Annotated in this window: 50 protein-coding genes and 2 pseudogenes (1 of these 52 running past the window's edge); 22 read left to right on the top strand and 30 right to left on the bottom strand. The window is 60.3% G+C overall.

Annotation, left to right across the window (positions count from 1 at the left end; genetic code table 11):
- Nucleotides 1–915: the 5' portion of an acetyl-CoA C-acyltransferase gene (locus tag ATY79_RS24940; RefSeq protein WP_088705188.1), read on the bottom strand. It extends 273 nt beyond the left edge of the window; 915 of the gene's 1,188 nt are visible here — the first part of the coding sequence; the start codon lies at nt 913–915; its stop codon lies off the left edge, out of view.
- 25 nt (nt 916–940) lie between these two features.
- The gene (locus ATY79_RS24935) at nt 941–1,708 is read right to left on the bottom strand and encodes a 3-hydroxyacyl-CoA dehydrogenase (protein WP_088705187.1); all 768 of its coding nucleotides are present in this window, start codon (nt 1,706–1,708) and stop codon (nt 941–943) included.
- Between the two features lie 153 nt (nt 1,709–1,861).
- On the opposite strand from ATY79_RS24935, the gene ATY79_RS24930 reads away from it, so the two are divergent.
- Together ATY79_RS24930 and xdhC are read left to right on the top strand one after the other, a co-directional pair.
- The gene (locus ATY79_RS24930) at nt 1,862–2,869 is read left to right on the top strand and encodes an AraC family transcriptional regulator (protein ID WP_088705186.1); all 1,008 of its coding nucleotides are present in this window, start codon (nt 1,862–1,864) and stop codon (nt 2,867–2,869) included.
- A gap of 396 nt (nt 2,870–3,265) precedes the next feature.
- Entirely contained in the window at nt 3,266–4,120 is an 855-nt protein-coding gene (gene xdhC / locus ATY79_RS24925; protein ID WP_088705410.1) for a xanthine dehydrogenase accessory protein XdhC, read from the top strand.
- Between the two features lie 141 nt (nt 4,121–4,261).
- On the opposite strand, the gene ATY79_RS24920 is transcribed toward xdhC, so the two are convergent.
- A complete protein-coding gene (locus ATY79_RS24920) occupies nt 4,262–5,227 on the bottom strand; it encodes a trypsin-like peptidase domain-containing protein (protein WP_088705185.1) in 966 nt (321 codons plus the stop codon).
- A 278-nt stretch (nt 5,228–5,505) separates the two neighbouring features.
- Between ATY79_RS24920 and ATY79_RS24915 the strand changes: the two genes are divergently transcribed.
- Nucleotides 5,506–6,282: a DUF1194 domain-containing protein gene (locus tag ATY79_RS24915; protein WP_088705409.1), complete on the top strand. Its 777-nt coding sequence runs from the start codon at nt 5,506–5,508 to the stop codon at nt 6,280–6,282.
- A gap of 24 nt (nt 6,283–6,306) precedes the next feature.
- On the opposite strand, the gene ATY79_RS24910 is transcribed toward ATY79_RS24915, so the two are convergent.
- The gene (locus ATY79_RS24910; RefSeq protein WP_088705184.1) at nt 6,307–7,722 is read right to left on the bottom strand and encodes a PLP-dependent aminotransferase family protein; all 1,416 of its coding nucleotides are present in this window, start codon (nt 7,720–7,722) and stop codon (nt 6,307–6,309) included.
- Between the two features lie 86 nt (nt 7,723–7,808).
- Here ATY79_RS24910 and ATY79_RS24905 point away from each other — a divergent pair, with 86 nt between their 5' ends.
- Complete coding sequence (locus tag ATY79_RS24905; protein ID WP_088705183.1) at nt 7,809–8,672, top strand: DMT family transporter; 864 nt, start codon at nt 7,809–7,811, stop codon at nt 8,670–8,672.
- Between the two features lie 211 nt (nt 8,673–8,883).
- Here the strand turns inward: ATY79_RS24905 and ATY79_RS24900 are convergent, their stop codons facing one another.
- The 3 genes from ATY79_RS24900 to ATY79_RS24885 form a co-directional block, all read right to left on the bottom strand.
- Nucleotides 8,884–9,180, bottom strand: coding sequence for a hypothetical protein (locus ATY79_RS24900; protein WP_088705182.1), 297 nt, complete (start codon nt 9,178–9,180; stop codon nt 8,884–8,886).
- Nucleotides 9,181–9,487: 307 nt separating this feature from the next.
- Nucleotides 9,488–9,793 (bottom strand): hypothetical protein, encoded by a 306-nt coding sequence (locus ATY79_RS24890; RefSeq protein WP_088705181.1) that lies wholly within the window; start codon nt 9,791–9,793, stop codon nt 9,488–9,490.
- 271 nt (nt 9,794–10,064) lie between these two features.
- Entirely contained in the window at nt 10,065–10,700 is a 636-nt protein-coding gene (locus tag ATY79_RS24885; RefSeq protein WP_088705180.1) for a UdgX family uracil-DNA binding protein, read from the bottom strand.
- Nucleotides 10,701–10,931: 231 nt separating this feature from the next.
- Here ATY79_RS24885 and ATY79_RS24880 point away from each other — a divergent pair.
- Nucleotides 10,932–11,354: pseudogene (locus ATY79_RS24880) on the top strand (hypothetical protein).
- Nucleotides 11,355–11,435: 81 nt separating this feature from the next.
- Here ATY79_RS24880 and ATY79_RS24875 read toward each other — a convergent pair.
- Together ATY79_RS24875 and ATY79_RS24870 are read right to left on the bottom strand one after the other, a co-directional pair.
- On the bottom strand, nt 11,436–12,611 hold the full coding sequence (locus ATY79_RS24875) for an aminotransferase class V-fold PLP-dependent enzyme (protein WP_088705179.1): 1,176 nt from the start codon (nt 12,609–12,611) through the stop codon (nt 11,436–11,438).
- A 109-nt stretch (nt 12,612–12,720) separates the two neighbouring features.
- Entirely contained in the window at nt 12,721–14,046 is a 1,326-nt protein-coding gene (locus ATY79_RS24870; protein WP_088705178.1) for an FAD-binding oxidoreductase, read from the bottom strand.
- 235 nt (nt 14,047–14,281) lie between these two features.
- Between ATY79_RS24870 and ATY79_RS24865 the strand changes: the two genes are divergently transcribed.
- On the top strand, nt 14,282–14,758 hold the full coding sequence (locus tag ATY79_RS24865) for an Lrp/AsnC family transcriptional regulator (RefSeq protein WP_088705177.1): 477 nt from the start codon (nt 14,282–14,284) through the stop codon (nt 14,756–14,758).
- A 71-nt stretch (nt 14,759–14,829) separates the two neighbouring features.
- Here the strand turns inward: ATY79_RS24865 and ATY79_RS24860 are convergent, their stop codons facing one another.
- From ATY79_RS24860 to ATY79_RS24830, 7 genes are all read right to left on the bottom strand, one after another.
- On the bottom strand, nt 14,830–16,485 hold the full coding sequence (locus tag ATY79_RS24860) for an ABC transporter ATP-binding protein (RefSeq protein WP_088705176.1): 1,656 nt from the start codon (nt 16,483–16,485) through the stop codon (nt 14,830–14,832).
- A complete protein-coding gene (locus ATY79_RS24855; RefSeq protein WP_088705175.1) occupies nt 16,485–17,339 on the bottom strand; it encodes an ABC transporter permease in 855 nt (284 codons plus the stop codon). Before ATY79_RS24855 ends, ATY79_RS24860 begins: the two co-directional genes overlap by 1 nt.
- The gene (locus ATY79_RS24850; RefSeq protein ID WP_088705174.1) at nt 17,336–18,286 is read right to left on the bottom strand and encodes an ABC transporter permease; all 951 of its coding nucleotides are present in this window, start codon (nt 18,284–18,286) and stop codon (nt 17,336–17,338) included. The genes ATY79_RS24855 and ATY79_RS24850 overlap by 4 nt, the downstream gene beginning before the upstream one ends.
- Before the next feature lie 90 nt (nt 18,287–18,376).
- Entirely contained in the window at nt 18,377–19,987 is a 1,611-nt protein-coding gene (locus tag ATY79_RS24845) for an ABC transporter substrate-binding protein (protein WP_088705173.1), read from the bottom strand.
- A 74-nt stretch (nt 19,988–20,061) separates the two neighbouring features.
- Nucleotides 20,062–20,775, bottom strand: coding sequence for an HAD-IA family hydrolase (locus ATY79_RS24840; protein WP_088705172.1), 714 nt, complete (start codon nt 20,773–20,775; stop codon nt 20,062–20,064).
- A gap of 240 nt (nt 20,776–21,015) precedes the next feature.
- Nucleotides 21,016–22,392: an aspartate aminotransferase family protein gene (locus tag ATY79_RS24835; RefSeq protein ID WP_088705171.1), complete on the bottom strand. Its 1,377-nt coding sequence runs from the start codon at nt 22,390–22,392 to the stop codon at nt 21,016–21,018.
- 14 nt (nt 22,393–22,406) lie between these two features.
- The gene (locus tag ATY79_RS24830) at nt 22,407–23,243 is read right to left on the bottom strand and encodes a GNAT family N-acetyltransferase (RefSeq protein ID WP_189638072.1); all 837 of its coding nucleotides are present in this window, start codon (nt 23,241–23,243) and stop codon (nt 22,407–22,409) included.
- 317 nt (nt 23,244–23,560) lie between these two features.
- On the opposite strand from ATY79_RS24830, the gene ATY79_RS24825 reads away from it, so the two are divergent.
- Nucleotides 23,561–24,229, top strand: coding sequence for a haloacid dehalogenase type II (locus tag ATY79_RS24825; RefSeq protein WP_088705408.1), 669 nt, complete (start codon nt 23,561–23,563; stop codon nt 24,227–24,229).
- 12 nt (nt 24,230–24,241) lie between these two features.
- The gene (locus ATY79_RS24820) at nt 24,242–25,516 is read left to right on the top strand and encodes an FAD-binding oxidoreductase (RefSeq protein ID WP_088705169.1); all 1,275 of its coding nucleotides are present in this window, start codon (nt 24,242–24,244) and stop codon (nt 25,514–25,516) included.
- An 81-nt stretch (nt 25,517–25,597) separates the two neighbouring features.
- Here the strand turns inward: ATY79_RS24820 and ATY79_RS24815 are convergent, their stop codons facing one another.
- The 6 genes from ATY79_RS24815 to argE all read right to left on the bottom strand — a co-directional run bounded on the left by ATY79_RS24815 (nt 25,598) and on the right by argE (nt 32,212).
- Nucleotides 25,598–27,055, bottom strand: a complete 1,458-nt coding sequence (locus ATY79_RS24815; RefSeq protein ID WP_088705168.1) for an NAD-dependent succinate-semialdehyde dehydrogenase — start codon at nt 27,053–27,055, stop codon at nt 25,598–25,600.
- A 21-nt stretch (nt 27,056–27,076) separates the two neighbouring features.
- Entirely contained in the window at nt 27,077–28,117 is a 1,041-nt protein-coding gene (locus tag ATY79_RS24810; protein WP_088705167.1) for a tartrate dehydrogenase, read from the bottom strand.
- 13 nt (nt 28,118–28,130) lie between these two features.
- Nucleotides 28,131–29,594 carry an aldehyde dehydrogenase family protein gene (locus tag ATY79_RS24805; protein ID WP_088705407.1) on the bottom strand — a complete coding sequence of 488 codons (1,464 nt, stop codon included), beginning with the start codon at nt 29,592–29,594 and terminating at the stop codon, nt 28,131–28,133.
- Between the two features lie 157 nt (nt 29,595–29,751).
- Nucleotides 29,752–30,108, bottom strand: a complete 357-nt coding sequence (locus tag ATY79_RS24800) for a cupin domain-containing protein (protein ID WP_088705166.1) — start codon at nt 30,106–30,108, stop codon at nt 29,752–29,754.
- Nucleotides 30,109–30,135: 27 nt separating this feature from the next.
- Complete coding sequence (locus ATY79_RS24795) at nt 30,136–31,059, bottom strand: glyoxylate/hydroxypyruvate reductase A (protein ID WP_088705165.1); 924 nt, start codon at nt 31,057–31,059, stop codon at nt 30,136–30,138.
- Nucleotides 31,060–31,072: 13 nt separating this feature from the next.
- Nucleotides 31,073–32,212 (bottom strand): acetylornithine deacetylase, encoded by a 1,140-nt coding sequence (gene argE / locus ATY79_RS24790; RefSeq protein WP_088705164.1) that lies wholly within the window; start codon nt 32,210–32,212, stop codon nt 31,073–31,075.
- 360 nt (nt 32,213–32,572) lie between these two features.
- Between argE and ATY79_RS24785 the strand changes: the two genes are divergently transcribed.
- A complete protein-coding gene (locus tag ATY79_RS24785; protein WP_088705406.1) occupies nt 32,573–33,430 on the top strand; it encodes a GNAT family N-acetyltransferase in 858 nt (285 codons plus the stop codon).
- Here the strand turns inward: ATY79_RS24785 and ATY79_RS24780 are convergent.
- Nucleotides 33,415–33,912 (bottom strand): hypothetical protein, encoded by a 498-nt coding sequence (locus tag ATY79_RS24780; protein WP_189638071.1) that lies wholly within the window; start codon nt 33,910–33,912, stop codon nt 33,415–33,417. The genes ATY79_RS24785 and ATY79_RS24780 overlap by 16 nt on opposite strands.
- A gap of 304 nt (nt 33,913–34,216) precedes the next feature.
- Here ATY79_RS24780 and ATY79_RS24775 point away from each other — a divergent pair, with 304 nt between their 5' ends.
- Both ATY79_RS24775 and ATY79_RS24770 read left to right on the top strand, forming a co-directional pair.
- Nucleotides 34,217–34,744, top strand: coding sequence for a hypothetical protein (locus ATY79_RS24775; protein WP_088705405.1), 528 nt, complete (start codon nt 34,217–34,219; stop codon nt 34,742–34,744).
- A gap of 75 nt (nt 34,745–34,819) precedes the next feature.
- A complete protein-coding gene (locus tag ATY79_RS24770) occupies nt 34,820–34,981 on the top strand; it encodes a DUF1328 domain-containing protein (RefSeq protein WP_088705163.1) in 162 nt (53 codons plus the stop codon).
- 149 nt (nt 34,982–35,130) lie between these two features.
- On the opposite strand, the gene ATY79_RS24765 is transcribed toward ATY79_RS24770, so the two are convergent.
- Nucleotides 35,131–37,383, bottom strand: coding sequence for an EAL domain-containing protein (locus ATY79_RS24765; protein ID WP_088705162.1), 2,253 nt, complete (start codon nt 37,381–37,383; stop codon nt 35,131–35,133).
- A 316-nt stretch (nt 37,384–37,699) separates the two neighbouring features.
- On the opposite strand from ATY79_RS24765, the gene msuE reads away from it, so the two are divergent.
- From msuE to ATY79_RS24725, 8 genes are all read left to right on the top strand, one after another.
- A complete protein-coding gene (gene msuE, locus ATY79_RS24760) occupies nt 37,700–38,293 on the top strand; it encodes an FMN reductase (RefSeq protein ID WP_088705161.1) in 594 nt (197 codons plus the stop codon).
- A 24-nt stretch (nt 38,294–38,317) separates the two neighbouring features.
- Nucleotides 38,318–39,421, top strand: coding sequence for a dimethylsulfone monooxygenase SfnG (gene sfnG, locus ATY79_RS24755; RefSeq protein ID WP_088705160.1), 1,104 nt, complete (start codon nt 38,318–38,320; stop codon nt 39,419–39,421).
- A gap of 113 nt (nt 39,422–39,534) precedes the next feature.
- Nucleotides 39,535–40,452, top strand: coding sequence for an ABC transporter ATP-binding protein (locus ATY79_RS24750; protein ID WP_088705159.1), 918 nt, complete (start codon nt 39,535–39,537; stop codon nt 40,450–40,452).
- Complete coding sequence (locus ATY79_RS24745) at nt 40,452–41,348, top strand: branched-chain amino acid ABC transporter permease (RefSeq protein ID WP_088705158.1); 897 nt, start codon at nt 40,452–40,454, stop codon at nt 41,346–41,348. Before ATY79_RS24750 ends, ATY79_RS24745 begins: the two co-directional genes overlap by 1 nt.
- Before the next feature lies 1 nt (nt 41,349).
- Nucleotides 41,350–42,390 (top strand): branched-chain amino acid ABC transporter permease, encoded by a 1,041-nt coding sequence (locus tag ATY79_RS24740; RefSeq protein ID WP_088705157.1) that lies wholly within the window; start codon nt 41,350–41,352, stop codon nt 42,388–42,390.
- A 100-nt stretch (nt 42,391–42,490) separates the two neighbouring features.
- Nucleotides 42,491–43,825, top strand: a complete 1,335-nt coding sequence (locus ATY79_RS24735; protein ID WP_088705156.1) for an ABC transporter substrate-binding protein — start codon at nt 42,491–42,493, stop codon at nt 43,823–43,825.
- 74 nt (nt 43,826–43,899) lie between these two features.
- Complete coding sequence (locus tag ATY79_RS24730) at nt 43,900–44,679, top strand: ABC transporter ATP-binding protein (RefSeq protein ID WP_088705155.1); 780 nt, start codon at nt 43,900–43,902, stop codon at nt 44,677–44,679.
- Between the two features lie 26 nt (nt 44,680–44,705).
- Nucleotides 44,706–45,953 carry an SfnB family sulfur acquisition oxidoreductase gene (locus ATY79_RS24725; protein WP_088705154.1) on the top strand — a complete coding sequence of 416 codons (1,248 nt, stop codon included), beginning with the start codon at nt 44,706–44,708 and terminating at the stop codon, nt 45,951–45,953.
- A gap of 139 nt (nt 45,954–46,092) precedes the next feature.
- On the opposite strand, the gene ATY79_RS24720 is transcribed toward ATY79_RS24725, so the two are convergent.
- Nucleotides 46,093–47,103, bottom strand: a complete 1,011-nt coding sequence (locus tag ATY79_RS24720; protein WP_088705153.1) for a LacI family DNA-binding transcriptional regulator — start codon at nt 47,101–47,103, stop codon at nt 46,093–46,095.
- 338 nt (nt 47,104–47,441) lie between these two features.
- Here ATY79_RS24720 and ATY79_RS24715 point away from each other — a divergent pair, with 338 nt between their 5' ends.
- From ATY79_RS24715 to ATY79_RS24705, 3 genes are all read left to right on the top strand, one after another.
- Nucleotides 47,442–48,428, top strand: a complete 987-nt coding sequence (locus tag ATY79_RS24715) for a sugar ABC transporter substrate-binding protein (RefSeq protein WP_088705152.1) — start codon at nt 47,442–47,444, stop codon at nt 48,426–48,428.
- 159 nt (nt 48,429–48,587) lie between these two features.
- Nucleotides 48,588–50,108, top strand: coding sequence for a sugar ABC transporter ATP-binding protein (locus tag ATY79_RS24710; RefSeq protein WP_088705151.1), 1,521 nt, complete (start codon nt 48,588–48,590; stop codon nt 50,106–50,108).
- A complete protein-coding gene (locus tag ATY79_RS24705; protein ID WP_088705150.1) occupies nt 50,092–51,114 on the top strand; it encodes an ABC transporter permease in 1,023 nt (340 codons plus the stop codon). The genes ATY79_RS24710 and ATY79_RS24705 overlap by 17 nt, the downstream gene beginning before the upstream one ends.
- A 201-nt stretch (nt 51,115–51,315) precedes the next feature.
- On the opposite strand, the pseudogene ATY79_RS24700 reads toward ATY79_RS24705, so the two are convergent.
- The 5 genes and pseudogenes from ATY79_RS24700 to ATY79_RS24675 all read right to left on the bottom strand — a co-directional run.
- Nucleotides 51,316–51,528: pseudogene (locus ATY79_RS24700) on the bottom strand (EamA family transporter); the annotation flags it as partial.
- A 474-nt stretch (nt 51,529–52,002) separates the two neighbouring features.
- On the bottom strand, nt 52,003–52,590 hold the full coding sequence (locus ATY79_RS24690; RefSeq protein ID WP_088705147.1) for a TadE/TadG family type IV pilus assembly protein: 588 nt from the start codon (nt 52,588–52,590) through the stop codon (nt 52,003–52,005).
- Complete coding sequence (locus ATY79_RS24685; RefSeq protein WP_088705146.1) at nt 52,590–53,099, bottom strand: TadE/TadG family type IV pilus assembly protein; 510 nt, start codon at nt 53,097–53,099, stop codon at nt 52,590–52,592. The genes ATY79_RS24690 and ATY79_RS24685 overlap by 1 nt, the downstream gene beginning before the upstream one ends.
- 10 nt (nt 53,100–53,109) lie before the next feature.
- Complete coding sequence (locus ATY79_RS24680; RefSeq protein ID WP_245312441.1) at nt 53,110–54,534, bottom strand: TadE/TadG family type IV pilus assembly protein; 1,425 nt, start codon at nt 54,532–54,534, stop codon at nt 53,110–53,112.
- Between the two features lie 430 nt (nt 54,535–54,964).
- Nucleotides 54,965–57,091: a bifunctional diguanylate cyclase/phosphodiesterase gene (locus ATY79_RS24675; RefSeq protein ID WP_088705144.1), complete on the bottom strand. Its 2,127-nt coding sequence runs from the start codon at nt 57,089–57,091 to the stop codon at nt 54,965–54,967.
- Between the last annotated feature and the right edge of the window lie 580 nt (nt 57,092–57,671).

Here is a 57,671-nt window from a genome sequence, read left to right as displayed (position 1 = left end):
GCGATCGGACAGCGTCCGCAAGGCACCGATCGGCGCAGTGGCAAAGAGACTGGGCGCCTGCGAATGCGTGGCGTGGCCGGTGACCGTCGCAAGGGGTTGCAAACCCTTTCGTTCGGCTTCGGAACGACGCATCAGCACGAGAGCGGCAGCGCCGTCGGAGATCGAGCTGGAATTGGCGGCCGTTACTGTGCCACCGTCGCGAAAGGCTGGCTTGAGGAGGGGGATCTTGTCGATCTTCGCCTTGCCTGGCTGTTCATCCCGGCTGACCGTCTGCTCGGCCTTTCCCGCTGCGATTGTGACCGGCGTGATCTCGGCATCGAAGTAGCCCGCATCGATGGCCCTTTGAGCGCGGGTGAGCGACGTCACTGCGTAACGATCCTGCGCCTCGCGCGTGAACTGGTAAGCTTCAGCACAGTCCTCCGCGAAGGTGCCCATCAAACGTCCCTTGTCATAAGCATCCTCCAGCCCGTCGAGGAACATATGATCGATGACGCGTCCGTGGCCGAGCCTGTAACCGCCACGGGCACGATCAAGAAGATAGGGCGCATTGGTCATGCTTTCCATGCCGCCGGCGACGCCGACAGTGGCGCTTCCAGCCGCCAACAGGTCATGGGTCAACATGACTGCCTTCATGCCGGATCCACACATCTTGTTGACCGTCGTTGCACCGGTGGAAAAGGGCAGACCGGCGCCGATTGCCGCCTGCCGGGCCGGCGCTTGTCCCTGACCGGCCGGAAGCACGCAGCCGAAGACGACTTCGTCAATGGCATCCGGGTCCACCTTCGAACGCTGAAGTGCTGCGCGCATGGCAGCCGCTCCAAGATCGGGCGCCGTTGCCTCCCTGAGTTCACCTTGGAAACCGCCGATCGGCGTGCGCGCCGTTCCGACAATGACGACGGGGTCCTGCAAAGCCATGTTCAACCCTCCTGTGCCGAACGCACTAGCGCGCGCTCATGCGCAGTGCGCCATCGAGGCGTATAACCTCGCCGTTCAGCATGCTGTTTTCACATATATGGTGCACGAGTGCGGCAAATTCCGCCGGCCTGCCGAGGCGAGGTGGGAACGGCACGCTCTTGCCGAGCGCTTCCTGCACTTCGTGCGGCATACCCGCCATCATCGGCGTCTCGAAAATTCCAGGGGCAATTGACACGACGCGAATGCCGTGGCGGGCAAGTTCGCGCGCAATCGGAAGCGTCATGGAGGCGATGCCACCCTTGGAGGCGGCATAGGCGGCCTGTCCGACCTGCCCATCGAAGGCAGCGATCGAGGCGGTGTTGATGATGACACCACGCTCGCCTTCGGCATCGGGTTGCTGATGCTGGATGGCCGATGCCGCAAGGCGGATCATGTTGAATGTGCCAACGAGGTTGATGCTTACTGTGCGCACGAAACTGCCGAGACCGTGAGGGCCGTCGCGACCGATGATCTTCTCACCCGGTGCCACGCCGGCGCAATTTACCAGTCCACTCAAACTGCCAAACGATTCCAGCGCCGTTGCCACCACGGCGGCCCCATCCTCAGCGCTCGTCACATCGGCCCTGATATAACAGGCATCCGCGCCGAGGTCTGCGGCAACCGCCTCGCCGGCCGCCTCATTGAGGTCGGCGATGACCACGCGCGCGCCATTTTCAACCAGCATGCGCGCCGTTGCAGCACCGAGGCCCGACCCGCCGCCGGTGACGATAAAGGTTCCTCCATGGATCAGCATCGGTCTGCTCCCATCACCTTGCGATCGTCTCGTGGGAACGCGCCGTCCTCCCGGCACAACCCAACCCGGTAGATTCTATTCTGTCGCCATATTGCAAGCGATGACCAAAGTGCTGCATTGTTTCGGACAGTTTTGCCATAGGCGGAGGAACGGGTGACTGACATCGAAAGGCGCATGATCGCTCCGGCATTCGTTGAGGAGGCACTGGACAGTCTAAGGCGTATGGGACGACCGACTGCGCCGCTCCTGCATTCGGTCGGACTACCGGCCATCGTCGATCAACCTGTGTCGGCTGAGAGCTATGGCGCTCTCTGGCTTGCCATTGCCAGCGAACTCGACGACGAGTTTTTCGGGATGGGCGGGCGTGCGATGCGCAGCGGCAGCTTCACCCTGCTTTGCCATTGCGTCCTGCATGCGGCGACGCTCGGTCATGCGCTGCGCCGGGCTTTGCGTTTCCTCGATATCGTATTGGATGATCCGCGCGGCCAACTTGTCGTCAGGGACGGGCTTGCCCAAATCGAGTTGGCGGAGGCCGGCGAACCGCGTTCGGCTTTCGCCTACCGCACCTACTGGATCCTCATCCATGGAATAGCCTGCTGGCTGGTTGGCAGGCGCATTCCAATCCGGCTCGTCGATTTCCGCTGCATCGAGCCGAAGCAGGGGGCCGACTATAGGCTCTTCTTCGGTGCGCCAGTCAGATTCGCGCAGCCGGCAAGCCGCCTCGGCTTCGACAGCGCGATGCTTGATCTGCCGGTCATGCGTACGGAGCAGGCCTTGAAGCAGTTTTTAAGGGGGGCGCCGGCCAATATCCTTGTGCGCTACCGCTATGATGCGGGGCTCGCTTCCAACGTCAGGCGGCGGCTGGACAAGATGCCTCCTGCTGCATGGAAAACCTTCTCCGGTCTTGCCGCAGAGATGCGCATGCCGCCCTCGACCTTGCGTCACCGGCTGCGTGAAGAGGGGCAAAGCTACGCCGGAATCAAGGACGACATACGTCGTGATCTTGCCGTCGATCTGCTGCTCAACACATCGAAGACGACGGGCGATATCGCCGCCCAGCTTGGCTATTCGGAGCCCAGCGCCTTCTTCCGTGCATTTCGCAAATGGATGTCGAAGAGCCCCGACGCGTTCCGGCGTGAAGGCCGTGCGATCTCCGGGTAGGGTGGACATAATCCGCGCCGGCGGCATGGAAATGCAGTGGTGGCGATAGTATTCCATACGGCGCACGATTGTTCTGTCGAGTATAAGCCGCACTCAGGCTTCTTGACGAAGCCTGAGTGCGGCTGCACTTCGGCACGAAGAACGTCGTTCGGCCAAGAATATCCAGGTTCGTTTTGCGGAGTTGTCGGAAAAGGGCGGGGAGCCTGTTCGTTGGTCGAAGGCCGTCGGCATGGCACCGTTGACGCTCGCAATCTCGCGGATCGAGACAATCCCGATGGCGGATACGAGCGTTGCGGACTATCATGTTCTTCCTGCATCGGTCAGCCCGTCACGCCGGAGCGTGCGTCGATGGCCATTGAACGCATGCGTGTCGTTGAAAAGGAAAGGTTGAACCGTATGCCTGTCGCTCACGACGATTTGCGGGACTTTCTGCGCGAAGAGCGCGATTGCATCCTCGTCGAAGTGACGCGAGCAGTCGGCTCGACGCCGCGCGATACCGACGCGTGGATGCTGGTTTCCAAAAGCCGCGCCTTTTCAACCATCGGCGGCGGGCAATTGGAGTATATGGCGATTGACCAGGCACGACGGGCGCTTCGCCACTCCCAGCCGATCGAAGCAATGAGCATTCCTCTCGGACCGGAGATCGGTCAATGCTGCGGCGGTCGGGTCGGGCTTTCCTTCGCGGTGGTAACACGCGAATTGGCCGATGAATTGATTATGCGAGCCGACGGCGAGATTGCCCGGCGTCCGCATGTCTATGTCTTTGGTGCGGGCCATGTCGGTGACGCATTGGCCGCGGCGCTGTCGCTGGCGCCATTGCGCACGCTGCTGATCGATACCCGTGGAGACGAGCTTGCCGGGTCGCGAGTGTCAGGCATCGAAACGTGCCTGACCGCAATGCCCGAGGCGATCGTGCGCGATGCACCGGCTGGCAGCGCCTTCGTCATCCTCACTCACGACCACGCGCTCGACTTTTTGATTGCCGCAGAAGCGCTGCGTCGGGACGATGCCGCTTATGTCGGGATGATTGGCTCGAAAACGAAGCGTGCGACCTTCAAGAATTGGCTTTTACGCGAGGTCGGAAGGCCAGAGCTTCTCGATCGGCTCGTCTGCCCGATCGGCGGCACCGCAATCAAGGACAAGCGTCCCGCCGTCATCGCGACATTGGCCGCTGCCGAGATCACAGTGGCGGCGTTGTCCTTTGTTGCGGCGACCAAAACCGGAGGGCAGACGCTCAAGGCCAGCAGATGAAGCTGTGGCAGTAGTCTTGGACATGCGCCATCTGCATTGCGCAGGCAGTCGGCAACAGCTGCGGTGTCGCCAATTCGCCGCCTTGCGAAAAGATCCGCGCCCAGTCAGCGACCTCACTTGGCGGCGGATCATGCCAGTTGGCTACGCCGATTTCGGTCGACGTGTTGGGCGCAACATATGGCGTTCGACCTGACCGGCAACCGAAAAGATCAATACCTCGACATTAACGTCGATCTTGTCCCCGTCCATAAGCCTGACCACGTCGTCGATACCCGAAGTGGGCTGGCCGTCGATTGCCAGCAGATAGTCTCCTTCCTGAAGTCCGGCGCGCGCTGCCGGGCTTTCGGCTTCTACCCGGCGCAGGCGCACGGCCGTTGTCTGAACGAGCCCGGCCTCAAGTGCCACACGGCGATGCAGTTCCACCGTATCGGCTGAAATGCCGATATAGGCGCGCCGCACGTGGCCGAAGCGCAGAAGTTCCGACACGACATGCTTGGCTGTGTTGGACGCGACGGAAAAAGCGATGCTTTGCGCGCCTTGAATGACGGCCGTGTTGACGCCGATGACGTCACCTGCCGACGAGACAAGCGGGCCGCCGGAATTTCCGGGATTGAGCGCAGCATCGGTCTGGATGATGTCATCCATCAGGCGTCCGCTGGCGGCGCGCATCGATCGGCCAAGTGCTGATATGATGCCGGCCGTTACCGTCCACTCGAAACCGAGAGGATTGCCGATCGCGATGGCAATGTGCCCGCGCTTCAGCGCCTTGGAGTCTCCAAGCTTCGCCCAGGCGCCTGCCCAGTCGTTGGCACGAATGAGCGCAAGGTCGCTGTCCGGGTCGCGACCCAGCACTTTGCCTTCGATCACCGTGCCATCGGGCGTTTTGATACGAACGGTCCTGGCATCGTCGACGACGTGGTTGTTCGTAACAACCAGGCCATCCGGCGAAATTGCAAATCCGGAACCATGTCCGGCGCGACTGCCTGCCCGTTCAATACGGCTGACCGCGGGGCCAACGAGGTCAACCGCCTTCGATACGGAATGAGAATAGGCATCCAGCAGGCTGGTGTCTTGAGACGGCTGGATGTCGCGGTCTAGGTATCCCATGAGAACCCTTCCGACGCGCAAGCGTCGCATTGGGAAGCGGCAGCGGCTGCTAAGGCGAGAGGCTGTCGGTTCGACAGATTGAAACAGTTCTATTCAGATGAGATTGCGCGCAACTCAAATCAAGGACTGCCCCGCTGTCCGATTGGGTTCGTTCCACGATGCCGAACCGCGCCATATCCATCACCGAAAGTTGACCTAAAGCGTTGACGGCGACGTCGCCTGGAAACCAAGCTGTGCTACATTTTTTCACTCGTTGAATGAGGCGGGACGGGACGCCGATGCTTGTAGCAATTGCGATGATCTTAAGTCTCTCCGGTGCAACTCCGGTTGCTGCACAACTGGGGGCGAGTGACGTTGATGTGAAATTGGTCCTGGCTGTCGACACCTCCCGGTCAATGGATCAGGAAGAGGTTCGCATTCAGCGCCAGGGCTATGTCGAGGCGCTCAGGCACAGGGAATTCATCGAGGCGGTGACCGGCGGGCTCACCGGGCGCATTGCGATCAGCTACTTTGAATGGGCCGGTTACGTCGTGCCGGATTCCGTCATCGACTGGCATCTAATCGAGACGGAACAGGATGCAATTGCCTTTGCCGACAAGCTGGAACAGCGACCGATCATCACCCAGCGCCGCACGTCCATCTCTACCGCGATCACCCAGGGCGCTGCAATGATCGTCTCCAGCCCCTATTCCGGCTTGCGACAGGTGATCGATGTCTCAGGCGACGGTACGAACAATTCCGGCAATCCGGTCGCGCCGACCCGCGACAAGGCAGTGGAGGCCGGCATCGTCATCAATGGGCTGACGCTGATGTTGCGCCCCTCTGGCGCACCGGGAGGGCTCGACAAGTATTATGCCGATTGCGTCATCGGTGGCCAGGGTTCATTTGTCCTGCCTGTCTATAAGATCGAGGACTTTGCGGTGGCGGTGCGGCGAAAGCTTGTCCTTGAGGTCAGCGGGCTTGCCCCTGCGCCCACGGTTGGCAAAATTGCGGATCAGCCGGCAACCGACTGCATGATCGGCGAGCGGCAGTGGCAAGAGATGTTCGAGCGCTGAGGCGAGGGTAACCCGGCTGCGAGTTCAGCCCTTCAAGGTCTCGCGCAAGACATCGAAGACCCGTGGGTCAATCATCTGGGACACATTGAAGCGCATGAAATTCGTGGCCGTCTGGGACAGGCTGAACGCATTCCCGGGCGCGAGCACAATTTTTCTTTCCAATGCCGCGCGTGCGATGTCGGTGGCGCTGGTGTCTCCTGGCAAGCGGCACCAAAGAAACATGCCCGCCGAAGGTTCCAGCCAGGGCCTTATTCCAAGGTGCTTCAGCCTGACCGAAACCTCGAATCTCGCATTCGAGAGCCGGCTGCGCAGCGCCTCGATGTGCTTGCGATGGCCACCATCGCTAAGCACCCTGTAGACAAGTTCGGCCGAAAGCCTCCCGCCGCCGAACGAGGTCGCGATCTTGAGGTCGATCAGCCCATCGACCCATTCTCGCCTGGCGGCGATGAAGCCGCAGCGGGCGGCGGCCGACAGGGTTTTGGAAAAGCTTCCGATGTGGATGACCCGGTCCAGCCCGTCAAAGGCTGCAAGGCGCGGCGCTGGCGTGTGCTCGAAGTCGGCAAAGATATCGTCTTCGACGATCGTGATGTCGAACTGGTCGGCGATCTTCAAGACCCGGTGGGCGACGACGGGAGAAAGCGTGGCGCCGGTCGGATTGTGAATGGCCGAATTGGTGATGTAGAGGCGCGGCCGGTGCTCTGCAACGACCTGGGCGAACAGTTCGAGGTCCGGGCCCGATGGCGTATAGGGGACACTGACGATCCTGGCACGATGCGCCCGCAGCAGCGCCTGGAAATTGAAATAGCAGGGATCGTCGACCAGAACGACAGAGTCCGGTTCGAGGAGGAAGCGGCAGAGGAGATCGATCGCCTGCGTGCCGGATTCCGTCAGCAAAATCTGGTCCGGAGAGGCCTCCACGCCTCGCTCCGCCATGCGCCGCGTGATGAGCTGCCGCAGCGGTGGTAATCCAAGCGGCGAGCCGTAGTCGGCAAGCGCGGTACTGTCGGCGCGCGAAAGTGTTCGCAGGGCCCGTCGAATGCTGTCTTCCGCAAGCCAAGATGGCGGCAGCCAGCCGCAGCCTGGCTTCAGATCGCTTTCCCCGGCCTCTAGCGACTGTCGCGATACCCAGAACGGGTCGACGGCGCGGTCCAGTTTCGGGCCAAGGTCGGCAAGCGAAAATGGAGCAGCCTGGTTTGCGACGTAAAAACCGGAGCCCGGTCGAGACAGGATCACGCCTTCGGCGACCAGACGCTCATAGGCATCAACGACCGTCGACGTGGACACCCCCACCGTGGCGGCCATTGCCCGAACCGATGGCAGTTTCGCGCCTGGCGTCAATTTGCGGCCGGCAATCCGCTGCCGGATTGTCGCCATGACCATCGTCACCCGGCTAACGGTGTGTTCCGTGTTTTGGTCCATCCGTACTGCTACCTTAAGCATAACAGTTTTTCTAAACTGTATCAGACCGTCGCTGGCGTTGCCATGGCTTTTGTCCGACAACGACAGCAGTTGAGAAAGGAGTGTCTATGGACCGCACAGCATCTGGATGGCTTAACGGCCTAATCGGCGTCGTGATCTTCAGCGGCTCGCTGCCCGCCACGCGTTTGGCGGTAATGCAGTTTGATCCGGTGTTTTTGACCGTCGCGCGGGCGGGGATCGCGGGTGCGCTGGCGCTTCTGTTGCTACTCTTCTTCAAAGAAAAGCGACCAGCAGGACGCGATGTCTTGTCGTTGACGGTGGTCGCCGCTGGCGTGGTGGTGGGTTTCCCGCTTTTGACCGCGCTTGCGCTGCAGCGTGTTACGTCGGCGCACTCGATCGTTTTCGTCGGGCTGTTGCCCCTTGCGACGGCTGTCTTTGGCGTCATTCGCGGCGGAGAGCGCCCGAAGCTGATCTTCTGGCTGTTTGCCGTGGCGGGAAGTGCATTGGTCTGCGGTTTCGCCTTGTCGCAGGGGCTGAGTGCAGCGCCCCTCGGAGACGCACTGATGATGGCGGCGATCATCGCCTGTGGGCTCGGCTATGCCGAAGGCGCCAGGCTTTCGCGAAGGTTGGGGGGATGGCAGGTGATATCCTGGGCGCTTGTCCTGTCGCTGCCGTTAATGATCGTCTTGTCGATCTGCTTCATGCCGCCAAGCTTTGCAAACATCGATGCGTCAGCGCTTGCTGGCCTGGCCTACGTCTCGCTGTTCAGCATGCTGATAGGTTTTGTGTTCTGGTATCGTGGCCTTGCCCAGGGCGGCATTGCCAGCGTTGGACAGTTGCAGTTGCTGCAACCCTTCCTCGGTCTCATCCTGGCGGCCACGTTGCTGCGTGAAACGGTCACATGGACGATGTTTGCCGTGTCCGCCGCCGTCATTGCCTGCGTGGCGGCGGCCCGAAAATTTGCCCGATAGGAGACCCATCCGAACAATATTGCCGCCGTCTGAGGCGTTTCCGATCTGCGCCATAACGCGCGGGTTTTCAAAGATGCTAACGTGCGAGGCGTCCAGCCCGCCACGTGGCTCGCCTTAGCAGCCAACAGCACCAAGCGCTTAGGAAGGCTCAAAAGTGACAGGACGGTGATGCTTTTCACAAAGGCCGTCCTGACACGCTCTGTCCGACGGATCAGTTATTGTTGTCGGCGCAGGTGTTTTCGGTATTCTCGGTATTGCTGTTGCCGCCCTGGGTCTGCAGCGAACCCTTGCCCTTCAGCGACTTGCAGTTTTCCTTGTTGACGTTGTGGGCCGTGCTGCCGGTGGTCGTCTTGTCGATCTTTTTCATCTTCAAGCGATTGGTCGTGCTCGTGGCACTACCGTGGTTCTTGTCCATCGTGGAGCCTGCCGGAGCTGGGTTCGACTGTGCAAATGCGGAACTGGCAAGACCGATGGCAAGCAGCGAGGTCGCGACGATTTTCAGGGACATAACATCCTCCATGTCACGTTGCTTGATTGCAACTGGTCGTGAAACGATGCCGAATAGCCGATGTTCCGCTGGAATAAGCCAGATCGCTTCGATCAGAGCGCCCGCATCAGCCTGACGCTCGACATCGGGTTTGGCGATGCACCCGAGCCCCGGGCGGAGGTTTTGACCTATCCGTCGATGCTGGATTTCCCTGTGCCTGGGCTTCCGAGCTTATCTGCGGGAAACGGTCATTGCCGAGAACCTCGAGGCGATGGAGATGCTCTGGCCGTGCCAACAGCGGCATGAAGGAATATGGCGGCGGGAGTTCCTAAATCCCTGACCCGTCGAGTTCTTGGTCGTCGTCGCCTTCCCAAGGGGAGGGCATCGAGGCGCGATTGAGATTGGCCGAGGGCATCGGCATCCAGCACTTCAATTCCGGCTCGGCGTATGCGATGACGCGACCCGGCGAGGAATCAGAGGCGCGCCAGCCTTCTGCACCGAACTGATCCCCATTCGACCAATACGCCAGGTCAACCTCTGCCGGCCCCTGTTCGGATGGGTGGATCGTGACGAGAATCCGACTGCCGTCTTTCGGTGCGCTTGCCATGTGGCGCCAGCGGTCTGGCTCGTCCATCATTTTTCCTCCTGCTTTGTCGTTGCAAGTGTCGCCTCGCCGTCGAAAACGGTCAACTCAAAGTTTGCACAATCATCCCTCATCGATTGACTGTTCAATCAGGGAGCGGGCGGAGTTTCTTGAACTCGGCGGAACGATGCTACTGGCCACGACGCACATCCCTTGGAGGAGAGCGGAACATCAAGCTAGCCACAACAATCTTCGCCGTAGATCGGCACTCGGTGTTCCGCAGTGCGCCATCGGTGACGGCTTCTTCCGTCCAGATAGCGAACTAATGACCGAGAAAAGCGACCACAGATCTCAGGTCATCGACGAAGCGTGCGATTTCTTCCTCTCGCCTCGGCTGATTGAGCATTCGCAAGAGCGCGGACGGATGTATGGTGATGAAAACCGGAAGTCCGACAGGCGCGTGCAGCACAGAGCCTCGATCCCGGTTGACCCTGGCTTGTGGTCCGAGCAGTGTGTAAGTTGCCGTGGCACCAAGAGCGACGACGAGTTTTGGTTGGATCAGGCGCAGTTCGGCGCCAAGCCACCATGCGCAAATCTTGACCTCGCCTCTGTTGGGCTTTGCATGGATGCGGCGTTTGCCGCGAGCTTCGAACTTGAAGTGTTTGACCGCATTGGTGAGGTAACACTTGCTGCGCTCGATGCCGGCCTCGTCCAGGCAGTGATCAAGAAGGTTTCCCGCAGGACCGACGAATGGTCGTCCGGCAAGATCCTCCTTGTCGCCGGGTTGCTCCCCGACGAATACGAGCTCCGCAGTTTTCGGACCTTCTCCGAAGACGGTCTGCGTCGCGTTTCTGTAGAGAGCGCACCGCGTACAACCGGCTGCCCGATTGCGGACGTCGTCCAAGTGTACGCCAGCCGTTTCCTGCTGCAGCAGAGCCGGACCGAGGAATTCTGCCATATGTGATTTCTCCTTAGTCGACCCACAGGCCGGCCATACAAGGTATTTGACGGCGCAGGCTTGGCCCAGCGCTTGCTTCCTTGCAGATTGAAACAACCGAGGCAGTCTATTCGTTCCGGCAACGGGCAAAGCATGTGGCCAGGGATGCATTTCTTTCAGCAAAACCGTTGGACCGCGCTTCAATCTCGTCGAAATGCAGGCATTTGCGGACCTGATCTGCAACACGATGTGTTGTATGACCGCGAGTTGGAGGATCTGCCGCCGGAGCTGCGCTGGCTGCTGCGGGTCGAGGCGGTGATCTTCGCCTCGGCCGAGCCGGTCGGCCGCGAGACGCTGGCGCGGGTCGTCGGAAAAGACTGCAGTGTCGACCTGCTCATCGACGACCTGTGCGAGGAACTTCGTTCCCGCGACACAGTCGCGGCGCTCCGTGACGCCGGCTTTCTCGCGTCAGGTCCGCGCAGCCCGACGCCCGGAGCGCCTTAAACGCCTATGTGACCACGAAACATCTCCTCGCAGCCTTTGGCGTGGAGACCTTGCGCGACCTGCCCGATGTCGAGGCGCATCGAGGATGCTGGCCTGCTCCGTCGTCAAGATCTGTTGGCTGATCCGTCGCCAAGTCCAGCGAACGAGGATTGGGAGCCGATGGAGGAATAACGAGGCGCAATGCCGTGCCCCTCAGGCATTGTCTTTCCGCCACGACCGTGAGCTCGCATTTCTCCATCCGAGAGTTTCAGTTCACTCCAACACGGCGCAGAGGCCGGTGACGAACGTATCGAGATCGTTCTTCAGCGTGTAGATGTGGGGCGAGACCCGCAAGCCCTCGAACTGCGCGATCTTGCGGTATTTGACATGGACTTGATGCCTCTCACGGAGATCGCGCTCAAGCTGTTGCATGTCCCGATTGTCGATAGAGAACAGGCTTATGGCACCCAGGCTGTCGGAATCGATGTTCGTATGCAGTCTGAAACCTTTAATGTCGCGAGCAAGGCCGATCCAGTATCGGGTGAGGTCGCGCAGCCGCGCATGCATCCTCCGGGTTCCGATTTCTGTATGGAGCTGAATTGCCGGCACAATTCCAGTCTGGATCGCGGAATTGTAGGTGCCGAGGTTCCAGTGATCGAACTTGTCGATATCGACAGGCGGCTGGTCGAAGGGCGCAAGCAGCGGAAAGGTTCGGTCGATCTGACGCTGATTGACGACCAGCATCCCATTGCCGACCGGCGCTCCCAGCCATTTGTGAAGGCTGGTGACGAAGAAGTCGCAGTCGAGCTCGCGAAAGCTTACCGGCATTTGCGCGAACGTTTGCGCGCCATCGATGATGGTGATGATATTGCGCTCGCGCGCGATCGCGCAGAGCCGCTTGACGGGTAAAACACGCCCGTTCCAATGGTACATATGCGTCAGTTGCAGGACGCGGGTGTGCGGAGTCATCGCCTCAACGTAAGCGTCAACGACGTCGTCATCGCTGTCCATCAGGTCGAAAGCACAGTTCACGACCTTAATGCCTTCGCGCTGCTGACGTTGAAACCATCCGGCGCGGACGCTCGGATAGTCCCACGGCGAGATGAGGACTTCATCACCTTGTGTCAGCGCAATTCCAAAGATCGCCGTCGAAAGCCCTTCCGACGAATTCCGGTTCAACGCGATCTCTTCCGGTTTGCAGTCGATCAGCTCTGCCAAGTTGCGCTTTATGGCGGGCAGGGCCGTGTCGAGCTTACTCCACATGTTGAAGTCAGGATTGCGGCTGATGAAGCGATAGGCATCGATCATCGCCTGCTCGACCGCAATCGGCGGAGGACTGACTGCAGCATTGTTCAGGTTCAGGAGCGGTTCCTGCGCGACGTATTTGGCGCGAACGCCCTTCCAGGCTTCCTCGTCGGTGGTCGCCCCCATGTCCGCAACAAGATTCATTCCAAACCATCCTCCACATTCGTCTGATTCCCGGTCGGTGCGGCCGCTTGAGCGACGGCTATGCCAACTCGCGTCGAGCTGGTGAAGGCCAAGACGGGCAGTTTTAAACTCAAAAATCGGCGACTTTACCCCAAGCCGAATTGCTGAACCGTTCCGGGTGATAGGGCCCGGGATCGACGATCGGTGCATCGCCGCTGACGATATCGGCGATGAGGTGACCGGCGCCGGGGCCGATACCGAAGCCATGGCCGCTGAAGCCCGCGGCCAGAATGAAGCCTGGAATCGAAGTGATCTCGCCGATTCCGGGCACGCCGTCCGGGGTGCTGTCGACATAACCGCCCCAGGTGGCCGTGATCTCCGTATCGCGCAGGGGAGGCAGAAGTTCGAGCGCTCGCGAATGGGTGCGCTGGATCGTCGCCCGGTCCACCTTGGGATCGAGGATGCGCACCCGCTCCATCGGCGTGGGCGCGTCCAACCGCCAGCGCCGCAGGGTTTCGTGGCCCGATCTCACGCCCTCCAATCCGCCCGGCGCAAGGCTGCGCCAGCGCCGGATGAACATCGGCAGAAATTGCGGTGCGTAGCGGAATTGCTGCGGCGTTGGATCGACGCGCCCGCCGCCGCTGATTGCCAGCGTATAACCGCCGTCGCCTCGACGCGTGACGGAAATGGCCGATGTATGCAGCGTATCCGGCAGCGCAGCGGCAGGGGGCGACACCGAAAGGATCGAGGAACGGATCGAGGCCTGCGGGAAGCGGATGCCGAGCTGGTGGCAGAAGGAAGAAGCCCAGGCGCCGCCGGCAAGAACCGCAATCCTGGTGCGAATGGTGCCGTGCTCGGTCACGACGGCGGAAAGACGGCCACCTTCGGTCTCGATGCCGCGGGCGGCGCAGGATTGGCGGATCATGCCGCCGAGCTTCAGGATCGCACGCGCCACGGCCGGAGCCGCATTGGCCGGATCGGCCGTCCCGTCCGTCGGCGAAAATACCCCGCCCTTCCAGGACTTACCCGTCGCCTGTCCACGCGCGGTCGCTTGAGCGCCGTCGAGCATATGCGTGGTGACGCCAGCGGTATGGGCAAAATCGCGCCAGCGCGCCCAGCCGGCCAGTTCCTCGTCGCTGTTGCTCAGATAGAAAAGCCCGCAGCGGCGAAAGCCGGTATCCTCGCCGGACTCGGCTGCGAAACGCTCCCACAGATCGAGGCTCTTCGTCGCCATCGGCAGCTCCCGCGCATCGCGGTTTTGCTGACGGCACCAGCCCCAGTTCCGGCTCGATTGTTCCGCGCCGATCCGGCCCTTCTCGACCAGAACCACCTTCATACCGCGGAGCGCCAGATAATAGGCCGTAAACACACCGATGATGCCGCCTCCGATGATCACAGCATCGGCAGCCGCGGGAAGCTTCAGTGGTGACTCAACGAGTTTGAGTGGTGCCGGCATGAGGTATTCTCCGTTTGCGGCCTAATCTAGCGGGATTCGCGGATATGGCGCTGCTGGAGTTCGTTCGGCCGGCAGCAGAACATGCCGTCTTGTCGGAGGCGGGCAGATAGTTGTGCTTTGCCGGTACTCGCAAAACAAAATAGACAGGCAGGTGCAATGTGTTACCTTCGGAGAAGGGAAATCGCCAGCATAATCTGCCGCGTCCCGTATCGGCTGTAACCCGAAAAGGTGCTTCGTGAAACTCGATCGTATTGACGTCAAAATCCTCCACGAACTGCAGAAGAACGGGCGCATCACCAATGTGGAGCTGGCCGATCTCGTCGCCCTTTCTCCGAGCCCCTGCCTGATGCGCGTGAAGAAACTGCAGGCGGAGGGATATATCGAAGGTTACTCGGCCCAGATCAACGTGGGCAAGCTCGGCCAGACCCTGACTGTCTTCACGGAGATCACCCTAAAGAACCATCGCCAGATCGATTTCGCCCGCTTCCTGGCGGCGATCGAGAAGGTCGAGCAGGTCATCGAATGCCATCTCGTTTCCGGCGGCTATGATTACCTCGTCAAATTCGTCACATCAGGGATCGGCGAGTATCAGACGATCATGGAGCGCCTCACCGACATGGATGTCGGCATCGACAAATATTTCAGCTTCGTCGTCCTGAAATCGCCGATCGTCAGGATGCATATGCCGCTGACAAGCCTGTTTTCACTGTAGGAAATTGGCAGAGCTATAGATGCAGCGGCTTTGTAAAGCCGCTGCCCCCTGAGACTCTTCTAGGCTATAGACTAGCCTCTGCTGTAGGCGCGCACCAGCTCCGGATCCTGTGTCAGCCCGTCGAGCCAGGTCGGATCGAGCTTCGGCACCGAGGAGAAGAGCAGCTGCGAGTAGGGATGCTGCGCCGCCTTGATCTTCGTGGGCGTGATTTCCTCGACCTTCCTGCCGCCGTACATCACGACGATCTCGTCGCAGATCGCCTCCACCACCGAAAGATCGTGGCTGATGAAGATGTAGGAGAGGCCGAGCTCTCGCTGCAATTCCTTGAGAAGATCGATCACGGCAGCCGCGACCACCGTATCGAGAGCGGAGGTTATCTCGTCGCAGAGGATCAGTTTCGGGTCGGCGGCGAGCGCCCGGGCAAAGTTGACACGCTGCTTCTGCCCGCCTGAAAGCTCACCCGGCCGGCGGTGGCGAAGGCTGCGCGGCAGACGGACCATGTCGAGGAGTTCATCGATGCGGGCATTGCGGGTCTTCGGCTGCATGCCGTGGTAGAAGACGAGCGGCCGGTCGAGAATGTCTGCGACCGATTTTGCAGGGTTGAGTGCCGTATCGGCATATTGAAAGACGATCTGCATCTCGCGCAGCTGGTCGCGTGAGCGCTCGCGGGCGCTGTGGCCGAGTTCCTTGCCGTCGAAGACAATCTTGCCGAAAGCCGCCGGCAGGATGCCGGCGATGGTGCGGGCAAGGGTCGACTTGCCGCAACCGGATTCGCCGATGATGCCGAGATTGCGCCCTTTCTCGACCTTGAGGCTCACATTCTGGACCGCACGCACCAAAGGCAGACCATCGGCCTGGCGCTGGCCGTAGCCGGCGACGACGTCTTCGATCGTCAGCAGCGGTGCCGGCATTGCCTTACCATCGACCAGGGGGGTGCGCGCCTTCGGCTCGAAGGCGGCAAGCAATTCGCGCGTATAGGGGTGCTTTGCCGCGGACAGGATCTCTTCCGTCCTCCCGGTTTCCTGCACCTCGCCGCCCTTCAAAACCACAATCCGATCGGCGATCTGGGCGACGACGGCGAGATCGTGGGACACGTAAACGCCTGATATGCCGCCTTTCTTCATCGCCGACTTGAAGGCGCGCAGCACCTCGATCTGCGTCGTCACGTCGAGCGCCGTCGTCGGCTCGTCGAAGACCACCAGCTTCGGATTGCCGATCAGGGCCATCGCCGCCGAGAGGCGCTGCAGCTGGCCGCCGGAGACCTGATGGGGGTAACGCGTTCCTATGATCTCGGGCTCGGGCAGGGAGAGCGCCCGGAAGAGTTCCACCGCGCGGCTTTTCGCCTCGTCAGCCGTCATCAGCCCATGAATGCGAGTAATCTCGATCACCTGGTCCATGAGCGTGATGGCAGGATTGAAGGCGGCGGCCGCAGATTGCGGGACATAGGCAACCTCCGTGCCGCGCAATTTGGCGCGCTGCTTTTCGTTGAGCTTCATCAGGTCTTTGCCCGCCAGCGAAACACTGCCGCCGGAAATGCGGCAGCCCGGCCGGGCATGTCCCATCAGGCTCAGCGCGATCGTCGTCTTGCCCGAGCCGCTTTCGCCGATCAGCGCGACGATCTCGCCGTCGGCGATGTCGAGGCTGACGCCCCGGATGATGTCGACGCGGCGGCCGGAATCGGTGGTGGCTTCGACACGGAGGTCGCGGATTTCGACGAGATTGGTCATCACTCGCTCCGATCGCGGATTTTCTGCGGCAGGTTGTCGATCAGCAGGTTGACGCTGATCGTCAGGCTGGCGATCGCAAGCGACGGAAACATGACGGCGGGCGCCCCGAAAGGCAGGCCGCCGATATTTTCGCGCACGAGCGCACCCCAATCTGCATAGGGCGGCTGAACGCCGAGCCCGAGGAAGGAAAGGCCGGAGAGCAGCAGAACGATGAAGACGAAGCGAAGTCCGAGATCGGCAAGGACCGGTCCAACGATGTTGGGTAGGATCTCCGAACGGATGAGGTAAAGGGTGCTTTCGCCGCGGATACGGGCGACGATGATGAAATCCATGGAATTGACGTTAACGGCGAGTGCCCGCGCGAAACGATAAGAGCCTGGCACATAAACCACCGAAAGCGTCAGGATCAGCACCGGGATGGACGACCCCACGGCTGCGACCACCACAAGGCCGAAGAGCTTGCTCGGAATGGAGTTCAACGCATCGAGAAAACGGGAAAGGAGCGTGTCGAGCCAGCCGCCGGCGACGGCCGCGATCATCCCGAGCACGACGCCGCTGAAACAAGCAATCGTCACGGCGGCCAGGGAAATGCCGACCGTGTAGCGCGCGCCCATCAGAATGCGCGAGAAGACATCGCGGCCGAGATAATCCGAGCCCATCCAGAACTGCGAGGATATCGGACCGAAATAGTCGGTGTCGACAATTTCGCCGACGGGGTAGGGGACGAGAAAGTGCGCGAAGATCGCAATAAAGGCCCAGAAGAGGATGACGCCAAGCCCCAGGAGCCCGACGAGGTTGAAGCGGTAGCCCAGCCGGCGCGTCACGGCGGGCCGTTGTTCGATATGGGATGTCATCGCAGCCTCGGATTGGAAAGAATGGCAACAATGTCGGCGAGCGTGATGAGGATCAGGTAGCCGAGGCAGAAGATCATCGCGCAGCTCTGTATCAGCGGCAGGTCGCGGGTCGCGACCGCATCGACCATCAGTTTCGCGATGCCGGGGTAGTTGAAGATGGTTTCGACGATGATCACCCCGCCGAGGAGATAGGAGAGCGAAAGCGCAATCGCGTTGACGATCGGACCGAGGGCGTTGGGGAGGGCATGCCTCAGAACGATGCGGGTTTGCGATGCACCTTTCAAAAGAGCCATCTCGACATAAGGCGTGCTCAACGTCTCGACGACGGCAGCGCGCGTCATGCGGATCATCTGCGCGGAAACGACAAAGGTCAGCGTGATAACAGGCATGGCGTAGACGCGCAGCATGTCGGCGAACGAGTGGACTTCATTGGCAAGCGACAGCGCCGGTAGCCATTTGAGATAGACGGCAAAGAGCAGCACCGCCGAGGTGGCCACCATGAATTCCGGCACTGAAATCACGCCGATCGTCAGGACGGTGACGACACGGTCGTAGATGGAACCGCGCAGCATCGCCGCCGTAATGCCGAGCGTAAGCGCGATCGGTACGGAAAACATCGCAGTGACGCCGGCAAGTTTCATCGTGTTGGCGAATCGGCCGCCGATCAGCTGACTGATCGGCATGTCGTTGGCATAAGACGTGCCGAGATCGCCGGCGAGCAGGCCGGAAAGCCAGTGAAGGAAGCGTAGGAATGCCGGCTCGTCGAGATGCATGGCCTCGCGAAGGCCCTTGACGGCTTCGGGCGTCGCCGACTGCCCCAGGAGGATCGTCGCCGTGTCGCCGGGCAGCATCGTGGTGGCGAAAAACACGGCGAAGGAGACGATCACCAGGGTGATCAGGGCGACGAGCAACCGACTCGATATGAGGGATAGCACCTCTTTGTTCATGCGCGCACTCCCTTCGGGATTCGGCTGAAGATTATAACGCAGTCGGAGGGGCATGCCGGCGGCAATTTGCGCCCCCGGCTATTTGCTTCCTCAGGCTTCGAGCCAGACATATTCCGCAAAGGCATAGCCCATCTGGCCACCGAGCGGATTGGGTTCCAATCCCTTGAGCTTGGCAGCGGTCGCATCGACATTGGAGATATAGGCCGGAATGATGGTGCCGGCCTGTTCGGCGACCATGCCCTGCATCTCATTGTAGATGGCCTTGCGCTTCTCCTGGTCGAGCAGGCCGCGTGCCTCCACCAGCATCTTGTCGAATTTCTCCGACTTGTACTGGCTCTCGTTCCAGGGCGCGTCCGATGCATAGAGCAGCGAGAACAGAATGTCCGGCGTCGGGCGTGGGTTGATGTTGCCGAAATGGATCGGCGCCTTGAGCCAGTAATTGTCCCAGTAGCCGTCCGAGGGCACGCGCTGGACGTCGAGCTTCATGCCGATTTCGGCGGCGGAGGCCTGGATGATCATCGCCATGTCGATCGAGGAGTTCGCCGCTTCCGAAGCGATGATCGGGATCGACTGGCCGAGGACGCCGGCCTTCTGGAAGAGCGACTTCGCCTTGTCCGGATCGAAGGATTTCGGTTTGAGGCCCGCATCGCGGTAGAAATTGACCGGAGAAACCGGCTGATCGTTGCCGACCTCGCCCAGGCCGCGGAGCGCCGATTTGACGATCTGCTCGCGGTTGACGAGATATTTCATGCCTTCGATGAAGTTCTGCTTGCTGCCGGGCTCCATGTCGAGGCGGATATTGAGGTTCGTATAGTTGCCGGAGGTCGTTTTCGACAGCACGAAACCGGCGCCCTGGCTCTCGATCAGACGCATCGAGCGCGGGTTGATAGACGCGGCAAGATGAATATCGCCGGATAGCAGCGCATTGACGCGGGCATTGTCGTCGCCGATAGCGAAATATTCGAAGGACTCGACGTTCGGGCCGGATTTCCAGTAATTCTTGTTCTTGACGCCAATCGAGCGGACACCCGGCTCGAAAACTTCCCTGACGAAGGCGCCGGTGCCGTTGGCCTTGGAGAAATCGGTGGTGCCGTCCGCGACGATCATGAAGTGGTGCATCGAGAGGATCGTCGGCAGATCAGCGTTCGGATTGGCGAGCGTGATCTCCACGGTCTGCTTGTCGACCGCCTTTACGCCGGTGATCTGCGCCGCGATCTTGGCGACCTTGGAGCCGACCGCCGGATCGAGGTGACGCTTCAGCGAGAAGACGACGTCGTCCGCCGTCAAGGGCTTGCCGTCATGGAAGGTCACGGCGCTGCGCAGCTTGACGGTCCAGACTTTCGCGTCCTTGGATTCGATCGCCTCGGCAAGCTCCATCTGCGGCGTGCCTGTCTTATCGAGGAAGGTCAGGCGGTTGTAGAAGGAGCAGCAGCGCACATAGTCGGTCGAGAGCGAAGCTTTCGCCGGGTCGAGCGTGTCGGCCGTCGAGGACGACCAGCCTGCCGCCTTGAGCGCGCCGCCGGCAACGGGCGTGGCCGCGACTGCCTGCGAGGCGCGGCCGAGGATGAGGCCGCCCGCAGACATCGCGACGCCGCCGGCCAGCATCAGTTGAAGAAGTTCGCGCCGGGTCGCGCCGCGGCGGATGGCGTTTTCGATCATTGCGTCGTCCGACGCAGTCCAGTTGGTGATTTTATCGCTCATGTCATTCCCCTTTTGTCGTCCGGTTGGGGCTGCCCGTCTTTGCGAGCTTGGCCCGAGGTTGCATTGCTTGCAGATCAATTCCGCGCTACGGCCACCGCTTCGGCAAGGCCGGCCATTGAGGTGAAGTGGTAGTCGGGCTCGGTGAATTCGGCCGGCTCGATGGTGCCGCCATATCCCTTCTGCGCATCGCGGCGCTCGATCCAGCAATTGGTCATGCCGAGCGCGCGCGAGATGCCGATGTCATGATATTGGCTCTGGGCCACGTGCAGAATATCGCTTTTGGACGCGCCCTCGCCGGCCACGAAGTCGAAGACGCTCGCGAAGAAAGCCGGATCCGGCTTTTCCGTGCCGGTATCGTCGGCCGTGAAAGCGGCATGGAACGGGTTGCCGAGCTCGGCGGAGAAATATTCGAAGGCCCAACGGCGGGCATTGGTCATGGCGATCAGGCGGTAGTCGCGTGCAAGCCGCGCCATGGCAGCCGCACTGTCGGGAAATGCCTTCCATGTCCTGGCGGAATCACGCAGTCGTTCGCCATGGGCCTTGTCGACAGGCAGGCCGAGATCGGGCGCGATGGCGAGATAGACGCGCACGAGATCATCAGGGAAAAGCGACGCGTCCGCGCTGTGGCGGGCGGCGCGATAAAGCGTCAGCGCCTGCTCGCCGTCGACAGTCACGCCCGCCTCGGCCGCAATCTCCTGGAGGCAGAACTTCACGCCGCTCTCGAAATCGATCAGCGTTCCGACGACGTCGAAACTCATATATTTGAATTCAGGCAGAGACTTCGTCATGTCGTGTCCCCAGTGTCGGGCGCAGGCCGCCTCAACCGCGGCCGCTTCGCAAATATCTATTTCGTTCCCAGGCCCGGTTTTCCCGGGGTTTTTATGATGAGCCCCCTATTTTAAAGGGGCGCTTGGCTTCTGCTCATCTGGAGTTTGGCACCTTCTCCGCATGGATTGCGCCGAATAGACGCCGCGAGGCGGCACAAAATTCTGAATATCGGCATCCCGCGGTATTTCCTCGGCTGAGGTTCAATCCCTCAGCGCCCGCCTGACGTCGGGGTCCTCCAATGTCTGGTCGAGCGTCTTGGCGGTCCGTTCCAGGATCGCGTCGATGTCGGCATCGGTGCAGCAGAGTGGCGGGGCATAGCCGAGAACGCCGGTGGCGAAGGCGCGGATCACCAGGCCGTTTTCCCAGGCGCGGTCGAAGATGCGCCGGGCGGGCTGCGCTTCGGCGGGAAGCGGCGTGCGGGCCGTCTTGTCGGTCACGAGTTCGATTGCTGCCAGCATGCCGCGTCCGCGGACGTCGCCGACCAGGGGATGGTCCCTCATCGCCTCGAGCCCCGCCATCAGCCGGGCGCCGGCTTTGACACCGTTCTCCAGCAGGCCGTTCTCATAGAGCTTCAGCACCTCGAGGGCGACGGCGGCGCTGACCGGATGGGCGGAATAGGTGTAGCCGTGGCCGACCGCCGAAGCGCCGGCGCCGTCGGCAATGACCTGATAAACATGGTCGGCCATGAAGACTGCTCCCATCGGCACATAGCCCGAGGTCAGCCCTTTGGCGGTGGTCATGAAGTCAGGAACAACCTCCTCTTGCGCGCAGGCAAACAGCGGCCCGGTGCGGCCAAAGCCGGTGATCACCTCGTCGGCGACAAACAGAATATCGAGCTCGCGGCAGAGGTCGCGCATGGCCTTGAGCCAGCCGCTCGGCGGAACGATGACGCCGCCGGAGCCCTGGATCGGCTCGGCATAGAATGCGGCAACACGATCCGCGCCGATCGCCTCGACCTTGGCCCGCAAAGCGGCAAGCGATGCCGCGATGATCGCCTGCGGATCGTCGCCGGCCGGGTTGCGGTAAGGGTAGGGCGACGGAATCTTATGCTGCCAGTCGAACGGAATGCCGAAACCGGCATGGAAGGCGGGCAGCGCGGTCAGGCCCGCACCGACCGTCGAGGAGCCGTGATAGCCCTGCTCGATCGAGATGAAATGGTCGCGCTGCGGCTTTCCGCGTGCGTTCCAGTAATTGCGGATGAAACGGACCGTGCTGTCGACCGCGTCGGAGCCGCCGAGCGTGAAATAGATGTGGCTCAGATCTCCCGGCGCCCGCTCGGCAAGCTCGGCGGCAAGGCGGATGGCCGGTTCCGAACCCAGGCCGAAATAGGCCGTCGCATAGGGCAGTTCGCGCATCTGGCGCGTCGCCGCCTCGACGATCGACTCGTGACCATAGCCGGCATTGACGCACCAGAGGCCGGCGAAGCCATCGATCAGTTGGCGGCCGTACGCGTCGGTGACCGTCGCCCCCTTGGCGGAGGCAAGAACCCGCACGCCCTGCGCTTCATGGCCGCGATAGGAGGCAACCGGATGAACGAGATGAGCGCGATCGAGCTCGATGAGGGAATTGCTGTACATGAACGTCTCCTGCCTCAGCCGAGGGCCTGATTGACGAGTGCGAAAGTGGCGGCGGCCGGATCGGCGGCGCGCGGGATCACCGGTTTTGCCATGGCGATCCCGCCGCCGACATGGGCGAGGCCTTGGGCGGCAAGCCAGTGGGCAAGCCCGGTATCGGACGTCGTGTCGACACGCAAAAAGCGTCCGGGGCGGCCGGCGATGAAATGCGCAACGAGGGCCTTGGCATCATCGAGGCCAGCGGCAACGACGGGACCGATGACCTCGCCGCGGCCGAACGCGCGCAGCACGGCGAAGCCGCAAATGCGGCCGTCCCGGCGCATCACCGCGACGTCGCCGATTTTGGCGAGACACCCGATCAACCGGTTGCGATTTGCGCCGAAGGCGCGACGGTCGAGTTCGATGATTGCATCCATGTCGGCGCCGGTCGCAGCTTCCGTTCCCGGCAGAGCAGCGATCTCTCCCGCAACGCCTTGATGCTGCAGGACCGTGCCCGTCTGGATGAAGCCGAGCTTTTCATAAAGCGGCAAACCCTCTTTCGTTGCGACCAGCCGGAGAGGCCGGCTGCCGGCGGTCTCCAATGCGGCATCCATCAGCTTGCGGCCGAGGCCGCGTCCACGCATCGCTTCGTCGACGATCACCATGTTGATGGTGGCGCAGTCGGCCTCGTACATGGTCGTCAGCACCGTTCCGACAACGCGGCCTTCTTCGATCGCAACGGCCCCTTCACTGAGGGCAAGCGCCATCTGCCAGTCTTCCAGCCGATGCGGCCAGCCCGCCTGCCGGGAGAGGGAGACCGCCACTTCCAGGTGTTCGGGGCCGAAGGCCGCGAGGTCGATCTGACTTGTCTGCATTGGGATGTCCTTCATCACTTGCCGGCAAGTGTGGTGCAGTATCGACCGGCAGATTGTCTGAAGGCCACGATCCCGGCAGTATCTTATAGCGTTGGTCGGACGCTCCGCCGCATCTTATGCTGGCAGGCGCGCACGCTTCGTAAATCCCTCGGGCGAAATGGGCAGCCGTGGCGGTGGCCATGCACAACCTTCTGCCAAACCCGGCTCAGGATACGAAACATTCTGCTTTGCTGGTCCGGATTTCAGTCGAGCGGACGGCCGAGCCGCGGCCTATGATGAAGGCAGACGAAACAACTGGAAACGCTCAGGATACCGTCATGGCTCACTTCCGTCCAAAATACATCACCTTCGATTGCTACGGCACGCTGACGAACTTTCAAATGGCGGAAGCGGCGCGCGATCTCTATGGCGAACAGCTCGACGGGGCGCGTATGATAGAGTTCATCAAGAACTTCGCGGCCTATCGTCTCGACGAGATCCTGGGCGACTGGAAGCCTTATAACGAGGTGGTGCACAATTCTCTCGAACGGACCTGCAAGCGCAACGGCATAATGTTCCGCGAGGAAGCCGCGCGCATGGTCTATGAGCGTGTGCCGAGCTGGGGGCCGCATGCCGACGTCCCGGCCGGCCTTTCGAGGGTTGCCAAGGAAATCCCGCTGGTCATCCTTTCCAACGCCATGAACGCGCAGATCCTGTCGAACGTCGAAAAGCTCGGGGCGCCGTTTCATGCGGTCTATACCGCCCAGCAGGCCAATGCCTACAAACCGCGCTTCCAAGCCTTCGAATATATGTTTGACATGCTGGGCTGCGGTCCTGAAGACATCCTCCATTGCTCGTCGTCCTTCCGCTACGACCTGATGTCGGCCCATGACCTCGGGATCAAGAACAAGGTCTGGGTGAATCGCGGCCACGAGCCTGCCAATCCTTATTATGGCTATCTCGAAATCCCTGACATTTCCGGCTTGCCGGGCGTCGTCGGGCTCTAAGGAACAGGGTCGATGAAGCTCCAATCCTACTGGCATGATACGGCCCCGGCTTTCGCCGACGCGGTGAAGGGGCCTGTGGAAGGCCACTATGACGTTGCTGTCGTCGGCGCCGGCTTCACAGGGCTTGCGGCGGCGCGCCAGCTTGCGAAGGCCGGCGTTCGCGCTGTTGTGCTGGAAGCGGAGACTGTGGGATGGGGCGCGTCCGGCCGCAATGGCGGACATCTCAACAACGGCCTTGCTCACAGCTTCATTGGCGCCAAGGCCGAGCTCGGCAAGGAGCGTGCCATTGCACTCTATCAGTCATTCGACGCCTCGATCGACACCATCGAGGCGATCGTCACCGAGGAGAGGATCGACTGCAATTTCCGCCGCGCCGGGAAACTCAAGCTCGCCTCAAAGCCGCAGCATTACGATGCGATTGCCCGCAATTTCGAGGCGGTCCACGCTGAGGTGGATCCCGAGACGGCTCTGCTGTCGGCGAGCGACCTGAAAAACGAGGTCGGCGCCGCCTTTCATGGCGCGATGCTGTCGAAAAAAAGTGCCATGATGCATATGGGGCGCTATGTCGTCGGACTAGCGGAAGCGGCCAAACGCCATGGCGCGATCATCGCCGAAAATGCTGCCGTGACCGACCATCGCCAAGCGGATGGCAGACATGTGCTGAAGACGGCCAAGGGGGTCGTGACCGCGGATCAGGTGCTGATCGCAACGGGCGCCTATACAACGCCCAACTTCGGCTATTTCCGCCGCCGCATGATCCCGGTCGGCAGCTTCATCATCGCCACTCGGCCGCTGACGCAAGCGGAGATCGCGGCGACCATGCCCGGCAACCGCACCTGCGTGAACTCGATGAACATCGGCAATTACTGGCGACTCGCGCCCGACAATCGGCTGATCTTCGGGGGGAGGGCGCGCTTCTCCGCCACCTCGGATCAGCGCTCCGATACCAAAAGCGGCGCGATCCTGCGCGAGAGCCTTAGCCACATCTTTCCGCAGCTTGCCCATGTCGAGATCGATTATTGCTGGGGCGGGCTGGTCGACATGACCAAGGACCGCTATCCCCGCGCCGGATATCAGGACGGCGCTTGGTATGCGATGGGCTATTCCGGCCATGGGGCGCAGCTCTCCACCCATCTCGGCATGACAATCGCCGACGCGATCCTCGGCCGCCCGGACCATAATCCGCTCAAGGGTCTGAATTGGCCGGCGGTGCCCGGCCATTTCGGCAAGCCCTGGTTCCTGCCGCTGGTGGGGCTCTATTACAAAATGCTCGACAAGGTTCAGTAAGCCGGCTGCATCCTTTTCCTCCCAGGCAAATAGAGGGGTTGTCTTCGCAACCCCTCTATTTGTTTTATCGGCATGAACCGGTCAGGCGAGGCCGCCGATGTGGAAGGATTTCATTTCGAGATATTCCTCGATGCCGGCCTGCGCGCCTTCGCGGCCGAGCCCCGACTGCTTGACGCCGCCGAACGGGGCGACCTCGGTCGAGATGGCGCCGGTGTTGAGGCCCACCATGCCGAATTCGAGCGCTTCGCCGACCCGCCAGGCGCGCTTCAGGCTTTCTGTATAAAAATAGGCGGCGAGGCCGTAGGGCGTGCCGTTGGCAATGGCGAGCGCTTCTTCCTCGGTCTCGAAGCGGAAGAGCGGCGCGACGGGGCCGAAGGTCTCTTCGCTGGCAAGCTCCATCCCGGTGGTGGCGCCGGTCAGAACCATGGGGGCGGTATATTGGCGGCCGGCCGGCAGCTCCGGTCTTCTGGTGACGATCGTCGCGCCTTTGGCGAGGGCATCGTCGACATGGCGGTTGATCTTGGCGATCGCCGCCTCGTTGATCATCGGCCCGATGGCCACTCCGGCTTCCGTTCCCGGGCCGACCTTCATCCTGTCGACGCGAGCCGCGAGCTTCCCGGCAAAGGCGTTATAGACGCCGGCCTGGACGAGAATGCGGTTGGCGCAGACGCAGGTCTGACCGCCATTGCGGAATTTCGAGGCGATCGCGCCCTCGACGGCGGCATCGAGGTCGGCATCGTCGAAGACGATGAAAGGCGCGTTGCCGCCGAGTTCCAGGGAAAGCCGCTTCACGCTGTCGGCCGCGCCCCGCATCAACAGCGAGCCGACCCGGGTCGAGCCGGTGAAGGAAATCTTGCGGACCGTCTCGTTCGCCATGATCTCGTTGCCGATCCCGGTCGGCATGCCAGTGACGATGTTGATCACGCCGGCCGGAATGCCGGCTTTCTTGGCAAGCCAGCCGATGGCGAGCGCCGAAAACGGCGTGAATTCCGATGGCTTGATGACGACGGTGCATCCGGCGGCAAGTGCGGGCGCCACTTTCCGGGTGATCATCGCATTGGGAAAGTTCCAGGGCGTGATGATGCCGCAGACGCCGACTGGCTCCTTCAACACGACGATGCGGCGGTCCGCCGTCGGCGAGGGGATCGTGTGTCCTCCGATGCGGCGGGCTTCCTCGGCAAACCATTTGACGAAGGAGGCGCCATAGCGAATCTCGCCACGCGCTTCGTCGAGCGGCTTGCCCTGTTCCGTGGTCAAGATCAGCGCCAGATCCTCGATATGTTCGATCATCAGCGCGTGCCAGGCCTCCAGCAGCGCGGCGCGCTCGGCATGGGTCTTTTTCTTCCATGGACCATAGGCCGCCTCGGCGGCTTCGATCGCGGCGCGCGTCTCGGCGGCTCCCATATCGGGCACCGTGCCGATGACCGTCTGCGTGGCCGGATCGGTGACCTCAACGCTGTTGCCGGATGCGGCGGCAATCCATTTTCCGCCGACCAGCGCCTGTTGCCGGAAGAGGCCGGCTTCCTTCAAGTTTTGCATCTGTCTATCCTCGATAAGACGTTACAACTGAGCGAGAATGGAGGCGGTGATCGCCTCGGTCCTGTCCTTGCCCGGGATCGTGCCGATGCCGCAGGCGGTGGTCCATTCGATCGCCTTGATGATGGCGCCGGCGGCGGTCCTCTCGCCAAGCTGATCGAGCATCATGGCGCCGGACCAGATGGCGGCGATCGGATTGGCGATGCCGAGATGGGCGATGTCGGGCGCCGATCCATGCACGGGTTCGAACATCGACGGCGCGCCGCGATCGGGATTGATGTTGGCTGAGGCGGCAAAGCCGAGCCCGCCCTGGATGGCGGCGCCGAGATCGGTCAGGATATCGCCAAAGAGATTGGAGGCGACGACCACGTCGAGGCTTTCCGGCGCCATCACCATGCGCGCCGCCATGGCATCGATGTGATAGCTCGTGACCTCGACATCGGCATATTCGTCGGCCAGCTTGCGGGTAATCTCGTCCCAGAAGACCATCGAAAATTTCTGCGCGTTCGACTTCGTCACCGAGGCGAGTTTGCCGCGGCGGGCGCGCGCCTGTTCAAACGCGAAGCGCAGGATGCGTTCGACGCCCGTCCGGGTGAAGATCGACGTCTCGACGGCGACCTCGTCCGCCGTGCCCTGATGGACGCGGCCGCCGGCGCCGGAATATTCGCCCTCGGTGTTTTCGCGGATGCAGAGGATATCGAAGCCCGCGGATCTCAGCGGACCCTGCACGCCGGGCAGCAGCCGATGCGGGCGGATGTTAGCATATTGCACAAAGCTCTTGCGGATCGGCAGCAAAAGGCCATGCAACGATACCGAATCCGGCACATCAGCCGGCCAGCCGACCGCACCGAGTAGAATGGCGTCGAAGCCGCGCAACGTCTCGACGCCATCGGCCGGCATCATCGTACCCGTCTCTTTGTAGAAGGCGCAGGACCAGGGGAATTCCTGGCCATCAAGGGTGAAGCCGGCCTTGTCGGCCGCCTTCTGCAGCACCGACCAGGCGGCTGCTGTGACATCGCGTCCGATGCCGTCGCCGGGAATAAGAGCGATCCGATAGGTCGTCATGGCGATATCCTCTTCAAAGGGTGATCAAGACGCTCTTGCTCTTGCGGTTAGCGTGATAGGCCTCGCGGCCGAGATCCTTGCCGATGCCTGACTGCTTGTAGCCGCCGGTCGGGAGGATATGGTCGCGCGAGCGGTTGTATCGGTTGACCCAGACCGTCCCGGCCTGCAGGCGGCGGATCAGCCGGATTGCCCGGGAAAGGTCCCGGGTGAAGAGCCCCGCGGCAAGGCCGTAGGTCGGATGGTCGGCCAGTGCGAGCGCCTCTTCCTCGTCCCGGAAGGTCTGGAGCGTCAGCACGGGGCCGAAAATCTCTTCGGCAACGGCGGGCGAGTTCCGATCGATCCCGGCGAGCAGGGTCGGCCTGTAGAAATAGCCGGGAGCTTCCATCGGCATGCCGCCGGCCAGGCATTCGCCGCCGGCGTCGACCGCCGCCGAGACGATCGAATGGATGCGATCCTGCTGCCTTTCGGAAATGATCGGCGAATATTGCGCCGCGCCATCCCAGGTCGGGGCGGCAGTCGCGATCTTCATCCGGGCGACGATCACCTCGACGAGCGGGGCGGCCGCGGATTCCTCGACGATGAGGCGGGAGCCGGCCACGCAGGCCTGGCCGGCATTGCTCATAATGCCGGCGGCAATCGCAGCCGCCGTCTTGCCGAGATCCGCATCGGCGAAAACGAGCTGCGGGCTCTTGCCGCCAAGCTCCAGCGTCATCGGCTTGACGCCGGTTCGAGCGATGTTTTCCATGATCGCCGATCCCGCGCGCGTCGAGCCGGTGAAGCTGACCTTGCTGATATCGGGATGTCCCGTGATCGCCGTGCCTGTAACAGGACCATCGCCCAGCACGACATTGATCAGGCCGGCAGGCAAGCCGGCGCGAAGCGCGAGTTCGGCGAGACGAATGGTCGAAAAGGGCGTGATTTCGGACGGCTTCAGAACCACGGCATTGCCGGCGGCGAGCGCCGGGCCGAGCTTCCAGGCCGCCATCGATACCGGAAAATTCCACGGCGTGATCGCGCCGACCACGCCATAGGGCTCGGTCATGATCATGCCGAGATTGCCGTCGTCGGTCGGCACCAGATCGCTGCCCTCCTTGTCGGCAAACTCGGCGAAGAAGCGGATCTGTTCCGCGGAAACCGCGATGTCGCCTTCCACCAGATGGCCGACGGGACGGGTCGATGACAGCGCCTCCAGCCTTGCCAGTTCAGGCGCTTCCCGCTCGATCAGATCAGCCCATCGGTGCAGCACCTTCAGGCGTTCGCGTGGACGAATCCCGCCCCAGTTGCTGTCCTTCAGCGCGGCCTTCGCCGATTGAACGGCTTGGTCGACCAGATCCTCACCGGCAACAGGGCAATTGGCATAGGCCTTGCCGTCGGACGGCCGGCGCATGGGAATGACGCCCTCGGCCGGTATGAGGCGATCTCCAATGAGATGGCCGATGGGGAGGGAAAGGCTGTCGGGATCAAAACTCAGGGTCATGGCAATACCTCGGATCACTGAAACGAGGCTAGCCGAACGGCCGAAGTAGCTTGATCCGATGGCGGCGACAGCGGCAGCGGAAAAATCCGTTCTGCCGCCGCCCGGCAGCTTATTGTTCGGCGGCGACATTGGAGGCGAAGCGCCTCGCGGCCAGCCTTCAGGCCATGACGGTGACGTAGATCTTGCGGACCGTCTCGATGGTTTTCCAGACGCCGACAAAGCCAGGTTTCATGACGAAGCTGTCGCCCGCCTTATAGACGACGGGATCGCCGCCTTCGGGCGACAGTTCGACGACGCCGGACAGGATGTGGCAGAATTCGAAGGTCTCGCCCTTGATCGAGCGCGTGACGCCGGGTGTGGCTTCCCAGACACCGGTATGGATCATCTCACCGCGGGCCACATCCTGCGCCCAGGTCTTGAATTCCGGATTGCCGGAGATCAGCCGCTCGGGAAGCGGCGCGTTTTCGCGCGGCGCAAAGGAAGGGTTCGGGTCGATGGTCTTGAGAAGCGGCATGGAGTTTTCCTTTCGAGGTTGAACCTGTCAGTAGCCGCGGCGCCGGTCGATGAGGCCGACCGGGTCGGACCCGGCGCGCATACGCTTGATGTTTTCGGCAACGGCGCGGGCAGCGGTATGTGGCTGGGTGACGCTCGCGACATGGGGCGTGAGCAAGATGCGCGGGTGCCCCCAGAAGGCATGATCCGCCGGCAGCGGTTCCGGATCGGTGACGTCGATCACGGCGCCGGAGAGATGGCCGCTGTCCAAAGCCGCGATCAGGGCCTGGTGGTCGAGCTGCGGCCCGCGGCCGGTATGAATGAGCGCCGCGCCCTGCGGCAGGCGGCTGAAGAGATCGGCATTAAGAAGGCCGCGGGTTTCATCGGTCAGCGGCAGGAGGCAGACCAGAATATCGGTCTCGGCAAGCATGGCCTCGAGGCCGGCATCTCCGGCGTGGCAGTTCACCCCCTCGATCTCATGCTGTGATCGGCTCCAGCCGGACAACGGAAAGCCGAATGGCTTCAGCTGCTCGAGTACGGCCCGGCCGAGAATGCCGAGGCCGAGCACGCCGATGCGGCGCTCGGGAGCCTGAAGCTGCGGCATAGCCTGCCAGAGCCGGTGACGCTGCTGGTCGACATAGACGGGCAGGTTGCGGTGAAGCGCCAGCGCGGCAAGCGTCACGTATTCCTGCATCATCCGCATGATGCCGTCTTCGACCATGCGCACCACCTTCACATGATCCGGCACCTCGGCGATCTGAAACTGGTCGACCCCGGCGCCGATAGAAAACAGCACTTCGAGATTGCGGTAACGAGAGAGGTTCGCCGGGACCGTCCAGGTGATCAGGTAGCGCACTGTTTCAGGATCGACGGTCGCAGGGTCCGTCGAAAAAGCCAGATCCGGCAGTTCGCGCGCGAAGATCTCCTGGAACACCGCGCCGCGGCGGGTATCGGAATTGAAGAGAAAGGTCATCGTGCTTCGTCCTTTAAGTCTTGCCGAAGTCGGCGCAACATCGGGCGGCAAGCGCCTCGACCATCGCCTGGCAGGCGGCGAGTTCACTCGTCAGAATGAATTCATCGGGCTTATGGGCGCGCGCGATATCGCCAGGACCACAGATGATCGCATCCACGCCCGCGCGCTGATAGAGGCCGGCTTCGGTGCCGTAGCTGACGGCTGCGAGCGGCGCTTTGCCGGTCAATTCACGGAGGAGACCGGCGAGCGGTGCGGCCGGCGCGAGCGAGAGAGCCGGATAGGCGCTCAGGATTTCCCATTCGACGGCAAAACCACGTGCCTTCTGGGCTTCCGCCGCGTCACGCACGAGAGCAAGCAGGGAGACGGGGTCGATGCCGGAGATTGCGCGTGCCTCCACTTCCAGAGTACAGACTTCAGGAATGATGTTGACGGCTTGACCGCCGTTGATCGTTCCGGCCTGCAGGGATGAATAGCAGGGTTCGAATGCGCCATCGAACGGCCCTTGCATCAAATCCTTCGCCGTTGAAATTACCGCATTCAGCACGTCGGCCATGGCGTGTACCGCGTTAAGACCGAGATCGGGCCGGGAGGAATGGCCGGAGCGGCCCCTAATGGCGATGCGTGCGGCGGCCTTGCCCTTGTGGGCAAGGATCGCCTGCATGCCGCTCGGTTCGCCGATCACCGCTCCGAGCGGCGGCGCACAGAGATCGGGCAGCCGGGCAAGAAGATGGGGCACGCCGCGGCAGCCTGCCTCTTCGTCATAGGAAAAGGCGAGGTGAACCGGTCGGGCGAGGGGGCTTGCCATCAACGCAGGCACGGCGGCGAGGGCGGCGGCCAGGAAACCTTTCATATCGGACGTGCCGCGGCCATAGAGCCGCTCCCCTTCGGCTCTCAGCACAAAGGGATCGGCGCTCCAGCCGGCTTCCCTGGCGGGAACGACATCCATATGGCCGGAGAGGATGTAGCCCGGCCTGTCGGCGGGGCCGATGGTCGCGAAGAGGTTGGCGCGGTCGCCCTCGGGGCCGGGAAGAATGTGCACTTCGATCCCGAGGGAGCGGAGATAGGTCTCGATCCAGCCGACGATGGCGCCATTGGGCGTGCCGACGATGGAATGAAAGCCAATGAGCTTGCGGAGGATATCGACTAGCTGCATGGTCGCTCCCGCAACATGTTCGCGCTCGTGAAATCAAGGCAGCTGGCATCGCCAGAGGCTGCCGGCGGGGTGGAAAAGCGGCGAACGCTGACCTGAGGAGACATTCTAACCTCTTGCGTGAAGGGCGAGACCGCCGATCTGGACTCTTTTCCAGGACGCGAGGCTTTAGATGCCGAAACCTCCGCTGATTTGGTTGATTGTTGCGCCGGCACGGAATTGAGCAGCAATTTCTGCTGGCGGGTTTCCTATAGTCTGGCTGGGAGGGACGTCGGATCATACGTTTGGCCGGCGTCGTCATGGGGACAATTCTGGAGGACGCGCGTGACCGCTGGGAAATCGAGACTGGTCGACAGCTTCGAGATGCGCATCGCCGACATCAATACGGTCGATCTCGAACAGTTGCATGCGCTCTCGATCGGCGTCGGCTGGCCGCACCGCGCCGACGACTGGCAATTCGTCCGCGAGCTCGGCAAGGGCGTGGCGGCGCTTGATGAAGCCGGGCGGGTTTTGGGCTCGGCCATGTGGTTTCCCTACGGCGAGGACTTCGCCACGATTGGGCTCGTCATAACCTCGCCGCGCTTGCAGGCCCGGGGCGCCGGCCAATGGCTGATGGACCATGTTCTCACCCAGGTTCCCCAGCGCAATTTGGGCCTCAATGCCACACGGGCGGCTCGACGCCTTTATCGTTCCCTGGGCTTCACCATGGAAGCCGTCGTCTCCCAGTGTCAGGGGGAGGCGTCTTTCCCTCCCGAGGCGGAAACGCCGCCCGGCGCCGAAATCCGGGCACTCGGCATGGCCGACCTCGCCGCCATTGCGGCCTTGGACGCAGACGCCTTCGGCGCGGACCGCACCGCGCTCCTCGAGCAGATTCTCCCTTCCACCAGCGGCCTCGGATTATTTCGCGACGGCAAGATCGAGGCCTTCTCCTTCTGTCGGCGGTTCGGCCGCGGACACGTCATCGGCCCGGTGGCGGCAGCAAGCGATGCGGACGCCATCGCCGTCATCCGCCCGCACGTCGTGGAACATGCGGGCAAATTCCTGCGGCTCGACACGCGCGAGAAAAGTGGGGCTTTTTCCGATTTTCTTTCCCGTTGCGGTCTTTCCGTTTTCGACACTGTCACCACCATGTCGCGCGGCCGACCGTGGCTGGAAGTGCGGGAACACCGCCCTGAGGGAATGCCAAAGGCCTACGGATTAGCCGGTCACGCGCTCGGCTGACCTACATCCATTCGAGGAAATACATGGCGGGCGCTCCGGCGTCGCGCAACTGCCGCTTTGAATACCGGAATGCACCGGGCGACAGTGACATGAGACGGTGGGGCGAGACCGGCCTCCTTACAGCGCGCCCGGATCTCGGCGACAACGGGAGCGAGTGGAGGTGCTTCGAGCGTCAGCCATTGCTCGTGCAGTGTCGTGTTGATGATTTCCTCGACCGGTTCCGGCAGCCGCTCGCGCCGATTGACGGCGCGAGGCAGCAGGGCGGTCACCGTTCGCTGCGTGCGGTAACGGGCGAGAAGGTTATAGACTTGTCGCGTCGTCAGGCGCAGGTCGGCTGCCGCACGTGTGACCGCAGCCTGCTTCAGGTCGCCGTCCTCGAGGACCTTAACCAGTACGCGGGCGATGCGACACGCTTTCGACCACTGTTCGTCCGAAGTCGCGCGAGACGATATTGATGTCTGATCATCAAGCGGTTTGGGCAAGGGAAATGGTCAGTGAAATCGCTAGCGAAAAATCGGCCCGAAATTATCGGCTAAACCTAACTGTATGACATTCTTTTATTTGAAGTCGCGAAGTAGAAGCCACAATGCCTGTTGCAGCTCACCGATCCGAAGCGCTGACCGCTATCTGGATTGAGGTGGATCCAGAAGCCGTCGAGCCCGGCCTGCTGGATGACAATGATTGGAAAGCACCGCCCGGTTCGCGCCCACAGGCAATTCGCAAGGCCACGCCACGTTCGTGCCGGAATTCTCTGCTGTTGGTGCGTGGTGGACCGAAGGGCGCGACATGGAATTCATCAATCGACTTATTGATCAACCGATGCTTCAGGGGGCATCGCGAGTTCTTCAGATCTGGCATGAGCGGAGCCGTCGTTCTCCGGAGGAACTTACTCCCCTCTGGAGCCTCTTCGTGATTTCGTGCCTCGTCGCGTTGAGTTGGTGGTACCTTCCCGGATCTGCCGGTTTGCTTGCCGCGGGCGCTTTGGCGATGCTGTCATTTCCACACGCGTGGAAACTTCTGACGAGGCCGGAGCGTGGGGATTATGACGCCCGAGCATATCGCGCCTTGGCCGCTCTGGCGACGAGAAGGCGCGAAACAGAGTGGGCGGTGCGGGTATTGGTGCTGGTGATCTCCGCCTGTCTGCCGATGCTTGCCCGAAGTGGTGACCATGTCGGCGAATTGTTCGTTGTCGGTGCTGGCCTCTGGTTCGTTCTGACGGTACCCGCCAATGCGTATCTGGCCGCCGCCGAACCCCCGAGGCCCCGGGACGGAGATGGCGTGTCAACGCGACGCCGCGTCATGGTTGCCGCCTAACTCCGGTTCCAACGGATCCTCGGAACCAATCGGCTGCCGTTCCGTTCTTCTGTGGTCAGAATGACGGAGGTGGAAATGCTCTACTATGCTCTCGTTTTCCTGGTGGTCGCATTGATTGCCGGCGTCCTTGGTTTCGGTGGGATCGCCGGAGCATCCGCATCGATCGCCCAGGTCCTGTTCTTCATCTTTCTGGTGCTCTTTGTCGTTTCGCTCGTTATGCGTGTCATGAGGCGCTAGGGCTGATGACGGCGAGGGGAGCCTTTGGCATCGGAGACGCGCCCGATTCGACCTGGCGGTGAGATCGCGAAGGTTCGCAATTTGATCGGCCAGCGCGTTTGAGCCTTGGTCGTTTCTGAAATGTGGTGGCGGGAGGCAAGGCGCGGCCTTTACATTGCCTGAGTAACGCAATTGTCCTTCGCACGGCAAAATTCGATCAACTGCTTTGAGGTCATTGGCCGTGCCAGAGCGTAGCCTTGCAGCAAATGGCAACCAAGATCTCTCAGTATCTTCGCATGTTCCATTGTCTCCACGCCCTCCGCAACGATGTCGATGTCCTGGGACCGGCCGATTTCGATAATCGAGGAAACCAGACGGCGTTGAGATTGAGACGTGACGATGGGCTTGATAATTTCCCGATCGATTTTGAGCCTTCTTGGCTCGAATCTCAGGAGGCTGACGATGCTGGCATGCCCGGTGCCAAAATCATCGATCTCGATTTCAATACCGAGTTCTTTAACAGCCGGTATGACTTCATTGAGAACAGGTTGAAGATCGTCGAAGGAGATTGTCTCGAGAAGCTCGAAGCACAGGCGACCTCTCGCCAAGGGAAGCTCTGACAACTCGGCAAGCAGATTTGCCTGCGCCAGTCTACGCGCTGAAATATTTACGGAGACACGCGGGATACGCATTTCCAGGCTGTCCCATCTTGCGAGCTCGAACAGGGCCTTCTGCAGGATCAGCCTGTCCAGGTCGCCAGAACGCCCGAGGCTTTCCGCGACGCCAAGAAATTTGTCCGGGCCGAGCAGACCCTTTCGCGGGTGATCCCAGCGGGCTAGGGTTTCGACGCCGGCGATATCCAGGGTGTTTGCGTTAAACTGCGGCTGGAAGAATGCAACGAGTTCGTCGCAGTCGAGCGCATTGTTGAATTCGTCAGCCAGTTCTTTCGACTGGATTGCCGCACTGCGAAGCTCTTTGGTGAAAATGGCCGCGCGGCCGCGGCCAGCTTTCTTTGCCTCGTACAGAGCCAGATCGGCATTTAGAAGCAATTGACCGAGGTTACGGACGTCCAGGCATTCGGCCTCCCAGGCCACGCCGACGCTTGCACCGACAACACACTCCGACCCATCAATGAAAAGCGTCTGCTCGAGCGCGGCCACAATCTGTTGGGCCAATTCGTTTGCTCTGAGCTCCGGAGTGTCACTCCAGCTGGCGAAGATGAACTCGTCTCCACCGATCCGCGCTGCTACCTCGTGCGGACCAGCCAAATTGGTCAGGCGCGAAGCCGTTGCCTGCAAGACTGCGTCGCCTCCCGCATGCCCTTTCGTGTCATTGATCGCTTTGAAGCGATCCAGGTCGATATGAATGAGGATCAGGCAGTCTTTTGGACCAGGTCGCTTTGGTCGCGAGATCATCTGGTCAACAAATCGTCGATTGGGAAGCCCCGTTAGCGCGTCATGCAACGACAGGTGTTCCAGTCTTTGCCGTGCGCGAACGAGCTTTTTCTTGTGAAGGCGAAGCTTTTCAATGGTTCTTTGGCGTGATTTGGTCAAAAAGCCGACCCACACAATCGGCGCAACGACGCACAGTCCCAATAGGCTCGCAAAAACCTCAAATGCGGCTATGCCGTTTTGTTGCCCCCATCCACCCTTTGGCACAGCAATGAGGGTCCATCGGCCATACATCATATCAACGGATGCCACGACCGGTTGCTTCGAAAAGGTCTCCAGGCCACCGAGAAAAACCTGTTTGGGCGAGTTTGGCTCCGGCACGGTGCTGATGGCAATCTCGAGCTCGGCCGATTCCAGGCCGCTATCTTGGTAGAGCCTTGGTATGTCTATGATACCTGACAGAAGCCCCCAAAAGATCTGGCTTCTTCCGTCATTGATATAAATTGGGCACCTGGCCACGAAGGCAGTTCCACCTTGGACAAGGTCCACTGGCCCCGTCAAAACAACATTGTGGGTGTTGCGCGCCAGCATTGCGCCATCTCGTTGCTTTTCGTTCTTTCGGTAGTCGAGTCCGATGGCCTTTTCGTTGCCTTTTTCTGGATAAACCCACTTGACCACCATGCCGGGCGCGGCGGCAAAGCTTCGCAATTGTGAATCGGGCTGCAGGATCTGCGCGGCGAGCTTGGCAAAAGCGCTCTGATCCATCGCCGGATCGACAGCGATACCCGCCGCCAGGCCCTGCAACAGTTTCACATTGCTATTGAGATTGGTCTGAAGCCGAGACGATATGATGGCAAGCTCGCCGGCAACAATCGAGCGTTCATCGGCCAGCGATCGTTCCAGCCGCCAGTTCGTTGCCACATAGACGACGACAACCGCAATAGTTGCCGCAAATATTGCTGGAGCAAACGCGCTGGCATGGCCTATTGCGGTGCTCGCGAAGCGGCGGGCTCGATTTTTTCGAAACGTCATCAGTTTGCCGGCGTAGAGGACAGGCTTTAATCCTTGCACAGTTTCTTTAAGGCAACGCTAAAACCACCAACGCACCCACGCAAACGCCCGCAAATGGATGAGTGTCGGGGCACAAGGGCAGGACTGGGTCGCGTTTTGTGACATGGCTGCCGGAGCCACAAAAGCGCGCCGCAATGGGAGCAATCTCATTTCAATTGCGCCTGAAATCCCGACGAGAATATTGCATTCCAAAAATCGAGCCGACTTTGGAACGTTTATATTTGATAATCAATTAAATCTATAGATATTGATTTTACATCTGATTGGAGCCTGTAGCGTGAGAATTTTGGGCATAAACGGCAGCGTCAAGCAACCTTCGCGTACCGCCACGCTGGTCACGGAGCTACTTGCTCGCATCACAAAACGCGTGACCGCGACGCCAGAAGTTATCGAGTTGGCGCAGGCCGCCCCCGTCCTCTTTCAAGCTTTGAGAGCAGATCAATTAGCCGAGAAGGGGCGTGCAATCGTAGAGGCGGTTGAAAGTGCTGACCTATTGGTAGTTGGTTCGCCCGTCTATCGGGCTTCATACACGGGCGCTCTCAAGCACCTCTTTGATCTTGTCGATTTCCGTGCGCTTCAAAACAAGCGTGTGATCCTTGCTGCCACCGGCGGCACGCCGCTTCATGGCCTCATGCTGGAGCACCAGTTCCGGCCACTGTTCGGGTTCTTCGGTGCCGTCACCATCCCGACAACCGTTTATGCGCTTGAGAGCGACTTTACCGAATACGCCCTGACGAATCCGGCTATCGAAGCACGCATCGAGCGCGCCGTGGCCGAACTATTCGACCTTTTACCCGCCGCGACGCTTGTCGGCGGCGATCTCGCCCATCCGGCCATCCGGCTCGTTTCGAGCGAAACGGCCGCCAACTGACATTAGGAAGAGAGGATTTTAGCCATGACCGAGCGCAGTAGGGAACCCGTAAAATTCGCCTATTGGGTACCAAATGTCTCCGGCGGCCTAGTGATATCCAACATCGAGCAGCGAACCAGTTGGACGATCGACTACAACCGCAAGCTCGCGAAAATCGCCGAAGAAAGCGGGTTCGACTACGCACTCAGCCAGATCCGCTTCACGGCCGGCTACGGTGCGGAATTCCAGCACGAATCCGTTTCCTTCAGCCACTCGTTGCTCGCGGCGACCACGAAACTGAAGGTCATCGCCGCCATTCTGCCAGGTCCGTGGAACCCGGCGCTCGCGGCCAAGCAGATCGCCACGATCAACCACCTGACGAATGGCCGCGTGGCGGTCAACATCGTCAGCGGCTGGTTCCGGGGCGAGTTCCACGCCATCGGCGAACCGTGGCTCGACCACGACGAGCGCTACCGTCGTTCGGAAGAGTTCATCCGGACGCTACGCGGCATCTGGACGGAAGACAACTTCACCTTCCGCGGCGACTTCTACCGTTTCAACAACTATTCCCTGAAGCCGAAGCCGATCGATCCGCAGCCGGAAATCTTCCAGGGCGGCTCTTCACGCGCGGCGCGCGACATGGCCGCCCGTGTCTCCGACTGGTACTTCACCAACGGCAACACGCCGGAGGAAATCGCCAATCAGGTTGACGACATCCGTGCCAAGGCCAAGGAGAACAACCATTCGGTCAAGGTCGGTGTCAATGCCTTTGCCATTGTCCGCGAGACCGAGGAAGAGGCCAAGGCCGTCCTCGCCGAGATTATCGAGAAGGCCAATCCGGAGGCGGTCAATGCATTCGGCCACGAGGTCAAAAATGCCGGTAAGGCTTCGCCGGAGGGCGAGGGCAATTGGGCGAAGTCCGGCTTTGAGGATCTCGTCCAATACAATGACGGTTTCCGTTCCAACCTGATCGGTACGCCAAAGCAGGTGGCCGAGCGCATCCTCCGCTTGAAACGCGCCGGCGCCGACCTCATTCTGCTCGGCTTCCTGCATTTCCAGGAAGAAGTCGAATATTTTGGCAAGCACGTCATTCCACTCGTACGTGCATTGGAAGAGACGGAAGCAAGCGCAGCAATCGCAGCCGAGTAGGGCCAAGAAAATCGAGACGGAGCGCCGCGCCGCGCTTTCGCTCCTAAAACGCGGGCGCCATCACGCCCGCAAGTGCAAACCTGTGTCCATAGAGACCACGCATGGGACAAATTATGTCGGCACCGAATTCTCTGCTTGCTGGCCTTGGCAGCCACCTGGCGTTACCGACAGATATCGCGGGGCAATTTGCTCTTCGCGGCGCTCCTGTGGTGCCGGACCGGGTTACGCCGCGTCTGGATGAAACGCCTGCGCTTGCGCTGCATGGCATCAACCTTTCCTTCGGTGGGGTCGTCGCCCTCCGGGATGTCGACCTGTCCGTGCAGCATGGAGAAATCCGTGCGATCATTGGCCCGAACGGCGCCGGCAAAAGCTCGCTGATCAATATCGTTTCCGGGGTTTATCGTCCTGACCATGGACATGTCGCGATAAACGGTGTCGCCTTCCAGCCGGTCCCGACGCAGAAGCTTGCTCGTCTCGGCCTCGCACGTACCTTCCAGAACCTCGCTCTCTTCAAAGGTCTCAGTGTGCTCGACAACGTGGCCGCCGGGCGGGCCTATGTCGGGCAAACAAATTTCCTGAGCCAGATCGTCGGTCTGCCATCGGCGCGACGCGAGCAGGCTGCCGCGCGGGAGCGGGCAAGCAGCGCTATCGACTTCTTGCATTTGACGCCTTATGCCAACCGGCTTGCCGGCACGCTGCCTTATGGCCTGCAGAAGCGCGTCGAACTCGCCCGGGCGCTCGCCGCCGAACCGCGTATCCTGTTGCTCGACGAGCCGATGGCCGGCATGACGGCAACCGAGAAGAACGAGCTTTCCGACTACATCCGTCTGGCGCGCGATGAATACGCGATCACGGTCGTGCTGATCGAGCACGATATCGGTGTGGTCATGAACCTCTCCGACAGGATCGCCGTTCTCGACTACGGCCGCAAGATCGCCGACGGTCCGCCGCAGGAGATCGCCGCAGACCAGCGCGTGATCGATGCCTATCTCGGCGTCACGCCGGAAAACGAGGACGGGGAGGGCATCTGATGGCCGACTTTGATTGGCTTTTCTTCGCCGAGGTGTTGATCGGCGGGCTCCTCTCCGGCGTCATGTATTCGCTCGTCGCGCTCGGCTTCGTGCTGATCTACAAGACGTCCGGCGTGCTGAACTTTTCGCAGGGTGCGCTCCTCCTTTTTGCGGCGCTGACCTTTGTCAGCCTTGTCGAACGGGGCGTGCCCTTCGCCGTTGCCTTCGCTATCACTTTCGCTGCCATGGGGTGCATCGGTATCGCGATCGAGCGCGCGGTGTTGCGGCCGCTCACCAACAAGCCGCCGATCACGCTCTTCATGGCGACGCTTGGCCTCTCCTACGTCATTGAAGGTGCCGCACAGCTGATCTGGGGCACACAGGTTCACGGCCTTGACCTTGGCATCGAAGACATTCCATTCGATGTCGGTGGCGTATTCATCAGCCAGTTCGACATTTTCGCCGCTGTTGTTGCCTCCGGTATGGTGGCGCTGCTTTCTTTCTTCTTCCGCCACACTCGCATTGGTCTCGGTTTTCGTGCTGTCGCCGACGATCAGTTCGCCGCCCTAGCCGTCGGCCTCAGGCTTGCCTTGATCTGGGCAAGCGTGTGGGCAGCGGCGGGTCTTGTGGCGCTGGTCGCCGGGCTGCTGTGGGGTGCGCGGCTCGGCGTACAGTTCTCACTGTCGCTTGTCGTCCTGAAGGCGTTGCCGGTGCTTGTTCTCGGCGGTTTCGATTCCATTCTTGGGGCGATCGTCGGTGGCCTTCTGGTCGGCGCGTCCGAAAAGCTCGCCGAGGTCTATATCGGCGATTACTTCGGCGGCGGCATTGAGGGCTGGTTTGCCTATGTCGTCGCGCTCGCCTTCCTGCTTATTCGCCCCTCGGGCCTGTTCGGCCAGAAACTCGTGGAAAGGGTCTAACATGTCCGCCATTGCGATCGAACGTCCTTCGCCCCTTTCCTTGCCGCGTCATGTCGCGACAGTCGCAGTGCTTGCCGTCGCCTATCTCGTCGTACCGTTTTTGGGTACCAGCTATATCTTCGAGGCAATCCTGCTGCCGTTTCTCGCGCTCAGTCTTGCAGGCGTGGGCTTGAACCTTCTTACCGGCTATGCGGGCCAGGTTTCGTTGGGTTCGGCCGCCTTCATGGCCGTGGGTGCCTTTGGCGCCTACAACTTCAATCTTCGGATCGATGGGCTGGCGCTCATCGTCTCGACCGTGCTCGCCGGCCTGTCAGCCGCCGTCATCGGTGTGGTTTTCGGCCTGCCGAGCCTTCGCCTGCGCGGCTTCTATCTCGCCGTCTCCACGCTCGCCGCGCAGTTCTTCGTCCAGTGGGCCCTGACGAAATTCAGCTGGTTTTCCAACAATTCCACCTCGGGTGTGATCGATGCGCCGCCGTTGTCGCTCGCCGGCATTGCCTTCGAGGGGCCGGTCGGTCGCTATCTCTTCGCGCTGACGGTCGTAGTAGTCATCACCTTTCTCGCCTATCGTCTTGTGTCATCGCAGACGGGCCGAAATTTCATCGCCGTGCGTGACAATGAGACAGCTGCACGCATTATCGGGGTGCCTGTGCTCAAAACGAAGTTGCTCGCCTTTGCGATCTCGTCATTCATCATCGGGGTCGCCGGTGTGCTCTGGGCCTTCGCCTATCTGCGCACGGTGGAACCGGCCGGCTTCAACCTCGATCGCTCGTTCCAGGTCCTCTTCATCATCATCATCGGCGGGCTCGCATCGATCCGCGGCGCGTTTTTCGGCGCGGCACTGATTGTGGTTTTCCCGCTCGTTCTTTCTCGGCTCGGCGCCTTCCTGCTGGGCGACGTCTTCGATTCCGGCGTCCTCGACATGACGCAGCGCATCGTCATCGGTGCCTTCATCATCCTGTTCCTGATCCTCGAGCCCGACGGCCTCGTGTCGTTGTGGGATCGCTTGAGGTTGAGCACTGCGTCCGCCTTCGGGCGCGCGTGAGATCCTCGAGGCTCGGCGCTTCCAACAACAAAAGCCATTGAGATTTTTAAACCAGACCGGGTGGCCGAGGGCCAGCCAAAAAGACGGAGTGTGTCCAGACATGACCATTTATACGAAGATCAGAGCAGCTGCTTTTGCCGCCGGCATCGGCCTTGCCGCCATTGCCGTCCCGGCACAGGCCGACGAGCAGTATTTCCCGCTGCAAAGCTACCGCGTCGGGCCCTATGCGGCCGGTGGCACCGGCTTCTTCGGCGGCTTCATCGACTATCTCAACCTCATCAACACCCGCGACGGCGGCGTCAACGGCGTCAAGCTGACCTGGTCGGAAGCCGAAACCCAATACGAGGTCGAGCGTGGCGTCGAGGCTTACGAACGCCTGAAGAGCAATCCCGGCATCGCTGCCTGGAACCCGCTTTCGGTCGGCATCGCCTATGCCATGATCGACCGCATCACGCAGGACAAGGTGCCGCTGATCACGATCAATCACGGGCGTACCGATTCGACCGACGGGCGCGTTTTCCCCTATGTCTTCCCACTGCTGCTCAATCCCTACAGCGAGACGTCCGGTATCGTGAACTACATCGCCTCGAAGGAGGGCGGTCTCGAAGCGCTGAAGGGCAAGAAGATCGTCGTACTCTATCATGGCTCGCCCTATGGCAAGGAAACGATCCCGATCTACGAACTTCTGGCCAAGAAGTACGGCTTCGAATTGCAGCAGATCGAGGTTCCTCATCCTGGTAACGAGCAGCAGTCGCAGTGGCTGACCATCCGCCGCTCCAAGCCGGATTACGTCGTGCTGCGCGGCTGGGGCGTGATGAACCCTGTCGCATTGAAGACGGCTGCCAAGACAGGTTTCCCGGTAGACCACATCATCGGTAACGTCTGGTCGAACTCGGAAGAGGACGTGATCCCGGCTGGTGACGCTGCCAAGGGCTATACGGCGATTACCACCCAAGCTTCGGGCGCCGAGTATCCGGTCGTCAAGGAGATCGTCAAGACGCTTTACGATGCCGGGAAGGGCAATCTCGAAGACAAGAGCCGCATCGGCTCGGTCTATCACAACCTCGGCATCGTCAATGGCATCCTGAACGTCGAGGCAGTGCGCATCGCCCAGGAGAAGTTCGGAAAGCGCACCTTGACCGGCGACGAGGTGCGCTGGGGCTTCGAGCACCTGCAACTCGACCCGGCCCGTGTCGAGACGCTCGGGGCCAAGGACCTCTTCCACTCGATCAACGTCACTTGGGATAATCATGAGGGCAACGGCTACGTGACCTTCCAGCAGTGGGACGGCAAGAAGTGGAACGTTGTCTCCGATTGGATCGCGCCGGATTGGGCCCTGCTGCGTCCGATCATCGAGAAGTCGTCTGAAGCTTATGCGGCGGAAAAGGGGATCAAGCTTCGCACGGCCGAGGATGCCGGCGTCGTGACAAACTGATGCTTGCAGCCGGGCGCTGAGGGCAATTCCCGATGTGCCCGGCTGCAAAAAAACGCCCCTAAAGGAGACCGGACATGACTGAGGAAAGCAGGCTGCTCACCGTGAAGGGCCTCCATGCGACCTACAACCATTCCATCACCGCTCTGCACGGCGTCACCCTTTCGCTCGGGCGTGGAGAAATCCTCGCCATTCTCGGCGCTAACGGCGCCGGCAAGACAACGACGCTGAAGGCGGTTTCGAACCTCCTGCCGGCCGAGCGTGGACAGGTACTGGCGGGCCGAATTCTGTTCGAGGGCCATGACGTGACGCGCGTGACACCGGCAAGCCTCGTTCGGCTCGGTCTGGTACAGGTGCTGGAGGGCCGCCATTGTTTCAAGACGCTCACGGTGGAAGAAAATCTTGTTACCGGTGGCCTTGGTCGTTCCGCCTCGCGCAACGAGATCTCTGCCGATCTTGAGAAGGTCTACGCCCATTTCCCGCGGCTTAAGGAAAGGCGCCGGGTGCTTTCGGGTCTCACCTCGGGCGGCGAGCAGCAGATGACGGCGATCGGACGAGCGCTGATGTCACGCCCACGGCTGCTCGTGCTCGATGAGCCGTCCATGGGGCTCGCGCCGCTTGTTGTGCGGGATATTTTCCGCACTCTGAAGCGCCTCAATCGCGAGGAGGGCCTCTCAATCCTCGTCGCCGAGCAGAACTCGGCAGTCGCGCTCACCTACGCTGACAGGGCCGTCATCCTGGAGAATGGCGTCAGCGTGCTTTCAGGCAGTGCTGCCGAGCTCAAGGCGCGCGACGACGTCAAGGCCTTCTATCTGGGCCAGAAACCCGTCGCGGCCGCCGCCCGTCTTGCCCATTGAATCCAACCCGAAAAAGGAGACATGCCGTGACAGTTTCAAACGTCAACACAAAGAATGCCGCCGAGGGCGTTCGCGCAGTGCCGAGGCGGAGCGAGCCGGCGCACATCATTAACAACGATGCCGAGGCGATTGCTGTTGCCAAGCGGGTCGCATCCGAGATCGCGCCTGGCGCCGCCATCCGCGACCGCGACCGCATCTGGCCGGTGAAGGAACTTGATGCCTTCTCGCAAAGCGGCCTCTGGTCGATCAACGTGCCGAAGACGTTCGGTGGCCCGGAAGTCTCCTACGCGACGCTTGCCAAGGTCGTCGAGATCATTTCTGCGGCGGATTCCTCCATCGGTCAGATTGCGCAGAACCATCTCGGCGTCGTCGCGGCGATCCGCACCGTCTCCGATGAAGCGCAGCAAAAGCTGCTTTTTGCCGAGGTGCTGCGTGGTACCCGTCTCGGTAATGCCTTCTCCGAATTCGGCTCCAAGCGCGCGGTGGATTTCGAAACGAAGTTTACCGACGCGGGCGACCATGTCATCGTCAATGGCCAGAAGTTCTACTCCTCCGGCGCGCTGCTCGCCCATCTCGTGCCGATCGTTGCACTCGATGAGGAAGGCCGCGCCTGGTATGCAATTGCTGAACGCAATGCACCTGGCCTCACTGTCATCGACGACTGGTCGTCCTTCGGTCAGCGCACGACACTTTCAGGTACGGTGATCCTCAACAATGTCAAGGTGCCGAAGACCCACTTGGTGCCAGGCTACAAGGGTTACGAGGTACCGACGGCGGACGGCGCAATCTTCCAGATCATCCAGGTGGCCGTCGATACCGGTATTGCCCAGGCAGCGATCGACGAGACTGTTGCCTTCGTGCGCACCAAGAGCCGCGCCTGGGTCGACAGCGGTCTCGAGCATGCCTGGGACGATCCCTACACGATCCAGGCCGTTGGCGATTTGACACTCCGCCTCCATGCAGCGCAGGCCCTTCTGGAAAAGGCTGGGCACGCTATCGATCGCGCTGTAGAAAAACCCAATGCCGAGACGGTGGCCGAAGCCCAGATCGTCACCGCCGAGGCAAAAATCCTATCGACGGAAATCGCCATCGCCGCAAGCAACAAGCTGTTCGAGCTAGCCGGCACCCGTTCCACACTGGCCGAACACCACCTCGACCGGCATTGGCGCAATGCACGCACACATACGCTGCACGATCCCGTGCGGTGGAAATACGCCATCCTCGGCAAGTATTTCCTCAACGGCGAAAAACCGCCGCTTCATGCTTGGAGCTGACGGGGTAGCGGTGCGTCAGAACCTGACGCACCGCTACTGTTGGTTTTCCTAACAGGTAGTGTTGGCTCGTGGTCCGAGCTCTTTTGTAAGACCCGAGCGTTTCGGTGAGCGTTTGATAGCGGCCCGGCCGCCGTCGTGTTCAGTCGGGTTGGGGCGTCGCGGTCGTTTCGCCATCCGAAATCTCGCAAGCAAGCAGGATTGGATTGTCGAGATCGGGCACGGGTTGCTTGTTTAGCAGAATTGCTACAGCGGCCGCAGCAATCCTTTGAATCGGTTGCTTCACTGTCGTTAGGCGCGGCGTCGTCATATTTGAGAGGGGGATGCCGTCGAATCCCATGATCGAAAGTGCTGCCGGTACCGGAATGCCGAGATCGTGTGCTGCCCGCATGCAGCCGATCGCCTGCTGGTCCGAGCTTGCGAAGATCGCAGTCGGGCGCTCATTGCGCGCGCGGGCAAGAAGATAGTTTCCTGCGAGGCGGCCGCTTTCATAGTCAAAGGCCGCCTCGGCTATTAGGGATGGAATGGCCGTTTGCCCGTCGCCCTGAATTTGCTCGATTGCGCCGAGATAGCCCTTGAGGCGGTCATTGGCGGGGACGGAATCTTTAGGGCCCGAGATGAAGCCGATGCGGCGATGGCCAAGCTTCAGAAGGTGTTCAACACCCAGGCGCACGCCGTTGCGATGGTCGGCGGCGACGCCAGAATATCCTGGCATGAGGCGGTCCACGACGATGATTGGCAATCCCTTCGGCGGCTTGATCGTATGGAAGTCGTTGCTCGGAACGAGGATGATGCCATCCACCTTCCGGCTTGTCAGCTGTCCGATACGATCAGCCTCCTTGGACGCATCATCAAGGGATGTCATGACGATGATGTTATAGCCATGGTCTGCTGCCGCTTGCTCGGCGGACTGGACGAGCTCCGAGAAGAAGGGATTGGTCAGGTCAGGAATGATAATCCCGATGAGGCGGCTGACCTTGCTGCGCATGCTTCTGGCGGATGGGTCGGGCAGGTAGCCCAGTTCGTCGATGATGCTTTTGACGCGTGCTCTTAATTCATCCGTAACAGAGGGATGGTCATTCAAAACCCTTGAGACGGTCCCGGTAGAAACTCCCGCGAGCCTGGCAACGTCTCGAATTCCAACCTTTGGCATAGCAGAAATATACGTCCCTTCATCTTCGCCTTCGGGGACATCCAAAGGCGCCTGATCCGCGCTTTCAGCTAATGGTCTCTATCGCCTTAGTCAAAGGGCTACGTCTGAATTCTGACCACTGATCCTCCATAACACCGCCATTGCAGATATTCAATGGAAACGGTTCATTCTCCCCTCTTCAAGGGGTGGTCACTTTGCAGAATTTTCCAGGGTTCTTGGCGGTTTTCGCGGGGTTGACAGTCTCCCGTGGCGCTGTTACCCAATAATGGTTGGAAACGGTTCATTTGTCGCTGGCAACTCAGATGGAGCTGAGCCCAGGACTGTTCGGGAGGAAAGAAATGTTCAATTCTATAAAGCGTGATTCCGTCTTGACCAGTGCGCCGCGCCGTGCGGCGCTGAAGCTCGGCCTTGCCGGTACGGTGATGCTCGCGCTGTCCTGCAGCGTGTCCCCCGCCTTTGCGGCGAGCAAGCCGAAAGTCGGCTTGATCATGAAGTCCTTGTCCAATGAGTTCTTCAAGCAGATGAAGGCCGGCGCCGACAAATATGCGGCTGAAAACAAGGCCAAGTTCGATTTCAAGGCCGTCGGCATGAAGGACGAGCGTGATTTCGCCGCGCAGGTCGATGCCGTCGAAAACTTCGTCACGCAGAAATATGACATCATCGTCGTCGCGCCGGCCGATTCAAAGGCAATGGCCACTCCCCTTGCGAAAGCTGTGAAGGCCGGCGTCAAGGTCATCAACATCGACGTGCCGCTTGATGCCGATGCAAAAAAGGCAGCCGGTATCGATCTCGCCTTCTTCGGTCCTGACAATCGGGAAGGGGCAAAGCTTGCGGGCGACGCGCTCGCCAAGGATTTGGGGCCCGGCGCGAAGGTTGTCATCCTGGAAGGCAATCCCGAGGCTGACAACGCCAAGGAGCGCAAGGAAGGCTTCATGGACTCCGTCAATGGCGGCAAGCTACAGCTTCTCGACAGCAAGACCGCTCATTGGGAGACGGAAGAAGCCAACACGGTCATGACGAACTTCCTGACGAAATATAAGGACATTCAAGGTGTCATGGCAGCCAATGACTCCATGGCCCTCGGCGTCGTCAAGGCTCTCGATGCAAGTGGACAGAGCGGCAAGATCAAGGTTGTCGGCTTCGACAACATCCCGCCGGTTCAGCCGCTGATCAAGGACGGCAAGATGCTTGCTACCGTCGAGCAATATGGTGCGCAAATGGCGGTCATGGGCATCGACTACGGTCTGCGCGAACTTGCCGGTGAAAAGTTCACCGGCTGGGTCAAGACGGATGTCAAGCTCGTCACCGCCAAGGACCTCAAATAGCTGCCTGTAAGGCCAAAGTCAGGCGCCGGCTGATGGCCGGCGCTCAGCCAACCGCTTTCCGTGTTGATCACGCCAGCGAGGTCGTTTTCGGGCCTCGGGAATACGTGCTGCGTGGAGGCTGACCATCTCCCATTGAAATAGACCACACATGAGGTGGACGTGTCAGACGCATCAGATGACGACATCCTGAAGCTGGAAGGGATCGGCAAGCGCTTCCCTGGTGTCGTGGCGCTCAAAGATGTTTCCATGCGCATCGGCCGCGGCAAGGGGCATATTCTTCTTGGCGAGAACGGCGCCGGAAAGTCGACCCTTATCAATCTGCTGGGCGGCGTCTTCAAGCCGGATGACGGTCACATTCTGTTCGACGGCAAACACTATGATCCTGCCTCGCCGTTGGAGGCGTTCAAGGCGGGCATCCGTGTCATTCACCAGGAACTGCACCCCCTTTCCAACCTGACGGTCGCAGAAAACCTGCTGTTTGAACATCTGCCGCGCCGGTACGGGCTGGTGAACTATAAGCAGATGAACAAGAGGGCGGGCGAACTCCTGGAAGAGGTTGGCCTTGACGTGTCGCCGACGACGCCCGCCAATCGCCTCAGCGTCGCCCAGCTTCAGCTGGTCGAGATCGCCAAGGCGCTCTGCTATGAAAGCAAGCTTCTCGTTCTTGATGAACCGACAGCGACCCTGACCTCCAAGGAGGTCGATCGCCTCTTTGAAATCTTGAAGCGGCTAAAGACGCGTGGCGTTACGACCCTTTATATATCTCACCGGCTGGAGGAGATATTCGAAGTCGGTGACGATGTGACGGTGCTGCGCGACGGCCAGCATGTGATTACCCGCCCGCTACCGGGACTGGTTATTCCCGATATCGTCGAACTCATGGTCGGGCGCAAGCTTTCTGATCATGGCGTCTTTCGAAACGACAGCGCCCTGTCAGGAGAGGCGCTCGGTATTTCCGGCCTGAAGGTGACGCGGAACAGCCCGGAACTGTCATTTTCCGTGGCAAAGGGAGAAATCGTCGGCATTGCGGGACTTGTCGGCAGTGGTCGGACGGAGGCGGTGCGCGCCATATTCGGTGCCGACCCAAAAGCCGCCGGCGAAATTCGCTTGAACGGCGAACCGGTTAAGATCAATGCGCCGAGGGACGCCGTTGCTGCAGGGCTTTGCCTTGCAACCGAGGACCGCAAGATGCAGGGCTTGATGCTCGATATGAGTTGCGCTGAAAACGCCACCATAACGGATCTCGGCAAGATCTCCCGCAATGGCTTGATCATCGGGAAGGTGGAAGATGACCAAACGCAGCGCCTCGTGCGTGAGCTGCGTATCAAGACGCCCTCCATCCATCAGGTCGTCAGGACGTTTTCCGGCGGCAATCAGCAGAAGGTCGTCATTGCGAAATGGCTGTTCCGCGGTCCTAAAGTCTTGATTTTCGATGAGCCGACCCGTGGAATCGACGTGGGTGCCAAAGCCGAGATTTACGAGCTTTTGTGGAAATTTGCGTCTGAAGGAAAAGGTGTTCTGGTCGTGTCTTCGGATTTGCCGGAGCTCATCGGCATTTGCCATCGCATCATCGTTTTCTCCGATGGCAAGATAGCCGGTGAAATACCTCGAGAACAATTTGACGAGAGCAGGATCCTTTCGCTCGCCTACAAGGAGTACAGCCGTGTCCGCCAGCATTGAAAAACAGAACGAGGCGAAAGAGACCAGCTTCTTTGACAAGCTTATTCGGATCTCGATGAAGGAAGCGGGCGTCGCGATCGCCCTCGTCCTCATTCTGGTGTTTTTCTCGGTGACGGCGCCGTACTTCGCAACGCCAGAGAATTTCCTGAAGATCTTCGTGCAGATCGCCATCAACACCGTGCTTGCTTCGGGTATGACCTTCGTCATCCTTACCGGCGGCATCGATCTTTCGGTCGGGTCGCTGCTTGCCCTTTGCACGGTCATCGGCGCAACTATCATGATCAATCCGCAGTTTTCCCCGTGGCAGGCGATTGTTCTGGCATCACTTGCGTCGATGGGCACCGGCGCGGTCCTTGGCGCCGTTAACGGATGGATATGCGAGAAGTGGAAGCTTCCTTCCTTCATCGTCACGCTCGGCATGCTGAACGTCGCAAGCGGGCTGGCGCGCGTGGTCAGCGACAATTCCACGATTACCGGCCTGCCTCAGCCCTTCGTCGACTTCGGGAACCTGATCTTCTGGGGCATATTTCCCTCGATCTTTCTGATCGCGATCGTCGTCGTCCTTATCGGCTGGTTTGTACTGCGCTACACCGTCTTCGGGCGCTTTGTCTTTGCAATCGGCACCAATGAGGAGGCGGTCCGCTTGTCGGGCCACGAGCCTAAAAGATACAAGATCGCCGTATTCACGATCTCCGGACTAACCGCGGGAATTGCGGCCATGGTCTACCTGCTTCGCCTTAACGTCGGCAGTCCGGTTGCGGGCATTGGCTATGAACTGAATGCGATCGCCGCAGTCATTATCGGCGGGACTAGTCTGTCGGGCGGCAAGGGCTCGATCATCGGTACGCTGGTGGGTGCATGCATTCTGCAGGTTCTGTCGACGGGATTGCAGCTTTTGGGGGCCGACGACAACATCAAGCCGATCGTCATCGGTGCCGTTATCGTGTTGGCGGTTATCCTGGATAGCTATCGCGGCCGGTTGATGCGGATACTGGAAACGCGATGATCGATCGCGACGCTCGAGGTCCAACCTGGTCGTGCAACTTGGGTTCTACTCGCTCCGAAGGCCGGCAAAACTGCGCCAGAGATCTGGTGGCACGACGAGATGACAAAGGCGAGAGGACTGTCACATCAATCTGCTGTAAGCCAGCAGGGCAATCGATATGGTGGGACCTGTTTTGAGCGCCGGTCTCGAAGAACGGTCGGCCTAGCTCGACACGGTGCTGGCTGCGCTTGCGGCAACGGCCAGCGCGACGCAAAGCATCTGGATCCCGGTCAACGCCTGCCCGAGAACGATGAAGCCGGCTATCGCTTCGATCGTAGGCTCCAGGCTCGTCAGGATGCCGAAGGCCGATGCCCTCATGCAGCGAAGCGCCATGAACTCGAGCGCACAGGGAAGCAGCGGCACGAGGATCGCAAGCAAGCCAGCGCGAGGACGGCCTCATAAGAAAATCCCGACGACCACTGATGAATGCTTGGACCGTACTGCGCCGAACTGCACGCTGCACATGGATACAACGCAAAAGACGACAGCGAGATGGATCTTCCCAGCAAAATTCTGCGCTGTCGCCGAATGGGGCTGCTTGTTGCTCTCGAGAAGATCGACGGGCGTGTCCTGCCAGCAACGATCACGATCGGGCTTTCCTCGTGAGGCATTTCAGGGCGGCAACCCTTTTCTTCTGGATGCCCGGCAACCGATCGAATACTCTGCTGCCTCGCGGCGTAAGCACCCAGCCGATCGCACGGCTCGCCAGAGCCCGCTTTCACGCCCCCACCCAATCCCCCCAAGGATAACGCGCAAACGCAGCGGCACTGGTTGCACGATCCTTTGTCGCCCGACGTCAATTGCGAATGCGGCAAACGTCCAGTAGCGATCGATCGTTCAGCGGTGGGGTCAGGTTTTCAGTGCAACAGAATCCTGGATACGCGGCCGCGCGATATAGTTCTTGCTGTAGTGGTACGAGGTCATCCCGGTGATGCTCTCAAGCAAACTGGAAAATGGCGTCGTCAGCGTATAGGTAGCATTGACCGCGATCAGCTGCACGTCGGCGCTCGCAACCTCGGAGGGGATATCAACCGGCGATGCGGCACCCTTCGGCAGCGCCGTCGTATGATAGCCTTCCGCCCAATCCACGGTCGCTGCCAAATTGCTGCTTATGTCAACGACTGCCAGCTGGATGGTGAGGTTGCTCGTATCGAACGGCTCGATGATGCTTGCAGCACCTGCGATGATAGCATTTACGTCCGTATCCTTCCATGTCGCCTTTTGAGAGATCATATCACCAAGGGTAGCGGCAATCTGATTCATCTTGCGATTAACGAGGAGTGCCTGGCCAAGATCGACCGTACCCGCAAGCAGGACGATCATTATTGGAAAGACGAGAACGAACTCGATTGCTGAGGCGCCACTGCCGTTGCGTGAGAAATTGCGGGAAATGCGGATCACTTGCTTTAGCAGGTGCGATGGTTTTGCCTTTGGCATCAAAACGGCTCGTTCTTGAAGAGTTCGGCAGCGCCCAGCACATATCGTCCATCGTCCAGCTTGCTAGATGAATAGCTGTAATAGTGCACGACGGGGTTCCAGGGAAGAAATGCCTGTATAAGCACATAGTCGCCTGCGCCACCAATATCGAAGTCCTCGGATACCGACAGCGTTCCGCCCGCTAGTCCCGAGATGCGGGTAACCGAACTCATGTCCGTGATGACCGTTGCCCTTACCAGCAAACTGTTTGAGCAATCAAAGTAATAGGAGAGTTCGCTGCACAGGGTCGCCTTGAATTTGCTGAGGTCCCACTGGTCTGTCGTCGCGGTCCCCACACGCACCTGTCGGGCAGTCTTGTGCAAGGCTGCATCGAGACCTGCGTCTACGAAACACATTATGGCAATCTCGATTATGGCGAAGATCACAAGGAAGAAAGGAAGAGCGAGGATGGCGAACTCAATCGCAGCAGCACCCTGCCGGTTTCCGGCGAAACGCCGTAGGATCAACATCTTAGCAACTCTATTGAGTGAGCCTGACACTGGTCAGGTATTGTTGAAAGAGTGAGGATAGTCCGGATTCGATCTCATTCGAATCCGATGCCGAAAGGAACAAGTCTTCCGACGATGCACAATCCTTGAGAGAATAGGGAATGTAGTCACGTCTCGTCGTGCTGCTTGAAACGTCCGAGCGCATCGTGCCGCCCCAGATCGAGGTGAAACCGCTGGATTTCATCGTTTCACCGACGGTCATGTTGTAGCCCCAATCCTTGGGAATCGACAGATATTCAGTGTAGAGGACGCCGACTGTGACAGCGTTTGTCTTCATCGCATCGCACCACGCTGGATTGAGCGGCGAGACTTTGAGCTGATAGGGAAAATAATTGGAATTGTAGTAGATACAGGTCGAACCGGACCATTGCGTGCACGACCACTTTTTCTTGGGATTGTTCGTCACCCAGTCGCGGGTCGACTGAACGCCGTCGGTCAAAAGGAGTACCAACTTCAAAGGCGACGACGCACTGCTGCCGTCGCCGGCAGTCCCGACAAGCGATGCCATCTTGGGAAGCGCGACATCGAAATATGTCGCGTCCTCGGACGTTGCGCTAGTGAGCTTATTGGAATCGGAACCGTCGGAGAGATATTTCAGCGCCGTCGCCGTCGAATAGGTTGGAGCAAGAACCTCGGTGGCAGTTGCACCGATCGTATAAAGGCCGACCTTGACATGGCTGCTTGATTGATTCGCGCTATCGACCATGGTGAGGACTTCTTTGACTGCCTCGACAGATATATCGGCCCGCAGGGTTATCCCCATCGCCTTGGACAGGCCGTAGACAGTGCTGTAATTCGACCCTTTGTATGTAAAGCTCTTCCCTTCATTGGTGTGGCAGGCAAATTCGCAGGCTGCAGCACTGCTTCTCAACGAGGTTTGGCCAGAAGTCGTTGCGGCAAGTAGCATCGAGGCCGACTTGTCCAGAACGAGATAGACATTCATGTACGAAGTCGCCGGCCCTGCCACTGACGACGCGACCGAGACGTTCACCGTATCAATGTCGGCAAGGCGCATGAAGGTCGTGGCGACACTTGCCGTGGCGACCGCCTGGATTGACTTGTTCGTCTTGCTGATTTTGATATTGCTTCCAGAAAGCGAATATTTGCTGCTATCAAGGTCCGTTTGGGCACCAAACCAGGTCTCGACCTTCTTCTGAATCTTGTCCTCGTCCAATGTGTCGACGTCCTTGATGGCAGCGAGCAGCGCAGCATCAAGATCACTCTGCATCTTCGCCTGGACGTTATAGGCTCGAACGTAGTCAATGCTCGCGCCAACCGCGAGCAGCATTGGTACCAGAACCAGGGCGAAGGAGATCGCGACGTTGCCGTTGCTGCTTTGCAGCAGCGCCGCCCACGTGGTCGAGCGAACTTTCCTCCAGACGTGTTTTAGTTTCACTATGCCACCAGCCTCCGGGTTCCAGATGGCGGGCATGCTGGGGTCGAAGCCTTATGCGCAGGTTAATGAAAGTTTCACGGAGAATCCAAATTGCGCATCTCTAGCCAGATGGCGCAATATTCGTTGCGAGCGCGTTGCTTTGCTTAGGACTAAGCGACATCGCCCGGACCAGCCTTGCGCTGTCCAGAAAAAATACGAGCGGATCTGATGACCAAGCGAGATGCTTGCGGCTTTCAGGACAGTCCGGTTCCACTTGCAAAGAACGATGTCCGAGCGGTTCGCCAATCAGAAGCGACCACCTTAAGCGCGGTGATGTCAGGTTAAAGAGGCGAGGAGCGTTTCGGCTAGATCCTTGATCAGGCTGCCATGCCGGAAGCGGCACTTCCAGTACACAAGCGTTTGAAGGAGATATAGATGGATGGCTGGGCGCTCACGCAGCGGTGGCTTGCTGACGCAGCTTGTCTTCGACCTCGCCGGGAGACATGGGTTTTCCGACCAGATAGCCTTGAAATTGATCGCAGCCGGAATCTCGCAAGATCTCCGCCTGCCGGCGGGTTTCGATGCCCTCGGCCGTCACGGGGATCTCGAGCGCGATTGCCAGAGCAATCGTTGCACGCAGCACATCAGCGCCGTTTGCATTTTCCTCGAGTCCGGCGATGAGCGACCGATCAATTTTCATGCGATCGAATCCGAACTGGCGCAGTGCGCCGATACTGGCATAGCCGCAGCCGAAATCATCAAGCGCGAATTTGATGCCGATCTGCCTGAGCTGGTCTATGGAGCGACGTGCTTGATCGGGATTGCTCATCAAAACACCTTCAGTTATCTCCAGCGTCAGACCGCTGGGATCAAAATCGAATTCCTGAAGGACCGTCGTCACTTGCGCCGCAAAGTCGGGATTGCAGAGCTGGATTGGCGAGACGTTGACCGACAGGCCAAGCTGGGGCCAGTTCTTTGCGTGACGGATCGACGTTTTCAGCATATGGACACCGAGTGCGTCGATAAGCCCGGACTTTTCGGCAAGCGGAATGAAAACCTCTGGGCTGATGTCTCCAGCGATATTTTTCCAGCGCGCCAAAGCCTCAAAGCCGATGATGATATCGGTCGAGGCGGACACAAGTGGCTGGAAAACAGGCTCGATTGCTCCATCGCCTATAGCGCTTCTTAATTCACTTTCCAGTTCGGCGAGACGCTGGCGTTCAAGGTCCAACTCGGGATCATAGGCAACCGCCTGACCCTTGCCATTTTCCTTGGCGCGGTAAAGCGCCATGTCGGCTCTGCGAAGCAGCTCCAGGGGCGTTACGCTGCCAGTCCGCGCTGCCAGGCCGATGCTGGCACCGACTTCAATCGTTCGCCCGCCAATTTTGAAGGGGTCGACAAAGATCCGAAGAATGGATTCTTCTATCTCGCGGTCGGGTGCAGATCCAAATTGCAGCAGCGCAAACTCGTCACCCCCCAATCTTGCCGCAGCCAGGATTTCCGGATGACAGTTTTTTAGCGCCTTCGCCGCGATATGGATCAGTTCGTCACCAACCGCATGCCCCCAGGCATCATTGACGGCCTTGAAGCCATCGAGATCGATCAAGTAGAGCGACACCGCCGGACCTAAGCTAGCCAACTGCTCCAATTTATTGAGAAGGCCATGTCTGTTAAGCAAACCGCTCAGACTGTCATGGCTTGCTTCAAAGCGCGCCGCCTCGGCGAGACGGCGCAGGCGTCGAGCCTCTGACGCGCCGGCAAGCAAGACGCCCCCCAGAAATAGCACAAGGATGCCAGCTGCGGCGGCCACATAGGGGGAGACCTTGCGAAACACGGCACTTCCTGGCGCTTTGCTTGGCCAGACGAGATAAGCAATAGTGGCGCCATCCATGTCTTTGATCGGAGCACTCAGCAAGCCAGGTTCGGGCGTTGACTGGAGCCGCAGCCCCTCAAGCTCGTGCTCATTTGAGAGCATGTCGATAACCGTCGGCGTAAGTTCCTTATAAAAGCTCAACACGCTAAGCATCGAAAGCGCACCGGTTGTTTCAAAGGGTTGGATCGCCTGTGTCGCGACCAATGCGATGCCGGTTTCGGTCCTGAAGAAATTGAGCAGAGGTGCGGATTGCGCACTGGCGGCGGCCTTGATTTGCCGATCGAATGCCTTCCCGAAATATTCCAGCGGTTGGAACGTATTGCCCTTCGAATAGGCAGATATGGCACGACCGTCAGGTCCGATCACGATTGCGCCATCATAGAGCGGATAATCGGTGCTGGTTTTTCCCCAATTCTCGTAGGCCCAGTCCGCAGCTGTGGGGGAGCCAATAGCGCTATAGGCGTCGTCCCAGACCGCATTGTCCTTGGTGGTCGCATCCAGCTGGGTTGCAAGCGCGGCAATGGCAGCGCGCGCCGCTCGCTCGGCGCGAGCGTCGTCGATTTCATTTGCCGACCGGGTCATGGTCGTGACGACGTGCGCCACGAGGCCGGTAAGCAACAGGGCAATCCCAAGAAAGCAGACTGTCGTAGTGATGATGGGAGACGTTTGGGCACGAACACGCCCGGCTGCGAAGGTCGACGACATCAGGGCTCCGCGAATGGGATTGGAAGGGCCATGCCTCAGGGACTGCAGGAGACATCATGTCCGCAACGCGCTGCATTCAAGCCGCTAGCACCCATGCGGTAAGGCATGTTTAACAACCGCAGCCTATGCCCCAGAGACACGCCTTCCCGTGACAAATTATGCGTCATGCGGCTAGGCATTGCGCAATATGGCCAGCTCGTCGTGAAGCGAATGTGGTGGAACACCAACATCCCTCTCTGGCATAGGGCTTATTGATGAATACCAGATCTGATCTCGACGGAAATCGATGACGCCGCGGCAACTTTGTTGCATCTGAATGCTTCGATGTTGGATGAGAAAGTCCTGGTGGCAGTTCCCCTAAGGGAACTCTGAGCCCAATCTTGTGGCCCGCCCATCGAGGGATGGTTCGATGGGCGGGTGCTATTTGAAGCTGTCGACCCTCACGGTCGTCACTGACCTTGCCCCCAAGTTTTATCCAATTTTGAGTTCGCTCCAGCGGTTTTGGGTTGCTGTGTTTGGGGCGGTAGCGGCGGGTTGCGGTGCGGAGCCATTTCGGCTGCGCAGCACCGCATCACGTCGC

It is taken from the genome of Rhizobium sp. R693, from assembly GCF_002211315.1.
GTDB lineage: Bacteria > Pseudomonadota > Alphaproteobacteria > Rhizobiales > Rhizobiaceae > Rhizobium.
This window is presented reverse-complemented; position numbering and strand designations above follow the sequence as displayed.

Coding starts and splice junctions, on each gene's coding strand:
- ATY79_RS24935 (WP_088705187.1), bottom strand. CDS start 1,708: ATGCTGATCCATGGAGGAACCTTTATCGTCACCGGCGGCGGGTCGGGC.
- xdhC (WP_088705410.1), top strand. CDS start 3,266: ATGCCTGTCGCTCACGACGATTTGCGGGACTTTCTGCGCGAAGAGCGC.
- ATY79_RS24920 (WP_088705185.1), bottom strand. CDS start 5,227: ATGGGATACCTAGACCGCGACATCCAGCCGTCTCAAGACACCAGCCTG.
- ATY79_RS24915 (WP_088705409.1), top strand. CDS start 5,506: ATGCTTGTAGCAATTGCGATGATCTTAAGTCTCTCCGGTGCAACTCCG.
- ATY79_RS24910 (WP_088705184.1), bottom strand. CDS start 7,722: ATGCTTAAGGTAGCAGTACGGATGGACCAAAACACGGAACACACCGTT.
- ATY79_RS24905 (WP_088705183.1), top strand. CDS start 7,809: ATGGACCGCACAGCATCTGGATGGCTTAACGGCCTAATCGGCGTCGTG.
- ATY79_RS24900 (WP_088705182.1), bottom strand. CDS start 9,180: ATGTCCCTGAAAATCGTCGCGACCTCGCTGCTTGCCATCGGTCTTGCC.
- ATY79_RS24890 (WP_088705181.1), bottom strand. CDS start 9,793: ATGGACGAGCCAGACCGCTGGCGCCACATGGCAAGCGCACCGAAAGAC.
- ATY79_RS24885 (WP_088705180.1), bottom strand. CDS start 10,700: ATGGCAGAATTCCTCGGTCCGGCTCTGCTGCAGCAGGAAACGGCTGGC.
- ATY79_RS24875 (WP_088705179.1), bottom strand. CDS start 12,611: ATGAATCTTGTTGCGGACATGGGGGCGACCACCGACGAGGAAGCCTGG.
- ATY79_RS24870 (WP_088705178.1), bottom strand. CDS start 14,046: ATGCCGGCACCACTCAAACTCGTTGAGTCACCACTGAAGCTTCCCGCG.
- ATY79_RS24860 (WP_088705176.1), bottom strand. CDS start 16,485: ATGACCAATCTCGTCGAAATCCGCGACCTCCGTGTCGAAGCCACCACC.
- ATY79_RS24855 (WP_088705175.1), bottom strand. CDS start 17,339: ATGACATCCCATATCGAACAACGGCCCGCCGTGACGCGCCGGCTGGGC.
- ATY79_RS24850 (WP_088705174.1), bottom strand. CDS start 18,286: ATGAACAAAGAGGTGCTATCCCTCATATCGAGTCGGTTGCTCGTCGCC.
- ATY79_RS24845 (WP_088705173.1), bottom strand. CDS start 19,987: ATGAGCGATAAAATCACCAACTGGACTGCGTCGGACGACGCAATGATC.
- ATY79_RS24840 (WP_088705172.1), bottom strand. CDS start 20,775: ATGACGAAGTCTCTGCCTGAATTCAAATATATGAGTTTCGACGTCGTC.
- ATY79_RS24835 (WP_088705171.1), bottom strand. CDS start 22,392: ATGTACAGCAATTCCCTCATCGAGCTCGATCGCGCTCATCTCGTTCAT.
- ATY79_RS24830 (WP_189638072.1), bottom strand. CDS start 23,243: ATGCAGACAAGTCAGATCGACCTCGCGGCCTTCGGCCCCGAACACCTG.
- ATY79_RS24825 (WP_088705408.1), top strand. CDS start 23,561: ATGGCTCACTTCCGTCCAAAATACATCACCTTCGATTGCTACGGCACG.
- ATY79_RS24820 (WP_088705169.1), top strand. CDS start 24,242: ATGAAGCTCCAATCCTACTGGCATGATACGGCCCCGGCTTTCGCCGAC.
- ATY79_RS24815 (WP_088705168.1), bottom strand. CDS start 27,055: ATGCAAAACTTGAAGGAAGCCGGCCTCTTCCGGCAACAGGCGCTGGTC.
- ATY79_RS24810 (WP_088705167.1), bottom strand. CDS start 28,117: ATGACGACCTATCGGATCGCTCTTATTCCCGGCGACGGCATCGGACGC.
- ATY79_RS24805 (WP_088705407.1), bottom strand. CDS start 29,594: ATGACCCTGAGTTTTGATCCCGACAGCCTTTCCCTCCCCATCGGCCAT.
- ATY79_RS24800 (WP_088705166.1), bottom strand. CDS start 30,108: ATGCCGCTTCTCAAGACCATCGACCCGAACCCTTCCTTTGCGCCGCGC.
- ATY79_RS24795 (WP_088705165.1), bottom strand. CDS start 31,059: ATGACCTTTCTCTTCAATTCCGATACCCGCCGCGGCGCGGTGTTCCAG.
- argE (WP_088705164.1), bottom strand. CDS start 32,212: ATGCAGCTAGTCGATATCCTCCGCAAGCTCATTGGCTTTCATTCCATC.
- ATY79_RS24785 (WP_088705406.1), top strand. CDS start 32,573: ATGCGCATCGCCGACATCAATACGGTCGATCTCGAACAGTTGCATGCG.
- ATY79_RS24775 (WP_088705405.1), top strand. CDS start 34,217: ATGGAATTCATCAATCGACTTATTGATCAACCGATGCTTCAGGGGGCA.
- ATY79_RS24770 (WP_088705163.1), top strand. CDS start 34,820: ATGCTCTACTATGCTCTCGTTTTCCTGGTGGTCGCATTGATTGCCGGC.
- ATY79_RS24765 (WP_088705162.1), bottom strand. CDS start 37,383: ATGACGTTTCGAAAAAATCGAGCCCGCCGCTTCGCGAGCACCGCAATA.
- sfnG (WP_088705160.1), top strand. CDS start 38,318: ATGACCGAGCGCAGTAGGGAACCCGTAAAATTCGCCTATTGGGTACCA.
- ATY79_RS24750 (WP_088705159.1), top strand. CDS start 39,535: ATGTCGGCACCGAATTCTCTGCTTGCTGGCCTTGGCAGCCACCTGGCG.
- ATY79_RS24745 (WP_088705158.1), top strand. CDS start 40,452: ATGGCCGACTTTGATTGGCTTTTCTTCGCCGAGGTGTTGATCGGCGGG.
- ATY79_RS24740 (WP_088705157.1), top strand. CDS start 41,350: ATGTCCGCCATTGCGATCGAACGTCCTTCGCCCCTTTCCTTGCCGCGT.
- ATY79_RS24735 (WP_088705156.1), top strand. CDS start 42,491: ATGACCATTTATACGAAGATCAGAGCAGCTGCTTTTGCCGCCGGCATC.
- ATY79_RS24730 (WP_088705155.1), top strand. CDS start 43,900: ATGACTGAGGAAAGCAGGCTGCTCACCGTGAAGGGCCTCCATGCGACC.
- ATY79_RS24720 (WP_088705153.1), bottom strand. CDS start 47,103: ATGCCAAAGGTTGGAATTCGAGACGTTGCCAGGCTCGCGGGAGTTTCT.
- ATY79_RS24715 (WP_088705152.1), top strand. CDS start 47,442: ATGTTCAATTCTATAAAGCGTGATTCCGTCTTGACCAGTGCGCCGCGC.
- ATY79_RS24690 (WP_088705147.1), bottom strand. CDS start 52,590: ATGCCAAAGGCAAAACCATCGCACCTGCTAAAGCAAGTGATCCGCATT.
- ATY79_RS24685 (WP_088705146.1), bottom strand. CDS start 53,099: ATGTTGATCCTACGGCGTTTCGCCGGAAACCGGCAGGGTGCTGCTGCG.
- ATY79_RS24675 (WP_088705144.1), bottom strand. CDS start 57,091: ATGTCGTCGACCTTCGCAGCCGGGCGTGTTCGTGCCCAAACGTCTCCC.